This is a genomic window from Streptomyces sp. NPDC037401 (assembly GCF_055602345.1).
Genome location: NZ_JBVJWO010000024.1, coordinates 1 through 55,869, shown reverse-complemented (window position 1 = coordinate 55,869; position 55,869 = coordinate 1). Strand labels below are relative to the sequence as shown.

Below are 55,869 nucleotides of genomic sequence, written 5' to 3'. Positions count from 1 at the left end.
TGGCCTTCCAGCGGGCCGTGGCCTCCTCGGCGTCCGCGGGCTTGCCGAGCGCCTCGCCGTCCAGTTCCAGGACCGAGTCGCAGCCGATCACGAGCGCGCCCGCGGCCTCGTCCAGAGCGGCCACCACGGCCGCCTTGGCCTCGGCGAGCACGAGGGCCAGCTCGGCCGGCGAGTCCGCGCTGAGCGCGTCCTCGTCGACCCCGCTCACGATCACGTGCGGGGCGAGGCCGGCCTGCCGGAGCAGGTTGAGGCGGGCGGGGGAGGCGGAGGCGAGCACCAGGGAGCGCGGCGAAGGCTGGTCAGTCATGCGGCCCATCGTAGGGACCGGCGGAGCCGGCGTCAGATCCCGAGCACGTAGACGACCACCAGCATCGCGATCACCAGGACGACGGTCAGCCGGCGGATCATCGCCTGGGCTTCGCGCATGTCCTCGGGCGGCTCGTTCTTCGGGTCGGACCACAGCATGTACCGATCCTGGTCCCGGGACGCCGGTGGCGCCTGAGTACGGGTACTCAGGCGCCACCGTCCAACGGGATCATCTTCTGCTAGCCGGGCCAGTACGTGCGGCCCCACGCGCGCGGCCCCGGCTGCGGCAGCCGGTGGCGCGCCACCCGTGCCGGGTGGGACCACTCGTCCGGCACCGGTGCCGCCGCGCCCGACGGCGCCGAGGCGAGCGCCGCCGCGCGGGCTTGGACCACCGCCAGGGCGGCGGCGAGCTCCTCCGGGGTCGGGTTGCCCTTGACGACCTTGATCATGCGAACAGCCCTTCTGCTACAGCGGGATGTTGCCGTGCTTCTTCGGCGGCAGGGACTCGCGCTTGGTGCGGAGCTGGCGCAGCCCCTTCACGATGTGGGCACGGGTCTCGGACGGCAGGATCACCGCGTCGACGTACCCGCGCTCGGCCGCGATGTACGGGTTGAGCAGGGTGTCCTCGTAGTCGGCGATCAGTTCGGCACGGGTGGCCTCACGGGTCTCGTCGTCGGGGGCCGCGGCGATCGTGCGGCGGTGCAGGATGTTGACCGCGCCCTGCGCGCCCATGACGGCGATCTGCGCGGTCGGCCAGGCGAGGTTGAGGTCCGCGCCGAGGTGCTTGGAGCCCATGACGTCGTACGCGCCGCCGAAGGCCTTGCGGGTGATGACGGTGATCAGGGGGACGGTCGCCTCGGCGTACGCGTAGATCAGCTTGGCGCCGCGCCGGATGATTCCGTTGTACTCCTGGTCCGTGCCCGGGAGGAAGCCCGGGACGTCCACGAAGGTCAGCACCGGCACGTTGAAGGCGTCGCACGTGCGCACGAAGCGGGCGGCCTTCTCCGAGGCGTTGATGTCCAGGCAGCCGGCGAACTGCATCGGCTGGTTGGCGACCACGCCGACCGGGTGGCCCTCGACGCGGCCGAAGCCGGTGACGATGTTCGGCGCGAACATCGCCTGGGTCTCCAGGAACTCGCCGTCGTCGAGCACGTGCTCGATGGCCGTGTGCATGTCGTACGGCTGGTTGGCGCTGTCCGGGATGAGGGTGTCGAGGTCCAGGTCGGACTCCGAGACCTCCAGGTCGGCCTCCTCCGGGAACGCCGGCGGCTCCGACAGGTTGTTCGAAGGGAGGTACGAGAGCAGCGACTTGACGTACTCGATCGCGTCCTTCTCGTCGCCGGCCATGTGGTGCGCCACGCCCGAGACGGTGTTGTGCGTGCGGGCGCCGCCCAGCTCCTCGAAGCCCACGTCCTCGCCGGTGACGGTCTTGATGACGTCCGGGCCGGTGATGAACATGTGCGAGGTCTGGTCGACCATCACGGTGAAGTCGGTGATGGCGGGCGAGTAGACCGCGCCGCCGGCGCACGGGCCGACGATCAGCGAGATCTGCGGGACCACGCCGGACGCGTGGACGTTGCGCCGGAAGATCTCGGCGAAGAGGCCGAGGGCGACCACGCCCTCCTGGATGCGCGCGCCGCCGCCGTCACTGATGCCGATGACCGGGCAGCCGGTCTTCAGCGCGAAGTCCATGACCTTGACGATCTTCTCGCCGTACACCTCGCCGAGCGAGCCGCCGAAGATGGTGAAGTCCTGGGAGTACACGCACACGGGGCGGCCGTCGACGGTGCCGTAGCCGGTGACGACTCCGTCGCCGTACGGGCGGTTCTTCTCGATGCCGAAGTTCGTCGAACGGTGCCGTGCGAACTCGTCCAGCTCGACGAACGAGCCCTCGTCCAGCAGCAGGTCGACCCGCTCACGGGCCGTCAGCTTGCCCTTGGCGTGCTGCTTCTCCACGGCCCGCTCGGAACCCGCATGCGTCGCCTCTTCGGTACGGCGCTTGAGGTCCGCGATCTTCCCCGCGGTGGTGTGGATGTCGATCTGCGTCGGCACTGACGACTCTGAGGGTTGTGACATCGGGGTCGCGGCTCCCTGCCTGGTCAACCTAATGACTACTGATGGCTACTGGCACGTAGCGTATCGGCGCGCATGGCGCTCGGCAGTGCGGCGTTCCCCACACCTAATGTGGCTTGCATGACGCCATCGGATGCCTCATCTCCCGCTTCGTCCGGCCGCTGGACCAGCCTGGACCGGCCGCCGCTCGTGCTCTCGTCGCTGCAGCGGTCGCTGGTCACCCCGGACGGCCTGTGGACCTCCGTGGAACTGGTCGCGAGCACCGGCTCCACCAACACCGACCTCGCCGCCCGGGCGGCGGAACTGCACGAAGGGGCCGTGCTCGTCGCCGAGGAGCAGACCCAGGGCCGCGGCCGGCTCGACCGGACCTGGACGGCGCCCGCCCGGTCCGGGCTGTTCTTCTCCGTCCTGCTCAAGCCGGACCCGGCGCGGGTGCCCGAGGAGCGGTGGGGGTGGCTCACCCTGCTGGCCGGGGTGGCCGCCGCGACCGCGCTGTCGCGGTCGGCGGGCGTGGACACGGCACTCAAGTGGCCCAACGACCTGCTGGTGACCATCGACGGCCACGAGCGCAAGACCGGCGGGATCCTCGCCGAGCGCGCGGCCGGGCCGGACGGGGGGATCGTGATCGGCATCGGGCTGAACGTCACCCTGACCGAGGAGGAGCTGCCGGTGCCTGGCGCGGGCTCGCTGGCGCTGGCCAAGGCCGCCGTCACGGACCGCGACTCGCTCCTGAAGGCCGTGCTGCGCTCGCTGGAGGACTGGTACGGGCGCTGGACCGAGGCCGGCGGGGACCCCTCGGAGAGCGGGCTCCAGGAGACGTACGCGGCCGGCTGTGCGACGCTCGGGCGGCACGTGCGGGCGGAGCTGCCGGGCGGCCGGGAGCTGACCGGCACGGCCGAGGCGGTGGACGCCGACGGGCGGCTGGTGGTCCGTACGGCGGACGGGGAACGCGAGCGGGTGAGCGCGGGCGACGTGGTTCATCTGCGCGCCGGTCAGTAGGTGCGGCCGGTGGGGAGTGAGCTACGGCACACCTGCCGTATGGTTTAGGCGATCGCCGGTCCCATCGGTGATCACCTGGATCGGCAGGGCAGTGCGCGCGGAATGGACAGGAGGCGGCCCTTGACCGTCGACGACACTGGTTCCAGCGCGCCCGGACCCAACGGACCCACCGGCTCGTCCGGCCCGTCCGGATCCGCGGGAGCAGCAGGAACCGGCCCCGCCACGCCGATCGGGCGGGACCAGCACACACCGCTGCACGAGGTCGACCACACGGCCGAACCGACCGCGGATCCGCTCGCCATCCGGCTGGAGCAGCTGATCCTCGGCGCCGAGCGCCGGTACACCCCCTTCCAGGCCGCCCGCAGCGCCGGTGTCTCCATGGAGCTCGCGTCCCGCTTCTGGCGGGCGATGGGCTTCGCGGACATCGGCCAGGCCAAGGCGCTGACGGAGGCGGACGTACTGGCGCTGCGGCGGCTGGCCGGCCTGGTGGAGGCGGGGCTGCTGAGCGAGCCGATGGCCGTGCAGGTGGCGCGGTCCACCGGTCAGACCACGGCACGTCTGGCGGAATGGCAGATCGACTCCTTCCTGGAGGGGCTCACCGAGCCCCCCGAGCCCGGCATGACCCGCACGGAGGTCACGTACCCGCTGGTCGAGCTGCTGCTGCCGGAGCTGGAGGAGTTCCTCGTCTACGTGTGGCGGCGGCAGCTGGCCGCGGCCACCGGCCGGGTGGTGCAGGCCGCGGACGACGAGGAGATGGTGGACCGGCGGCTCGCGGTGGGCTTCGCGGACCTCGTCGGCTTCACCCGGCTGACCCGGCGGCTGGAGGAGGAGGAACTCGGCGAGCTGGTCGAGACCTTCGAGACCACGGCAGCGGACCTGGTGGCCGCGCACGGCGGCCGGCTCATCAAGACCCTCGGCGACGAGGTCCTCTACGCCGCGGACGACGCGGGGACGGCGGCCGAGATCGCCCTGCGGCTCATCGAGACCATGGAGAGCGACGAGTCGATGCCCGAGCTGCGCGTCGGCATCGCCTTCGGCACGGTCACCACGCGGATGGGCGACGTCTTCGGCACCACGGTGAACCTCGCCAGCAGGCTGACGTCGATAGCGCCCAAGAACGCCGTGCTGGTGGACGGCGCGCTGGCGGAGGAGCTGGGCCGCACGGGCGACGCCCCGGTCTCGGAGAAGTCGGCCGAGCTGGAGGGCGCCGAGCCGGCCCGGCCGTATCGCTTCGCGCTCCAGCCGATGTGGCAGCGGCCGGTCCGCGGGCTCGGTGTGGTGGAACCCTGGCTGCTCACGCGGAGAGCCCCTAAGCTCCCCGGGTAACGCTCGTTAACCGGGAGGGTCTGTCATGACGTCCGAGCAGGGTCGGCGCTTCGGCGAGTTCGTGGAGGTACGCCGTCACGGGGACGGCGGTCATGTCGCCGAGCTCGTGCTCGACCGGCCGAAGGCCATGAACGCCGTCTCGTCGGAGATGGCGCGCTCGATCGCGGCGGCCTGCGACGCCCTGTCCGCGGACGCGTCCGCGCGCGTGGTGGTCCTGACCTCCACGCACGAGCGGGCGTTCTGCGTGGGCGCGGACCTCAAGGAGCGCAACGCGATGACGGACGCGGAGCTGGTCCGCCAGCGCCCGACCGCGCGCGCCGCGTACACGGGCGTCCTGGAGCTCCCCGTGCCGTCGATCGCGGCGGTCGGGGGCTTCGCGCTGGGCGGCGGCTTCGAGCTCGCCCTGTCCTGCGACCTGATCGTGGCGGACGGGACGGCCCTCGTGGGCCTGCCCGAGGTGTCCGTGGGCGTCATCCCCGGCGGCGGCGGTACGCAGCTGCTGCCGCGCCGGGTGGGGGCGGCGCGGGCCGCCGAGCTGATCTTCACGGCCCGCCGGGTGGAGGCCGCCGAGGCGCTGGCACTGGGCCTGGTGGACTCGCTGGTGGCACCGGGCGAGGCGCGCGCGGCGGCGCTGGAACTGGCGGGCACGATCGCGGGCAACTCCCCGGTGGGCCTGCGGGCGGCGAAGCGGGCCCTGCGGCTGGGGCACGGGCTCGACCTGCGGGCGGGCCTGGAGGTCGAGGACGCGGCCTGGCGGTCGGTGGCCTTCTCGGGCGACCGCGCGGAGGGTGTGGCCGCCTTCAACGAGAAGCGCCGGCCCAACTGGCCGGGCGAGTAGCCCCTCGCGCCCGCGCGGGCCCGTGCGCTGGTGCGCGGGCCCGCGCCCGCGTACCCCAAATGCAGCTGCGCTGTCACGAAACGTGACGGCTCTGCGACTGAATGTCGCAGGAAGTATCACCAAATCGGACAAAAATGCGTAACCTTGGGTGATGGGAGTTGACGGGCGGCTGCGAGCCGTGGTGGGCCTCGCGCAGGCCATGGCTGCGGCGCACACGCCGCGGGAGAGCGTGCGGGCGGCCGCGAGCGGCGCGCGCGTGGCGATGGGCGGCTCCTTCGCCGCCATCTCCGCCTGGGAGCGCGAGCGCGGCCGGCTCAGGGTGCTGGTGAACGAGGGCGAGCGGCGGGCCGACGAGGAGGAGTTCCCCGTCGACGAGTCGTACCCCGTGCACGACTTCCCCGAGATCGCGGAGTTCCTGCACGAGCGCTGGGCGGGCGGCGGCGGGCCGCACGCCTGGGTGGAGGCCGCGGCCGGTGACGGGCACCGGGCGGCCTCGCTCCGGCGCCGCGGCCGCGGCAGCTGCGTGGTCGCCCCGATCGTGCTGCACGGCCGGGCCTGGGGCGAGCTGTACGTGGCGCGCGAGGCGGGTGCGGCGGGCTTCGACGCGGACGACGCGGAGTTCGCCACCGTGCTCGCCGCCGTGATCGCCGCCGGGCTCGCCCAGAACGAACGCCTGGAAGAAGCCCGCAGGCTCGCCTTCACCGACCCCCTGACCGGCCTGGCCAACCGCCGCGCCGTCGACGTCAGCCTCGACGAGGCCCTGGAGCGGCACCGCACCGAAGGCGCCGTCGTCAGCCTCGTCGTCTGCGACCTCAACGGGCTCAAACGGGTCAACGACACCCTCGGGCACGCGACCGGCGACCGGCTGCTGGAACGGTTCGGCTCGGTGCTCAGCCTCTGCGGGGCCAAGCTGCCCGGGGCCCTCGCCGCCCGGCTCGGCGGCGACGAGTTCTGCCTCGTGTCGGTCGGGCCCTCCGCGGACGCCGTGGTCGCCGTCGCGGGAGAGCTGTGCGCGCGCGCCGCCGGCCTCGAACTGGGCGAGGGCGTGGCCTGCGGCATCGCCTCCACCGGCGACCCGATCGGGCAGGTGCGGTCCTCCCGGCGGCTGTTCCGCCTCGCGGACGCGGCCCAGTACAAGGCCAAGGCCGCCCGCTCGGCCGAGCCGGTCGTCGCCGGGCGCGACCACGCCGTGGTGCAGCTCGCCGACAGCCCGCAGCCCGGCACCGGCGAGCGCCGCCGCTTCCGAGGTCGGGAGTGAGCCGCTGCCGGCGGGGCCGGTGGCGGGGGCCGCCGACCGGGTAAGGGCCGCCCTCGGAAGTTGCTAGTGACATGAAGGGATTCAGTCCGTAGGGTGCTGAATATGGATATGCACACTGTCGTGGTGGGGACGTCCGGCACCACCGCCGAGGACGTGATCGCCGTGGCCCGCGGCAACGCTCGGATCGAGCTGTCCGCCGAGGCCCTGGACGCGCTCGCCCGCGCCCGCGAGATCGTGGACGCCCTGGCCGCCAAGCCCGAACCCGTCTACGGGGTGTCGACCGGATTCGGCGCCCTCGCCACCCGCCACATCAGCCAGGAGCTCCGCGCGCAGCTCCAGCGCAACATCGTCCGCAGCCACGCCGCCGGCATGGGCCCGCGCGTCGAGCGCGAGGTCGTACGCGCCCTGATGTTCCTGCGGCTCAAGACGGTCGCCTCCGGCCACACCGGCGTACGGCCCCAGGTCGCCCAGACCATGGCCGACGTGCTCAACGCCGGGATCACCCCCGTCGTGCACGAGTACGGCTCCCTCGGCTGCTCCGGCGACCTCGCACCGCTCTCGCACTGCGCCCTCACCCTCATGGGCGAAGGCGACGCCGAGGGCCCGGACGGGACCGTGCGCCCCGCCGGCGAACTGCTCGCCGAGGCCGGCATCGCCCCCGTGGAGCTCCGCGAGAAGGAGGGCCTGGCCCTCCTCAACGGCACCGACGGCATGCTCGGCATGCTCGTCATGGCCATCGCCGACCTGCACAAGCTCTACACCAGCGCCGACATCACCGCCGCGCTCTCGCTGGAGGCCCTCCTCGGCACCGAGAAGGTCCTCGCGCCCGAGCTGCACGCCATCCGCCCGCACCCCGGCCAAGGAGCGTCCGCCGCCAACATGGCCGCCGTGCTCAAGGGCTCCGGGCTCACCGGGCACTTCCAGGAGGAAGCGGCCCCGCGCGTCCAGGACGCCTACTCGGTGCGCTGCGCCCCGCAGGTCGCGGGCGCCGGCCGGGACACCCTGGCGCACGCGGCCCTCGTGGCCTCGCGCGAACTGGCCTCCGCCGTCGACAACCCGGTCGTCCTCCCCGACGGCCGCGTCGAGTCCAACGGCAACTTCCACGGCGCCCCGGTCGCGTACGTCCTGGACTTCCTCGCCATCGCCGCCGCCGACCTGGGCTCCATCACGGAGCGCCGCACCGACCGGCTGCTGGACAAGAACCGCTCGCACGGCCTGCCGCCCTTCCTCGCCGACGACGCCGGCGTCGACTCGGGCCTGATGATCGCCCAGTACACGCAGGCCGCGCTGGTCAGCGAGATGAAGCGGCTCGCCGTACCGGCCTCCGCCGACTCCATCCCGTCCTCCGCGATGCAGGAGGACCACGTCTCGATGGGCTGGTCGGCGGCGCGCAAGCTGCGCACCGCGATCGACAACCTGTCCCGGATCGTCGCCGTGGAGCTGTACGCCGCCACGCGCGCGATCGAGCTGCGCCGCGGGCTGACCCCCGCCCCCGCCAGCCAGGCGGCCATCGCGGCCGTCCGCGCCGCGGGCGTCGAGGGTCCCGGCCCGGACCGCTTCCTCGCTCCGGACCTGGCCGCCGCCGATGCGTTCGTCCGCTCGGGTGGCCTGGTCGCGGCCGTCGAGCCGGTCACCGGCCCGCTGGCCTAACCGGAACACGAGCGGAACGCCGCCGGACCACGCGGAAACAGCAGGGGCCGCCACCGGAACACCGGTGGCGGCCCCTGCCGTCGTGGTCTACCAGGCCCGCGAGCGGCGGACCGAGAAGGCCACGCACCCGGCGCCGATGCCCAGGCACAGGGTGCCCCCGAGCAGGTACGGCGTGGTGTCCGTACTGCCGGTGGCGGCCAGCGTGAGCTGCGCGGACGGCTCGTCCGCGACGCCTGCGGACCGAGCGGGCGCCCCGGAGGACGCCGGGGCGGCCATGGCGGTGTGTTCGGTGGTGGCGTTCGCCGAGGGGACGAACCACAGAGCGGTGAGGAGAGTTCCCGCTCCGATGGCGGTGAGCAGCGGGCGACGTGCGGACACGGAGCGATCCCCCTTGTGGCAGCAGCGAATTGGCCGTGTGCGCCGATGCTAATGAAAGGGGCGGGTCGTGGGAAAGTCGGGGGGCCTCCAGGATTACGCTCCGTCGCATGAGCACTTCTGAGTCATCACGGTACGTACGGCTTCGGGTGGATTTGGTGCTGGAGGTGGCCGAGCCCGAGGCCCTCACCGGGGCCGCGCTGGAGCACATCGCGGCCGACGAGTTCATGCCCGACGAGGAGCGCGGGCACGCGGAATCGGCCGTACAGGAAGACGAAGCGGAAGCCCTGGCCTACCTGGTCGACCCCTTCGACCTGGTCTCCGGGGTCCCGGGAGTGGAGCTGGCGCAGGCCTCCTGGAGCACGGAGCCGGTCGAATACGACCCCGAGTCCGTGGAGTGGGACCTCGACGGGGAAGATGGTCGCTTCGAAGGCAACGCAGACGACGCAGACGAAGACGACGTAGACGTAGACGTAGACGAAGACGACGTAGACGAAGCAGACGACGGTCCGGAAAGGGTGCGGTAGTCGCAGGGCGGCCGTGGGCTGGCCCACAATCGCACCGGACGTGGAACCGTTCTCGCCTCTGCACGCGTTGTCACAACGAGGCAGGGAGGTCTTTCGACCCCCCTGCCCGGGGATCCCGGGGTTTCGGCAACGATGGAGAAGCGTGTGAGGACGGACAGCAAGCGGCGGCGCAGGGTCCTGGCGGCAGCGTCCGCTCTGCTCGGCGGCGCACTGGTGCTGACGGCGTGCAGCGACGGCGACGCCAAGGGCAGCGGCGAGCCGACGAACAAGGCCCAGGCCGATGCCGACGCGGCGGCGGCCAAGGACGCCTCGGCGGCCCGAATAGAAGTCACGCCCGTGGACGGCAAGACGAACGTCGGGATCAACAACTCCACCAAGGTCACGGTCAGCGAGGGCACCCTGACCCAGGTGGAGATGAAGTCCGCCGACGGCACGGCCGTCGAGGGCAAGATCTCCTCGGACGGCAAGAGCTGGAAGCCGGACGCCAAGCTCAAGCGCGCCACCAAGTACACGCTGTCGGCCACCGCGAAGGACGCCGAGGGCCGCGAGGCCCACGAAAACGCCTCCTTCACCACCGTCTCGCCGGACAACAGCTTCATCGGCACCTTCACGCCGGAGGACGGTTCGAAGGTCGGCGTCGGCATGCCGGTCTCGATCACCTTCGACAAGCCGATCAAGGACCGCAAGGCCGTCCAGTCCGCGATCTCCGTGAACTCCACCGGCGGCCAGGAGGTCGTGGGGCACTGGTTCAACTCCCAGCGCCTCGACTTCCGCCCCGAGGAGTACTGGAAGGCCAACTCCACGGTCACGCTGAAGATGTCCCTGGACGGCGTCGAGGGCGCCCCCGGCATCTACGGCGTGCAGGAGCGCACCGCGACCTTCAGCATCGGCCGCAACCAGGTCTCCATCGTCGACGCCAAGACCAAGCAGATGACGGTCAAGCGGGACGGCGCGGTCGTCAAGACCATCCCGATCTCCGCCGGCGCGCCCGCGAACCCGACGTACAACGGCCAGATGGTGATCTCCGAGAAGTTCAAGGAGACCCGGATGAACGGCGCCACCGTCGGCTTCAAGGACAAGGAAGGCAAGGGCGAGTACGACATCAAGGACGTCCCCCACGCCATGCGGCTGTCGACCTCCGGCACGTTCATCCACGGCAACTACTGGGGCTCCGACTCGATCTTCGGCTCGGTCAACACCAGCCACGGCTGCGTCGGCCTGAACGACACCCAGGGCGCCAACGACCCCAACACCGAAGCCGCCTGGTTCTACAACAACTCCCTCATCGGCGACGTCGTGACGGTCCAGAACTCCCCGGACAAGCAGATCAAGCCGGACAACGGCCTCAACGGCTGGAACATGGACTGGTCCGAGTGGAAGGCCGGCTCGGCGGTCTGATCCGCCGTACGCCCTGCTCCTGAGCTCCGCACCGCACGCCGACGGCGGGGTCCCACCCGGGACCCCGCCGTCGGCGCGTTTGGGCCCGGGGAAAAGCGGGAGGCGCCGGGGCGGGCGGCGTGCGTAGGGTCGCCCGTATGACTCACCCGCAGATCAGCGCGCTCGCCGCCCCGCCCTCCGATGCCGACGTGGACGCGTGGCTGGGCGTCCTCACCGCGGCCCACGCCCACGACCTGCCCGGAGTGCCCGGACCCACCCGCACCGAGACGGGCGGCCGGCTCCAGACGCCCCCGGCGCGCGGACGGGCCGTCTGTCTCGCGGCGCAGGCACCGGGCAGCGGCACGGACGGCGCAGGCCCGGCGTACGACGCGGTGGCGGCCCTGCTGCTCTTCTCCGACCCCGGGAACCTCCACACCGCCTTCCTCGACCTGCTGGCCGTCCGGCCGCAGGCCCGGCGGCAGGGCATGGGAACCGCCCTGTGGGAGCGGGTGCGCGAGGAGCTGACGGCCGACAAGCGGACCTCCGTCGCCACCGTCGTCGACCTCGGCGGCCCCGGCGAGGCCTTTGCCCGCTCCCTCGGCTTCGAGAACGTCCTGCCGATGGCCTGGTACGTCCAGCGAGTCGACGAGGCGGCGGCAGCCGGGGCCGACGGGGAGCCCGGACTCGCCCCCGGCTACCGCTTCGTCAGCTGGCCCGGCATCGTCCCCGACGAGCACGCCACGGCGGCCGCGGTCGCCCACGGAGCCATGGAAGACGCCCCCAGCGGCGAGCTGGACGAGTCGACCGTGCAGTGGGACGCCGAAAAACTGCGCGCCGCCGAACGCCTCGTCCTCGACCGCGGAGGCCGCATCCACACCGTGGCCGCGCTCGACGCGGCGGGCGACGTCGCCGCGTACACCGAGGTCGTCCTGCCCGATCCCGCCACCGAGCGGGCCGTCCAGTACGACACCGTGGTCGTCCCCGCCCACCGCGGCCGCGGCCTCGGCCGCGCGGTGAAGCTGCGCATGCTCGCCGAGCTGCGCGAACTCCACCCGGGCGTACGGCAGATCGCCACGACCGTCGCCGACGAGAACGGCCCCATGCGCACCGTGAACGAGCAGCTCGGCTACCGGCACGAGCGGGCCTGCGGCTACTTCCAGCTCACGCTCTGACGACCCGCCGGACGTCGGCTACGGCTACGGCTTCCAGACGTAGCGGACGTCCGGCTCCCGCTCCTCGTTCGTGGCGCCGTCCGTCCGCTCCGCCTCGAGGAAGCCGTGCCGCTCGTAGAACCGGTGCGCGGGCTCGTTGACCTGGAAGGTCCACAGCTCCAGCCCGTCCGGCGACTCCGCCTTCGCCAGTGCCACGAACTGATCGCCCAGCCCCTGCCCGCGCCGCTCCGGCGCCAGGTACAGCTGCTCGATCACCCCGTCCTCCAGCACCATCATCCCCGCCGCGGCCCCCTGGGCGTCGCGGGCGATCCAGGCGCGGCCCGAGGGCACGATGACGTACCGGAACCAGCCGCGCACCTCGTCGTCGGTGTGCGCCCGCCGCACGGTCGCAAGCGCCGCGTCGTACGACCGCAGCCAGACGTCGGCCAGTTCGGCGGCGTCCTGCTCGCGGGCGGTGCTGAGGGTGAAGCTCATAGGCTGGCGGCCTCCGTGTCGACGCCCCACGAGGCCAGCAGGCGCAGCGCGTCCGCCGAGGGCGAGCCCGGTTCGGCGTGGAAGGCGACCAGCGACTGCTCGGCATTGTCGGGCAGTTTCAGTGTTTCGAAGGACAAGGAGATCTCACCGACCAGGGGGTGACGCAACCGTTTAACGCCATGTGCCTTGTCCGCCACCGTGTGTGCCGCCCACAGTGTCCTGAACTCCTCGTTCTTCACGGACAGTTCGCCCACCAGTGCGGACAGCTGCGGATCGTCCGGGTGGCAGCCCGCGTAGAGCCGCAGATTGCTCACGACCTCGCACGCCCGGCACTCCCAGTCCGCGTACAGGTCGATCGTGCCCGGATCGAGGAACACCAGCCGGGCGAGGTTGCGCTGTTCGGCGGGCATCGCCGCGAAGTCCCCGAACACGGCCCGCGCCATCCGGTTCCAGCCGATCACGTCCAGGCGACGCCCCACGACGTACGCCGGTACGCCGTCCATGGCGTGCAGCAGTGCCAGCAGTCCGGGCCGCACCTGCTCGGGCCGGCTGCTGGTCCGCTTGCGGCGGGCCTTCGGCTTGGCGAGGTGGGTCAGATGGGCTCGCTCCGTGCCGTCCAGGCGCAGCGCCCGCGCGATGGAGTCCAGCACCTCCGTCGACACGTTCTGGCCGTTGCCCTGCTCGAGGCGGGTGTAGTACGCGACGGACACCCCGGCGAGCTGGGCCAGTTCCTCGCGGCGCAGACCCGGTACCCGGCGGTGCCGTCCGTAGTCCGGCAGGCCCACGTCGGCCGGCCGGAGCCGGGCGCGGCGGGAGCGGAGGAACTCACCCAGTTCGGCTCGCTGATCCATACCCCAAGTATCACCGGGGGTGCGAACGGCTCCGGGGGTGAGCCTGACCCTGCCAGGGGTAGGACCGCCGGTCGTAGGCAGAGCAGGGCCCTGGGTGCGCGCGCACGGCTGCGGCATCGTTTCTGCCGTCACTGCCCGACGGATCCCGCCGCAGCGGCCGGATCCGTCATCACCGCCGCGTACGACCCGAACACCCCACGAGGAGCACCCCGGCATGTCCGTCACCTCCGTTGCCGCCTACGCCGCCCCCGCCCCGAAGGCCCCGCTGGAGCGCACCACCGTGCCGCGCCGACCGCTCGGAGCCCACGACGTCCTCATCGAGGTCAAGTACGCGGGCATCTGCCACTCCGACATCCACCAGGTCCGCGACGGCTGGGGCGAGGGCATCTACCCGATGGTCCCGGGCCACGAGATCGCGGGCGTGGTCACCGAGACCGGGCCGGCCGTCACCCGCCACGCCGCAGGCGACCGGGTCGGCGTCGGCGTGTTCGTCGACTCCTGCCGCGAGTGCGCTTACTGCCTGGCGGGGCAGGAGCAGTACTGCGCCCAGGGCATCACCGGCACGTACAACGCCCTCGGCAAGGACGGAGAGCCGACCTACGGCGGCTACTCCTCGCACATCGTCGTGGACGAGAACTACGCCGTCCGCATCCCCGACGCGCTCGCCCTCGACGCCGCCGCGCCGCTGCTGTGCGCCGGCATCACCCTCTACTCCCCGCTCAGGCACTGGCAGGCGGGCCCCGGCAAGAAGGTCGCCATCGTCGGCCTCGGCGGCCTCGGCCACATGGGAGTGAAGATCGCGGCGGCGCTCGGCGCCGAGGTCACGGTGCTCTCGCAGTCCCTGCGCAAGAAGGACGACGGCCTGCGGCTGGGGGCCACGCACTACTACGCCACGAGCGACGAGACGACGTTCGAGGAGCTCGCGGGCACCTTCGACCTGATCGTCTCCACGGTCTCCGCGCCGCTGGGCCTCGACCGGTACCTCGGCCTGCTGAAGGTGGACGGCGCCCTGGTCAACGTGGGCGTTCCGGAGGAGCCGGTCGCCCTGAACCTCTTCTCCGTCGTCAACGGCCGCAAGACGCTGGCCGGCTCGATGATCGGGGGCATCGCCGAGACGCAGGAGATGCTGGACTTCTGCGCCGGGCACGGCCTGGGCGCGGAGATCGAGGTGATCCGCGCCGACGAGGTCAACGAGGCGTACGAGCGGGTGCTCGCCAGCGACGTGCGCTACCGCTTCGTGATCGACGCGTCGACCATCTGAGCGCCGGGCGGCGGTGCGGTCAGGCGCCGGGGGCCTGGGCGATGCCGACCGGGCAGCTGACGCCCGTGCCGCCGATGCCGCAGTAGCCCGCGGGGTTCTTGTCGAGGTACTGCTGGTGGTACGGCTCCGCGGGCCAGAAGGGGCGGGTGGCCGACGGGAGGACCGCGGTGGTGATGGGGGAGCGGTGGCCGGCCGAGGCGAGGGCCTGCTCGTAGGCGGCGCGGGAGGCCTCGGCGGTCTGCTGCTGGGCGTCCGAGTGGGTGTAGACGGCCGAGCGGTACTGGGTGCCGACGTCGTTGCCCTGGCGGAAGCCCTGGGTCGGGTCGTGGGCCTCCCAGAAGACCTTCAGGAGGGTGGCGTACGAGACCTGCGCCGGGTCGAAGACCACGCGGACGACCTCGGTGTGCCCGGTGAGGCCGGAGCACACTTCTTCGTACGTCGGGTTCTCCGTGTAGCCGCCCTGGTAGCCGGCCAGGGTGGTCCACACGCCCGGGGTCTGCCAGAACTTGCGCTCCGCGCCCCAGAAGCAGCCCAGGCCGAAGTCCGCGACCTCCAGGTGCGCCGGGTACGGGCCGTCGAGCGGGTTGCCCAGGACCGTGTGGGCGGACGGGAGGGAGAACTCGGCGTGCGGGCGGCCCTTGAGGGCCTGCTCGGGGGTGACCAGCTCGGGGGTGCGGCGGCCGTACAGCATGCGGGACTCCTCGGGGCGTCGGGCGGCAGCTCGTACAACGTACGGCGCCGCCGCCCGATTCCCCGGCGGGGCGACACGGCCCAAGGGCTGTCCCGCAACCCCCCCGGCGGGCGCAGGACGCCCGCTACGGCACCTCGCTGCGTCGTCGGAACATCCCGAATGCGCCCGGTGTGCGGATGCTCCTCCGTCTTGCGATGCACCGCATCCGACGCCGTGCGCTGATCCACCAGGGGTTACGGAACAGCCTTTAGCCGAGCTGCTTCGCGCTGAAATCGCGGACCTTCGTGTACCGGTCCACCGGGTCGCCCGAGTACGTCCACGGGGCCTGCCCGATCCAGCCGTCGACGTGGCGGAACTGAGCCACCGCCTCGTCGTAGCGGTCCTGCCAGTACAGGAACCAGGCCAGCATGTGCCGCACCCGCACCACCCGCACGTCGTCCGGTGCGCACGCCGCGACGTCCGCCAGCGCCCAGTCGACCGCCGCGACGATCTCCGGCTTCTTGTAGAAGCGGTCGGGGTCGAGCCCGGAGTCGTACTGCTCCTGCTCGAAGTACGCGTACAGCGGCACGAAGGACAGCAGCTCGCCCGCGGCGCCCTGGCCGGCGGCCTCCTTCGCGAAGGACAGCGACAGCTCGTGGGAGCCCTGCCACTTGTGGCACCAGTACTGGAGGGCGTTCGTGTACGCGCTCAGCACCCGGTCGTCCCGCTTGACGATCTCCGCCCACAGGGTGCGGTACTGCTCGTGCCCGTATCCCAGGCCCAGGGCGACCGCCTGTTCCGCCAGGTACGGTACGGGGTCCGCGTCGGGGGCCATGCGCTGGGCCTCGTGGCAGGCCTCCTGCGCCTCGGCCAGCAGCCGGTGGAAGATCCGGAACTGCTCGGAGGTGGTGGCACTGGCCCGCTTGGAGCCGCGTACGTCCCACGCGACCATCACGCACGCGTCGGCGTGGACCACAGCCGCGCCGGGGTCGCCCGGTACGGCCTCCCGCCACGCCAGCAGCCAGGCGTCTTCCTTGGCGGCCTCCTCGGACAGCAGCCGGACCCGGCCCCAGCGCTCCTCCCAGTCCTCGCCGGCGGCGGCCAGCCAGGTCGCGGCGGCCCGCCAGTCGCCCGCACGGACGGCCTGCCGTACGGCTTCCTCCCCGGGCGCGGGCCGGCGGCCGTGGTCCCGGTCGAGCCGCTCGGCCGGTACGAATCCCAGCCGGGCGGCGGCCTCGGCCTGCGCGGCCCGCGCGGCGGAGGGCGAGGCGGCGGAGGCCGACTGCCGCCGGGCGCGTACCCCGCGCAGGTAGCGGATCAGGGTGTAGACGGCCGCAGCCACCAGCAGTCCAGTGATCATGGGGTTTTCCGGAGCTCCTCGGTCGGGGCGGTCGTGGCGGTCGTGGAAGGGGCGGTCGGGGCGGCGGCGAGCAGCGCGCGCAGGGGCGCGGTGTCGGGCCGGTCGGCCACGGCCGCGTCGAGGGCCGGGCCGAGGCGGTCCTCGTACCCTTCCGGCAGCCGCAGCCGGGCCTTGTCGGACCAGGACAGCTCCCAGCGCGCGGCGCCGCGGGCGGTCAGCTCCAGCACGGTCAGCCGGCGGAGCCCGCCGTGCAGGGCCGGGCGGACGAATTCGCGGGCGGCGCGGCCCGTGGCAGCCTGCGCTTCCGGCGACTTGGGCAGCCGGTCGGCGATCCGCCACAGCGCGCCCGCGTCGATGGCGTCGAGCAGGTCGGCGGCCGTGCCCGTGCCGCCGCGCTCGGCGGCGACGGCGGTGCGCAGGTCCTCGCTCTCGCGCTCCGCGTAGGTGCTCATGCTCTCGTGGACGAGGTCCGGCCAGTCCACCCGGCGCAGCCCGTGGGCCTGCGGGGTCAGGACGAACTTCTCGATCTCGGCGAGGCGGTCCTCGGGGGAGGCGAGCAGGGTGAGGGCGGGCGCTGCGGGTGCGCCGCCGGGCCCGCCGTGGTCGCCGCGGCCGTCGTCCGGCAGGGCCTCGATCCGGGTGACGCGCTCGGCGATCGGCGGGTGGGTGTCGTACGGGCCGGTGGCCTCGTCGGGCAACCGGCCGCGCATCCCGTCGAGTTCGTCCTGCCGGGCCTCGATCATGCGGCGCAGGCCGCCGAACACCTCGCCGGGGCGCGGCAGCAGGCCGGCGTCCACGCCGAGGGTGGCGTACGCGTCCATGTAGAAGTCGTGTGCGGCGTCGAGGGCCGGGGTCGCGCGCAGGGCGGAGGCGGTGGCGTCGCGGCCCGCGATCCGGGCGGCGGCGAGGTCGGCCGCGAACTCCTGGCGGCGGGCGTCGGAGCGGATGACGCGGACGTACAGCCGGGCGTAGCCGGTGTAGATCTTCGCCATGGTCCGGTAGGTGACGCCGGAGCCGGTGGTGTCGATCTTCCCGCCGTTCTTGGCCTTCTTGCCCCGGGCGGTCCGCTTGGCTGCGCGCTTCTCCTGCCGGGCCCGCTCCTTCGCGACGGTGTTGTCGGCCTTCTCCTCGAAGTGCGCGACGGTCCGCAGGACTTGGGCCTGCCCGCGGGTGACGAGCGCGCCGAGCCGGGTGTCGGAGTGGACGTAGTGGCCCAGTTCGTGGGCGATGACCGAGCGGAGCTGGTTCTCGTCGAGGCCGGCCATCAGGGAGAGGCCGAGGTACATGCGGCGCGGGCCGGGCAGCAGTCCGCCGAGCCGGGTGTCCTCGGTGACGGCGGCGTTGACGCCGGCGACGAGCACGATCTCGTCGGGGGCGCGGGTGCCGACCTGCGCGGCGAGGTCGCGGACGGTCTGCCACAGGCGGGGCTCGTCGGCCTCGCTCACGCTCGGGCCGGGCCTGTCGTCGGTGTCCTTGGGGGTGCGGAGCATGAACATGCCGCGCACGATCGGGACGGCGAGCAGGAGGGAGACGACGACGACCTTGCCGTAGACGACGGCGCTGGTCCACGTCACGGCGGCCCAGTCGACGGCGGCGAGGGCGCCGAGCATGAGGAGGCCGAGGAGGTGGAAGCCGGCGAGGAGGGCGAGGGCGCGCAGTGCGCGCAGGGTGGGGGCCATCAGAGGGCTCCGGACGCGCCGGTGCCGGGCTTCTCGGGCACGGCGGCCGCGCCCTGCTGCTTCCGCGCGGTCTTGGCGGCCTTCGCGCCGGGGCCCTTGGTGACCATCCAGGCGGCGTACCCCCGGGCCTTGTGGAACTCCTTGGCCGGGTCGTTCTTCTTGTGCCGCCACGGGTACGCCCCGCACCACGGCCCGATCAGCCGGAACTGGTGCAGCGCGGCCTCGTACAGCCCGGCCTTGGCGAGGTAGTGCGCGAGGAGGTGGCGCAGCCGGGGCAGGTCCTCGTGGTCGGCGGGTACGTCGTCCAGGGCGCGGGCGATCTGCTCCAGCAGGGCCTTGGCCCCGTCCTTGCGGACGACGGACAGGACGTTGCCGGAGCGGTTCTCCAGCTCGTGGAGGGCGTGCAGGTAGACACCGGGGAGCAGGCTGCCGGGCGGGGCCTGGCGGGCGGCGGTGGCGGCGAACTCGAGCATGGTCTCGTCGGAGCCGAACCACTTGGCGCACCAGTACTGCATGGCCTGCCAGTGGGCGTCCACGTGGTGCGGGGCGCGGGCGGTCAGCTCCTGCCAGATCTGCTGGAACTGCGCGGGGGAGTACTGGATTCCGCGGGCGGCGGTGGCCATGACGATCCACGGGCCGGGGTGCTCGGGGTCGAGGTCGGCGGCCGCCTGGGCGGCCTTCATCGCCTCGGGGAGCGCGGCCCGGAACCGGGCCATGTCCTCGTCGGGGACCTTGTTCGCGTACGCGCTGCCACGGATCGCCCAGGCCTGGTGGACCATGAGGTCCGCGCGCAGGGTGGCGGCGTCGCCGCTGCCGGGCTGCTCGGCGCGCCACGCGGCCAGCCACGCGTCGTCGGCGTCGTCGGCGATGCTCTGGAGGAAGGAGAGCCGGTCCCAGCGCTCGTCCCAGTCGGTTCCGGCGGCCGCGACCCAGCTGGCGGCCGGCTGCCACTCCCCGTCCCAGACCGCTTCGGCGACGGCGCGCCGCTCCTTGGCGCGGTACGCGGGCGGGGGCGGTCCCGGCCGGGACGGATCGAGGGCGGACTCCGGTACGAGTCCGTGCTCGGCGGGCACGAAGTCGTTGTCGATCCAGGTGAAGCGGCGGCCGTGGCGCACGCCTTGCGCCAGTACGTAGAGCACCAGGGCGGCGGGGATGAGGAGCAGGTACATGAGCACGGCCGGATCTTCCCCGGGTGTGATCACTCTGCGCAACATCTTTAGCTAACGATCTGGGTCCTCCGTGCGCAGACGGCCGCCGGGCCGCCGGGCCGCCGGTTCAGCGGGGCAGCGTGGCCGGGGAGCCGCCGTTCGCCTCGTACCCCGCCACCGCCAGCGCCCGGTACACGGCGTACTCCGCCGCCGGGTCCGCGCTGTGCGACCAGGGCAGCGCACCCACGAACCCGTCCACGTGCCGCAGTTGCTCCATCGCCTCGGCCCAGCGCTCCGCGCGGACCAGGAAGAACAGCAGCAGGTGCCGGGCGTGCGCGAGCACCGGGTCGTTCGGACGCGCCGAGTTCACCGCGTACAGGGCGCCCTCCATGGCACGCGAGACCACGGCGCTCTGGTAGAAGCCCTGCGACAGGGTGATCTCGGGCAGGTGCTCGAAGACCGCGAAGAGCGGGAGCGCGGCCAGCAGCGAGCCCTGCGGGGCCCGGGCCGCCGCCGCGTGCGCGAACGCGTCGGCCTTCTCCCGCGAGCCGTGCCACTTCTCGCACCAGTAGTGCAGCGCCGCCAGGTGCGCCCCCATGTGTTCGGGCGCGCGGTCCAGGATCTTGGCCCAGAGCTCGTTGAACTCCGGTTCCGCGTACGACAGTCCGCGGGCGATCGCCAGCTCGGTGATGTACGGGACCGGGTCCCCCGGGGAGAGGAGCGCGGCCGCACCGCACGCCGTCCGGGCCTCCTCCAGGATGATCCGGTGGTCGTCGGAGCCCACCCCGCCCGAGGCCCGCCAGGCCTGCTGCACCAGGAACTCCGCGTGCACCTGCGCACCGCCCGCGTCCTTGGGGGACTCCAGGCGCCACGCGCGCAGCCAGGCCGCGCCCGTGCCGGGCTGCTGCGCCAGCTCCAGCGCCGCCGCGCCCGCGAAGGCCTGCACGCGCTGCCAGCGGACCTCCCCGTCCTTGGGGGTGCCGGCCAGCAGCTGCGAGGCCGCCCGCCAGTCCTGGCTGCGCTGCACCAGGCCGAGCACGTCCATCAGGTCCTGGTCCGGGCCGGGGATGCGGATGTCGAGCAGCTCCTGCCGTACGAAGCCGTAGTCCGCCGGGTCGGCGGCGTCGGGCGTGCCGGGCGCGACCAGCCGCACCCCGCCGCGGCCGCGCCGCACCAAGGGGACGACGACGGCCGTGAGCATGGCCATCGCGAGCAGGAACCACAGAATCTCCATGCCTCAAGCGTTCCACATCGGCGCGGGTACCCCGGGCGCAGCCCTGCCGGTGGCCGGCCGGGGCGCCCAGGCAGGACTTAACGGGGGAATTCCCGCGCACGGCGCTGCGCAGCAACGTTTCCTCATTTTTATGTCCCCCTAACGTCATGCGCGCCGTCATCCACCCCTGAACAGGGAGCTATGCCATGCGTATGCGGAATGCTGTGACCGTGACCTTCGGAGCCTTGGTGATCGCCGCCGCACTGCCCGGTGCGGCGTCCGCCGACAACGGGTCGTTCACCTACAGCTACCCGGGCAAGACGAAGGACGTGGCCACTCAGATCGCGAAGCCGCTCGAGGACTCCTGCCACGACTTCCGCGCACTGCCCAAGGGCCAGTTCGCCGGCGAACTCGTGAACCGCACCGGCATGGTCGCGGTCGTCTTCCCGAAGGAGAAGTGCGCCGGGGACGCGGTCCTGGAGATCGGCCCGGCGGACGGCGTGGACCTCGACCTGTCCACCGACGTCAAGTCCGTCCGGTTCGTCCGGGCCGACCAGGGTCCGGCCGCCCCGGGCCTGGAGCCGGGCGCTCCGGAGGCCGGGGCCGCCGGCGAGGGCCTCGGCACGGGCCCGCACGCAGAGGGCGGCGACTCCGGCGACCACGCGAGCCTCATCGACGAGTTCCTCCACGCCTGGGGGTAGCCCCGACCCTGCCGTCGGCCGGCCGGCGGGGCCGGCCGACGGCACCCCGTGAGCGGTACGCGTGCCCCGTCCGTGTGCGGTACGCGTGCCCCGTCCGGTGGCGGCGGCCGGGGTCGGCCCGGGTTGGCCCGGGTTGGCCGCGCTCCGCCGCCCGCGGCGTCATAGGCTCTGTTCCATGAGCCACGAGCAGCAGAGTTTCGAGACCCGCGCCATTCACGCGGGCAACACGGCGGACCCGCTCACCGGCGCGGTAGTGCCCCCGATCTACCAGGTCTCCACGTACAAGCAGGACGGTGTCGGCGGGCTCCGCGGCGGATACGAGTACAGCCGCAGCGCCAACCCGACCCGCACCGCGCTGGAGGAGAACCTGGCGGCCCTGGAAGGCGGCCGGCGCGGTCTCGCCTTCGCCTCGGGCCTGGCGGCCGAGGACTGCCTCCTGCGCACGATCCTTTCGCCCGGTGACCACGTGGTCATCCCGAACGACGCCTACGGCGGCACGTTCCGCCTGTTCGCGAAGGTCGTCTCCCGCTGGGGCGTGGAGTGGTCGGTCGCCGACACCTCGGACCCGGCGTCGGTGCGGGCCGCGATGAACGACCGTACGAAGGCCATCTGGGTGGAGACCCCCTCCAACCCGCTCCTCGGCATCACCGACATCGCGGTGATCGCCGACATCGCGCGCACGGCGGGCGTGAAGCTGGTCGTCGACAACACCTTCGCCTCCCCTTACCTGCAGCAGCCGCTCGCGCTCGGCGCGGACGTGGTCGTGCACTCGCTGACGAAGTACATGGGCGGCCACTCGGACGTGGTCGGTGGCGCGCTGGTCACCGCGGACGCGGCGCTGGGCGAGGAACTGGCCTACCACCAGAACGCGATGGGCGCGGTGGCCGGGCCGTTCGACTCGTGGATCGTGCTGCGCGGCATCAAGACGCTCGCGGTGCGCATGGACCGCCACAGCGAGAACGCGACCCGCGTGGCCGACATGCTGACCCGGCACCCGAAGGTGACGCGGGTGCTGTACCCGGGGCTGCCGGACCACCCGGGGCACGAGGTCGCCGCCAAGCAGATGCGGTCGTTCGGCGGCATGATCTCCTTCCAGGTCGCGGGCGGCGAGGAGGCGGCGGTCGAGGTGTGCAACCGCGCGCAGCTCTTCACGCTCGGTGAGTCGCTGGGCGGCGTGGAGTCGCTGATCGAGCACCCGGGCCGGATGACGCACGCGTCGGTGGTCGGGTCGGCGCTGGAGGTGCCGTCGGATCTGGTGCGGCTGTCCGTGGGTATCGAGAACGCCGATGATCTGCTGGCGGACCTGACGCAGGCGCTGGGCTGACCCGTCGCCTCCGGCGGGGCCGTTCTGCCGGTCCCGCCGCCGCTGGCCCCGTCGGGGTCCCGGCCCCTGTGGGCTGCGGGCCCGGCGGGGCTTTCCTTTGCCTCCGGCGGCGCCTCAATCGCCGGCGGGGCTGAATTTGGCGGGTGCCGGTCGGAGCGCCGGGCCTTGGACCTGGCTTCCGCTGCCTCCGGCGGCGCTGGGGTTATGGGGACTCGAAGGGTGGGGTGGTGGTGGAGGGCGGGGGGAGCCAGGGGTAGGTGAGGGCGGCCCAGACGACGAAGGCGACCGTCGCCACCGTCAGGAGGAACCAGCCCGCCCGGTGCAGTGCCCGGCGGCGGCGCAGCAGGCGTACGCCGCGCTCCGCCGCCCGGCGCGCCAGGTCCGCCGGGACCGGCGGACGCGGGCCCTCCAGCAGCTCGCGGACCTCGGCCTCCCGGCGCTCCGGAAGCGGCGCCCCGCTCATCGCGGCACCCGCGACCGCAGCACCGTCATCGCCCGCGCGTACAGCACCCGGACCCGCTCCGGCGGCAGCCCCAGCTGCGCCGCGGCCTGCTCCTCGGCGACCCCTTCGTACAGGCGCAGCACGAGGACGAGCCGCTGCCGCGGCGACAGCCGCGACAGCACGCCGCCCTGGCCGCGCCGGTAGCGCCAGGCCGACCGTGCGAAGGCGGCGCACAGTTCCTGGCGGGCGTGGTCGTACGGATCGTCGCCGCGCAGCCGTGCCCAGTCGGCGTACGTACGCGCCAGTGCGCCCGCGAGGAGCTCGCGCGCGCCGGGGTTCGCGTCGTCCGGTTCCGTGGTCAGCAGGGTCGCGGCGTGCAGCATCCGCCCGGCGGCTCCGGCGACGAAGGCCTCGAACTCCCGGTCCCAGCGCGCGTGGTGCTCACCCGAGCGTGCCGTCACCCTCCCCATATGGGGGCAGCGGCGACGGCCCGGTCAAGAGGTCGGCCGGGACGTGTGGCCGTCAGGACGCGTGGCCCGGCTCCGCCGGCTCGGGCGCCGCAGCCATCCGCTCCGACAGCGAGAGGTTGAAGCGGGTCAGCAGTGTCGTGAACGACTCGCGCTCCGCCTCCGACCACCCCTCCGTCACCTGTGCCATCAGCGCGCGCCGCGAGGACCGTACGTCCTCCAGCCGGGCCAGGCCGCGCGGGGACAGGGCGAGGACGACCGCCCGCCCGTCCTCCGGGTGCGAGGTCCGCTTCACCAGACCGGTGTCGACCAGCGGCGCGACCTGCCGCGTCACCGTGGACGAGTCGATGCCCATGCCCGCCGCGAGTGCCTTCACGCCCATCGGACCTTCCAGGTCCAGCCGGTTGAGCAGCAGGTACGCGGCGCGGTCCATCGAGTTGCGGGCCTGGCCGACGCCGCCCAGCCGGGTCTGCTCGGCGCGGCGGGCGAAGACCGCCACCTGGTGTTGCAGGGCGTCGAGAAGGCCGGCTTCGGTGTCGGCCGGCACGTCAGGATGGGCCGGGGTGGAGGGCATGGCCAGGGGCTCTCTTCATGCAAGGGGCGACAAGGATGGGGGACAGAGTACGCGGCCCGGGTGCGGCCCGTACCGCGCCTGCACAATCCCGCGCAATCTCCCGGGAGGCCGCCCCGCAGCGGCCCCGCAGCCGCTCCCGCCGTCCGTCTCGCGCCGCGCCCGCGCCCGGCTGGGAGACTGGCGGCATGAGCTACGGACTGCCCACCCCGATCCCCTCCGTCATCATCGACGACGTCCGGGGCGCCGCGAAGATGTTGTCCGGCGTCGCCCGGGTCACGCCGATGGAGGGCAGCCGTCACCTCTCCTCCCTCGTGGGGGCTCCGGTCCACCTGAAGTGCGAGAACCTCCAGCGGACCGGATCGTTCAAGCTCCGCGGGGCGTACGTGCGCATCGCCGGGCTCTCGCCCGTGCAGCGGGCCGCCGGAGTCGTCGCCGCGAGCGCCGGCAACCACGCCCAGGGCGTCGCCCTCGCGTCCTCCCTGCTGGGCGTGCACTCCACCGTCTTCATGCCGGTCGGCGCCCCGCTGCCGAAGGTCGCCGCGACCCGCGACTACGGAGCCGAGGTCCGGCTGCACGGGCAGGTCGTCGACGAGACCCTGGCCGCCGCGCAGGACTACGCGGACCGCACGGGCGCGGTGTTCATCCACCCGTTCGACCACCACGACATCATCGCGGGCCAGGGCACGGTCGGGCTGGAGATCCTGGAGCAGTGCCCGGAGGTGCGCACGATCGTCGTCGGGATCGGCGGCGGCGGGCTCGCCGCCGGGATCGCGGTCGCGGTGAAGGCGCTCCGCCCGGACGTGCGGATCGTGGGCGTCCAGGCGGCGGGCGCGGCCGCGTACCCGCCCTCGCTGGCCGCCGGGCACCCGGTGTCCATCGACGAGCCGGTCACCATGGCGGACGGCATCAAGGTCGGCCGCCCCGGCGACGTCCCCTTCAGGATCATCGGCGAGCTGCTGGACGACGTGCGCACGGTCGGCGAGGACGCGCTGTCCACGGCGCTGCTGCTGTGCCTGGAGCGGGCCAAGCTGCTCGTCGAGCCGGCCGGGTGCAGTCCGGTCGCCGCCGTGCTCAGCGAGCCCGAGCGGTACGGCGCGGGACCCGTCGTCGCCGTGCTCTCCGGCGGGAACGTCGACCCGCTGCTGCTCCAGCGCATCCTGCGGCACGGCATGGCCTCCGCGGGCCGCTACCTCTCGCTGCGCCTGCGGGTCTCCGACCGGCCGGGCGCCCTGGCGGGGCTGCTCGGGGTGCTGTCGGTCGTCGACGCCAACGTCCTGGACGTGAGCCACGTACGCACCGATCCGCGGCTCGGGCTGACCGAGGTGGAGGTGGAGCTGCACCTGGAGACCAAGGGCCCGGAGCACTGCGCCGAGGTCGCCCGGTCCCTGCACGCGGCCGGATACAAGGTCATGAGCTGAGTGCGGATTTCGCAGTAGCCGGGGCGGAGTACGGCGTACGCCCATACGATTTGCATAGGAAACACCCGATTGAACTGGGAGAATCCCTATGCCAGGCGCCATCTACGCCGAAGGTCTGGTCAAGACCTTCGGCGATGTACGGGCACTGGACGGCGTGGACCTCGATGTACCCGAGGGCACCGTTCTGGGCCTGCTCGGTCCGAACGGGGCGGGCAAGACCACGACCGTACGCGTCCTGACCACACTCCTCCAGCCCGACAGCGGCCGCGCGGTCGTCGCCGGGATCGACGTGCTCAAGCACCCCAACGAAGTCCGCCGCTCGATCGGCCTGTCCGGGCAGTTCGCCGCCGTGGACGAGTACCTGACCGGCCGCGAGAACCTCCAGATGGTCGGCCAGCTCTACCAGATGAGCGCCAAGGCCGCGAAGGCCCGCGCGGTCGAGCTGCTGGAGCGGTTCAACCTCGCCGACGCCGCCGACCGCACGGCCAAGACCTACTCGGGCGGCATGCGCCGCCGCCTCGACCTCGCCGCCGCCCTCGTCGTCAGCCCGCCCGTCATGTTCATGGACGAGCCGACCACCGGCCTCGACCCCCGCAACCGGCAGGCCCTGTGGGACGTCATCGAGGAGCTGGTGGCCGGCGGCACCACCCTCCTGCTCACCACTCAGTACCTGGAAGAGGCCGACCGCCTGGCCCACGACATCTGCGTGGTCGACCACGGCCGCGTCATCGCCCGCGGCACGTCCGACCAGCTCAAGGCCCAGACGGGCGGCGAACGCGTCGAGGTCGTCGTCCACGAGCGCGCCCACATCCCGACCGCCCGCGAGGTGCTGCACACCTTCGGCAAGGGCGAGACCACCGTCGAGGAGCACACCCGCAAGCTCATCGTCCCCGTCACCGGCGGCGCCAAGCTGCTCGCCGAGGTGATCCGCGACCTGGACGCCCGGGGCATCGAGATCGACGACATCGGGCTGCGCCGCCCCACCCTCGACGACGTGTTCATCTCGCTCACCGGCCACGCGGCCGCGCTGGCCGAGGAGGAGAACGGCGCCGCGGGAGTCCAGGAGAAGGAAGACAGAGGGCGCAAGGCGCGGAAGGAGACCACCACGTGACCGCCACCGGGCTCGCCGCCCCGCGTCCGCGCGGAGGCATCGTCCAGTCGGTCAACGACTCACTGGTGATCGCCAAGCGCAACCTGATCCGGATGTCCCGCATCCCCGAGATGATCATCTTCGGCGTCATCCAGCCGGTGATGTTCGTCGTCCTCTTCAGTTACGTCTTCGGCGGCTCGATCAGCGTCGACGGCAACACCTCGCCGGAGGCCTACCGCGAGTTCCTCATGGCCGGCATCTTCGCCCAGACGGTCACCTTCGCCACCGCGGGCGCCGGCGCGGGCATCGCCGACGACATGCACAAGGGCCTCATCGACCGCTTCCGCTCGCTGCCGATGGCGCGGGGCGCGGTGCTGACGGGCCGCACCCTCGCCGACCTCGTCCAGACCACCCTGACGCTGGTCGTCCTCGCGATCGTCGCGCTGATCGTCGGCTGGCGCACCCACACGAGCATCGGCGAGGTCCTGGCGGGCTTCGCCCTGCTGCTGCTCCTCGGCTACGCCTTCTCCTGGATCGGCGCGCTGATCGGACTGTCCGTACGCACCCCCGAGGCGGCCACCTCGGGCGGTCTGATCTGGCTGTTCCCGCTGACGTTCATCTCGAACGCCTTCGTGCCCTCGGAGAACATGCCGACCTTCCTGAGGCACATCGCCGAATGGAACCCGTTCAGCGCCACCGTGCAGGCGGCCCGCGAGCTGTTCGGCAACCTGCCGCCCGGCTACGAGGCACCCCAGGCCTGGCCCATGCAGCACCCGGTGATCGCCTCGATCCTCTGGTCCGTGCTGATCATCGTGGTCTTCCGGACCCTGTCCGTCCGCAAGTACCGGTCCGCGACCGTCTGAGCCCGGGCACTCGCGTATGCACGCGCGCCGGCACGCCGCACCCGTGCCGCGCACACGGAGGAGCCCCCGGCCGACCGGCCGGGGGCTCCTCCGTGCATGCTGCGGGTGATCAGCCCGTGTACGGCTTGACGTCGAGGATCCGGACCGAGGCCTTCTTGCCGTTCGGCAGCTCGTACTCGGCGTCCTCGCCGGTCTTCTTCCCGGCCACGCCGCGGCCCAGCGGGGACTGCGGGGAGTACGTGTCGATCTCCGTGGAGGCGTACTCGCGCGAGGCCAGCAGGAAGGTCATCGTGTCGTCCGGGTCGCCGTCGAAGGCGATCGTGACGACGGTGCCGGGCGCCACGGTGCCGTCGGACTCCGGGGCCTCGCCGACCTTGGCGCTCTCCAGGAGCTGCGTCAGCTGGCGGACCCGGAGCTCCTGCTTGCCCTGCTCCTCCTTGGCCGCGTGGTAACCGCCGTTCTCCCGCAGGTCACCCTCCTCACGGGCCGCAGCGATCTTGGCCGCGATCTCCGTGCGTGCGGGACCAGACAGGTACTCCAGCTCGGCCTTGAGCTGGTCGTAGGCGTCCTGGGTCAGCCAGGTGACGCTCTCGCTCGTCTGGGTCACAGGTGCTCCTCGTCGGTACATGGAATACATAGCCACCAGGGGTGGGCGAAACCACGAGCCTAACAATTCAGGCGGAAAAGGGGGAGGACGCCAAGCGCATGAAGTGCGCCGCGCGCCCCCGCTCACCCCTCCGTGGGAGGACCCGGAGCTCCCGGTCAGCGGGCCTGGCAGCCGACCAGTTCGACCGTCGTGGCGCGGGCCGTCGTCTTCAGCGTCACCGTCTCGTCGATGCGCTTGCTCTTCTGGTCGAAGGAGAAGTCCGCGCGGCCCACGTCGCCGTGGTCCACGTCCTGCGCATTGAGGGTGCACACACCCTTCGTCGCCGCCTCGTCCTTGCGCACGTGGAGCTGGACCTTGATCTCGGAGTCCGAGACCACCTCGAACGTGATCAGCTCGCCGCTCACGGTCTGACCTGCGACGTAGTCGTAGCCGATCCAGCCGACGAGGCCCAGCAGCCCGACGCCGAGGACCGAGCCGATGATCTTGAGCTTGCGGTCCGCCCGCTCGTCCGCCGAACGGCCGTAGCGGCCCTCGGGCGCGCTCTCCCGCACCGCACTCATCGACCGATCCTTTCCCGCAGGCTCTTCCGGATTGCGGACCTGGGCCCACAGGAATTTTCCGCCCCCCGATTCGGTCACTATAGAAGCCGTCCACCCCGCACCATCACCGAGGGATCGAGTCTTGACTGAGCAGCTTCGACTGATGGCCGTCCACGCCCACCCCGACGACGAGTCGAGCAAGGGCGCGGCCACCATGGCCAAGTACGTGTCCGAGGGGGTGGACGTGCTCGTCGTGACCTGCACGGGCGGGGAACGCGGCTCCATCCTCAATCCCAAGCTCCAGGGCGACAAGTACATCGAGGAGAACATCCACGAGGTCCGCCGCAAGGAGATGGACGAGGCGCGCGACATCCTCGGCGTCAAGCAGGAGTGGCTCGGCTACGTCGACTCCGGCCTGCCCGAGGGCGACCCGCTGCCCCCGCTGCCGGAGGGCTGCTTCGCACTGGAGGACGTCGACGAGGCCGCAGGCCGCCTCGTGCGCTCCATCCGCACCTTCCGTCCGCACGTCATCACGACGTACGACGAGAACGGCGGCTACCCGCACCCCGACCACATCATGACCCACAAGATCACGATGGTGGCCTTCGAAGGTGCCTCGGACGCCGCGAAGTACCCCGAGGACGAGTTCGGCGCGGTCTACCAGCCGATGAAGGTCTACTACAACCAGGGCTTCAACAAGCCGCGCACCCTCGCCCTGCACCACGGGCTGCTGGAGCGGGGCATGGACTCGCCGTACGGCGAGTGGCTCGACCGCTGGAAGGAGTTCGAGCGCAACGAGCGCACGCTGACCACGTACGTCCCCTGCGGCGAGTTCTTCGAGATCCGCGACAAGGCCCTGATCGCGCACGCCACGCAGATCGACCCGGACGGCGGCTGGTTCCGCGTACCGCTGGAGATCCAGAAGGAGATCTGGCCCACCGAGGAGTACGAGCTCGCGCAGTCCCTCGTCCCGACATCCCTCCCCGAGGACGACCTCTTCGCGGGCATCCGGGAGAATGCGTAGCTATGAGCGCTACGCAGGCACTGATCCAGCTCGTCCCGCTGGCCGGGGACTCCTTCGACAAGAACAAGGTGACCCCCGGCATCCTGGGCTTCCTCGTCTTCGCGGCGCTGGCCGTGGGCGTGTGGGCCCTGATGAAGTCGATGAACCGGCACATGGGCCGCGTCGACTTCGAGGAGGCCCCCGCCGCGGACGCGCCGGCGTCCGCGGCGTCCGCGGACCCCTCCCGGGCCTGACGCCCGCCGGCCGGCGCCCGCGGCCCTTCCCGGGCCGCCGCCGGCGCCCGCGGCCGTCCTCCCCTCCGGGCCTGACGGCCCTGCCGCCACCCGGCAGGGCCGCCCCTCCCGGCTGCCCGCGTGCACGCCCTGCGGCTACGGCGCGCCCGGGACGCCCATCACCTCACGGGCATGTCGGTTCGGGGTGAGGCCCAGGCGCCACGCCTGCCAGCCCTGGCCCGGGTCCACGCCGCGCTCCAGGGCCACCGCGTACGCGTCGAGCGCGTCCGACAGCTTTCCGTCACGCGCCGCGTGACCGGCCGCCGCCACCGCGGACAGCTCCGCCCGCGCCGTCGCCGCGCCCTCCTCCACCGCGTACGGCAGCAGCGTGCAGCGCAGGAAGCGCGCCCAGTCCCCGCCGCGCGCGTCCGCGTACGACGCGAACAGCGCCGCGGCTTCGTCGCACAGCGACAGCGCCTGCGCCACCCGCGCGTTCCCCGCGTCCACGACCGCCAGCTCCAGGCACGTCCACGCCTCGCCGTGCGCCAGGCCGATCCGCCGGAAGTCCGCCCGCGCATCCACCAGCAGCTGCCGGGCGAAACCGGAATTGCGCAGGTTGCCCGTCTGCGCGGCCCGCAGGTCCCGCGTCACGCGGCCCGAGTGGTGGCGCGCACACGCCAGCCCGTACACGTCCCGCATCCGCGAGAACATGGTGCGCGCCCGCTCCAGCTCCCGGACCGCCTGGTCCCGGTCGCCCCGCTCCTCCAGCGCCTGGCCCAGGTAGTACAGCGTCCACGCCTCGCCCCGCGCGTCCTCCGACTCCCGGTGCCGTGACAGGGCCTGCCGCAGCCCGTCCACCGCCGGACCCGCGTCCCCGGCCACCAGCCGGGCCCGCGCCAGCTCCGTCAGCGCCCACGCCGCCGCCCGGCCGTCCCGCGTCTGCCCCGCCAGGTCCAGCGCCCGCCGCAGCGCCGCCTCCGCACCGGGGACGTCCCCCATCCGTACGAACACCTGGCCCAGCTGGAAGTGCGCCCAGCCCTGACCGTGCAGCGACTCGCTCTCCCGGTGCAGCTCCAGCGACTCGACCAGCAGCGACCTCGCCTCCGCGAGCATCGCCCGGTCCCGCTCGACCGCCGCCAGCGCGTGCAGCGTCCACGCCCGGTCCGCCGCCAGCTCCTCGCCCGCCTGCAGCGCCAGCGCCTCCCGCAGCTTCGCCGCCGCCTCCGTCAGCTGCCCCTGGTGGTGCAGCGTGATCCCCAGCGAGCACAGCGCCCGCGCCGCCCCCGCCTCGTGGTGCGCCTCGAAGTACAGGTCCACCACCGACGTCAGCGTCGACCGCGCCGTGTCCAGCTCGCCCAGCTGCCGCGCCGCGATGCCCGTACGCCACTTCACCGACCGGGCCAGCAGCCCCTGGTCCACCGCCTGCGTCAGCTCGTTGATCTCACCCAGCCGGTACAGGTCGCCCCGCAGCAGGCAGTAGTCGCACAGCGCGCCCAGCAGGTCCAGCACCGCCCGCTGGTCCACGCCCTCCGTGTGCCGCAGCGCCGCGGTGATGAAGCTCGACTCGTCGTCCAGCCAGCGCAGCGCCGCGTCCAGCGACACGAAGCCGTGCCCCCCGAACCGATCCGCCCGCGTCGACGTCTTCCCGTCGACCATCCGGATCACCGCGTCGGCCAGCTGCGCGTAGTTGCGGATCAGCCGCTCCTGGGCCGCGGCGATGTCCTCCCGGTCCTCCTCCGCCAGCAGCTTCACCGCCGCGTACGAGCGCACCGAATCGTGCAGCCGGTACCGGTCCCCCCGCACGTGGTCGATCACCCCCGCGCGCGCCAGCCCCGCCAGCAGCCGCAGTGCCTCCGGCTCCGAGGTCTCCGCCAGCGCCGCCGCGGCCGCCGCACCCAGCGACACCCGCCCCGCCAGCGACAGCCGGCGCAGCATCCGGCGCGCCGGCTCCTGGAGATGCGCGTACGACAGGTCCAGCGCCCGCTCGGTCACGTCGAGCGAACCCAGCCGCTCCGCCAGGTGCACCTCGAACCGCCGAGACGTGTGCGTCCCCAGCAGCGGGCCCGTCAGCCGCAGCGCCAGCGGCAGCCCTCCCGTGAACCGGAAGATCGACACGAGCGCCTGCTCGTCGTACACACTGCTCTGCGTCTCCTCGACGGCGCCCCGCAGCACGGCCTCGGCATCGGCCTCCTCCAGCGGGGCCACCTCCAGGTGGTGCACCCACGCCGCCACCTCCTCCGGCAGCTCCAGCCGCTCCCGCGCCGTCACCAGCACCAGGCTGTCCGAGCGCTCCGGCACCAGCAGCCGCACCTGCTCCGCATCCACCGCGTCGTCGAGCACCACCGTCACCGGCAGCCCCCGCAGGTGCTGGTGGTACAGCTCCGCCAGCCGCCGCACCTGCTGCTCCGCCGAGGACCGCTCCCGGAACAGCAGCTGCTCACGCGGCGCGCCCAGCCGGTTGAGCAGGTGCAGCAGTGCCTCCCGCGTCGGCAGCGGGGTCTCGCCGCTCAGCGACCCGCCCCGCAGGTCCACCACGCACGCCCCGCGGAACTGGTCCCGCAGGTGGTGCGCCGCCCGTACGGCGAGCGAGGTGCGGCCCGCGCCCGGATCCCCGTGCAGCACCACCACCACGGGCCGGGTCTCCGTACTCGCCCGCGCCGCCTGCACCCACTGCGCGATCCGCGCGATCTCGGCCCGCCGGCCCAGGAACGGCCCCGCGGCCTCCGGCAGCTGGCCGAACGACTGCTCCAGCACGCTCCGGCGCCGGGCATCCGCACTCCGGTCCGCCCGCCGCAGGACCGGAGTCCCGCCGGCCGTGCCCGTCGTGCCGTTCGCCCCTGCCGCGCCCGACGAGGAGACGCGCTTCACCGGCGGCCGGGCCGTCGTCACCGCCCGCTGCCGGTCCAGGAACGGCCGGATGCCCCGCACCTCCAGCGCCGACAGCCACTGGAGCCGCAGCTGCTCGGTGCCGCCCGGCTGGCTCAGCGCGCCCGCCCGGCGGTGCGCGGCCGGCCAGTGCGTCGCCGTCACCTTCGCGACCGTGGCGGCCGCCCCGGCCACCGCGACCACCGCTCCGGCTCCCAGCGCGGGCCCGGCCGCCATGCCCAGCGCCAGGTCCGCGCCGAAGGCCGCCGCGGCCGCAACCGCAGTGGCCAGAGCGGCCGTCGAGGTGTTCCCGCGGCGGAAAGCCTCGCCGAGCGACTGCTCCCCGGCCGCGTCCTCGTCCAGCGCCCGGGTCCAGGCCTCGTACTCGGGCGCGGCGGTGGCGGCCATGGAGTCGAGCGCCTCACGCGCCCGCACCAGCAGCGCCGTCTGCTCCACCCGTCCCCCGGACCGCCGCACCTCCTCCTCCACGGCCCGCACCACCACCCGCTCGGCCTCCCCGCGATGCACGTCACGCATTCGCATCCCCTCCGCCGTCAGCCCGTCAGGAGGAACCAGTTTCCTGCCGGATCCCCTTTTGCGCGAGGGAATCCTGTGCAGAACAAGGGGAGTTGAGGAAGCTCAGAGCTTTCCCCGTCGATTCCGTCGGGCGCCGCCGTAACCCGATGGACTGCTAATGCGTTAGATCGATCATCGGAAATGCTCACGGACGGCTCGACACCACGGCCCGCCGAGGACGTCCCGATCCCGGTGGCGTCTTACGCCCGTACGTCCGATCATCACCGCTCCGAGGGTCTGCGGATTCCGGTCGGGGAAAGGCGAGTTGCTCGTTTACCCGGACACCGGTGCACCGGTGCACCGGTCGTGGGCGTGGGCGTGGGCGTGTGGCAGGCGATCGTCAGCCCTGGCGAGTGGCGTGCGGTCTGCGCGACCTCCTCGGCTGGAAGCCTCTACAAGCAGTTGCTGTTCCCCGCCGATGGCTTCGGCAGGGTGCGCCTGCCCGAGCCGATCCGGCTGCGGTGGCAGTCGGGGGAGGTGGCGCTCGACGAGAAGAGGAAGGTGATCGCCTCGGTGTCCACCCGTCTGAAGGTCAAGCCGGGCGAGAAGGGATGCCGGATCCGGGACCACTCCCGTGTGGTCCCGGTGTGGAAGTGGGCTGATCGCATCAAGGCCGCCGATCCGGCGGCATGATGGCCCGGTCGCGGGGCCTGTCTCATCGGGTGCGGCAGGATGGGCGCCATGCCGAATCGCCTTGCGCACGAGACGTCTCCTTACCTGCTCCAGCACGCCGACAACCCGGTCGACTGGTGGCCCTGGTCGCCGGCAGCCTTCGCGGAGGCCCGGGAGCGCGGGGTGCCGGTTTTGCTGAGCGTCGGGTATTCGAGTTGCCATTGGTGTCATGTACTCGCCACCGAAAGTTTCGAAGATGAGCTGACCGCCGCGTACATGAACGAACACTTCGTCAACATCAAGGTCGACCGCGAAGAGCGCCCCGATGTCGACGCCGTGTACATGGAGGCCGTGCAGGCCGCCACCGGGCAGGGCGGGTGGCCGATGACCGTGTTCATGACGGCGGACGCGGAGCCGTTCTACTTCGGGACCTACTACCCGCCCGAGCCGCGGCACGGAATGCCGTCCTTCATGCAGGTGCTCGAAGGCGTGCGGACCGCGTGGGTCGGGCGGCCGGCGGAGGTGGCCGAGGTGGCGCAGAAGATCGTGCGCGACCTCGCCGGGCGGCAGCTCGACTACGGGAAGGCCGGGGTGCCGGGGCCGGAGGAGCTGGCGCAGGCGCTGCTCGCACTGACGCGGGAGTACGACGCCGCCCGCGGCGGCTTCGGCGGGGCGCCCAAGTTCCCGCCGTCCATGGTCGTCGAGTTCCTGCTGCGCCACTACGCCCGTACCGGCGCCGAGGGCGCTCTGCAGATGGCCGCCGACACGTGCGAGGCGATGGCCCGGGGCGGGATCTACGACCAGCTCGGGGGCGGGTTCGCGCGGTACTCGGTGGACCGGGAGTGGGTGGTCCCGCACTTCGAGAAGATGCTCTACGACAACGCGCTGCTGTGCCGGGTGTACGCGCACCTGTGGCGGAGCACGGGGTCCGCGCTCGCCCGGCGGGTGGCGCTCGAGACCGCCGACTTCATGGTGCGGGAGCTGCGGACCCGCGAGGGCGGGTTCGCGTCCGCGCTCGACGCGGACAGCGAGGACCCGGCGAGCGGGGCGCACGTCGAGGGCGCGTACTACGCCTGGACGCCGGCGCAGCTGCGGGAGGTGCTCGGGGAGGCCGACGGGGAGCTGGCCGCGGCCGTCTTCGGTGTCACGGAGGAGGGGACGTTCGAGCACGGGAAGTCCGTGCTCCAGCTGCCGCGGCGGGAAGACGAGCCGACGGCCGACGGGCCGGGGGCCGACGGCGAGCGGATGGCGGGCATCCGGGCCCGGCTCCTGGAGGCGCGGGCCGCGCGGCCCGCGCCCGGCCGGGACGACAAGATCGTGGCGGCCTGGAACGGGCTCGCGATCGCCGCGCTCGCCGAGTGCGGGGCCTACTTCGACCGCCCCGACCTGGTCGAGCGGGCCACCGAGGCCGCGGACCTGCTGGTGCGGGTGCACTTCGACGTGGCGGCGGGCCGGGCGCGGCTGGCGCGGACCAGCAAGGACGGGCAGGTCGGGGCGAACGCCGGAGTGCTGGAGGACTACGCCGACGTGGCCGAGGGCTTCCTCGCGCTGGCGTCGGTGACCGGCGAGGGCGTGTGGCTGGAGTTCTCCGGCTTCCTCCTCGACCTGGTCCTGGACGGGTTCGTCGCCGAGGACGGCACGCTCTACGACACCGCGCACGACGCCGAGCGGCTGATCCGCCGGCCGCAGGACCCGACCGACAGCGCCGCGCCGTCGGGCTGGACGGCTGCCGCCGGTGCGCTCCTTTCGTACGCGGCGCACACCGGCTCGGAAGCGCATCGCGCGGCGGCGGAGAAGGCACTCGCGGTGGTGCACACGCTGGGGCCGCGCGCCCCGCGCTTCATCGGCTGGGGCCTCGCGGTGGCGGAGGCGCTGCTCGACGGGCCGCGCGAGATCGCGGTCGTGGGGCATCCGGAGGATCCGGCGACGGCCGCGCTGCACCGGACGGCGTTGCTGGGGTCTGCTCCCGGGGCTGTGGTGGCGGTCGGGCTGCCGGACCCCTCGGGGTCCGGGGAGGCGGAGTTCCCCCTTCTGGCCGAGCGCACACTCGTACACGACCGTCCTGCGGCCTACGTCTGCCGGCATTTCGTCTGCACGCGGCCTACGACCGATCCGGCCGAACTGGCGGGCCAGTTGGGTCCGGTTCGCCCCTGAAGGCCCCGGAACATCACAACTCACCGCGATCGCACGCATGTTCAGAAACGCAGTTTTTATCTGAGGACTTCTGACTTTCACTTTCTCTGTCTAGTCTCGGGTCCTCGGAACGACAGGGGGTCGTGTCCGAGGGTGCGCACTGGGGGGTGCGCCGAGGGGGGAATACGGGGGCGGCGGGCCGGGGGGCCCGCCCTTCGCCCCCGGGGGGCGTGCGGCGCGGTCGGGCATCGGAGCCCGGTCCGCGGCGTACTCAGTTGATGCCACGGCCGGGGGCCGGGGCATGTCTCATGGGGGAATTTTGTTCACCTCTGTGCTCATATCTGCTGTTTCCTTTGCGCTCTTCTGGATGGCGGCCTTCACGCTCTGGTGGCAGATGCACGCGTGGCGAACGCCGGAGACGCTGGCCGCCACGCGCTTCGACCGCCCCGACGGAGGCGGCCGTCTCTCGTTCTCGCTGCTCCTGCCGGCCCGCCACGAGCAGGCCGTCCTGGAGCACACGATCGAGCGGCTCCTCGAGTCCACCCACACCGACTACGAGATCATCGTGATCGTCGGGCACGACGACCCGGAGACGACGGCGGTCGCCGAGCGCGCAGCCGCAGGGGACCCGGCGCGCGTCCGCGTGATCGTCGACACCCACGAGGCGAAGAACAAGCCCAAGGCGCTCAACACCGCGCTCCCGCACTGCCGGGGCGACATCGTCGGCGTCTTCGACGCCGAGGACCAGGTCCACCCCGAGCTCCTCTCCCACGTCGACCACGCCTTCCGCTCCACCGGCGCCGACGTGGTCCAGGGCGGGGTCCAGCTGATCAACTTCCACTCCAGCTGGTACAGCCTGCGCAACTGCCTGGAGTACTTCTTCTGGTTCCGCTCGCGGCTGCACCTGCACGCGCAGAAAGGGTTCATCCCCCTCGGCGGCAACACCGTCTTCGTCCGCACCGGGGTGCTGCGCGAGGCCGGCGGCTGGGACCAGAACTGCCTCGCGGAGGACTGTGACCTGGGGGTGCGGCTCTCCTCCGCGGGCAAGAAGGTCGTGGTCGCGTACGACTCCGACATGGTCACCCGCGAGGAGACCCCGGGCTCCCTCGTCAGCCTGCTCAAGCAGCGCACCCGCTGGAACCAGGGCTTCCTCCAGGTCTACCGGAAGAAGGACTGGCGGCAGCTGCCCGGCCTCGGCCAGCGCTGGCTGGCCCGCTACACCCTGATGACACCGTTCATGCAGGCCGCCTCCGGCGTGATCATCCCCATCAACTGCGCCGTCGCCGTCTTCCTCGACGTGCCCGTCGGCATCGCGATCATCACGTTCCTGCCGATGGTCACCGCGATGGTCACGTTCGTCTTCGAAGTAGTCGGACTCCACGACTTCGGCCGCCAGTACGGCCTGCGGGTCCGCTTCGTGCACTACCTCAAGCTCATCGCCGGCGGCCCGTTCTACCAGGTCCTGCTGGCCGGGGCCGCGATCCGCGCGGTCTGGCGCGAGCAGCGCGGCCGCAACGAGTGGGAGCTCACCAGCCACACCGGCGCGCACCTCGCCGGCACTCACGAGATCCGAGAGGACATCCACCAGTGACCGCAACACTGCACACGGCCACTGATCCCCGGTCCCCGGCCGATCCGGCCGACACCACCACGCCCCCCGGCACCACCGCCACCGCCACCGAAACGCACCCGGAGGCACCCGCCCCGGACCGCACCCCCGGCGCACCGCCCGCGCCGCTGCGGACCCGGCTGCGCCCCGCCCGCGCCGACCTGCTGCTCTGCGGGGCCCTGCTGCTCGCCATCCTCCTCGTGCAGGGCTGGAACATCACCCGCTTCCCCGCCCTCAGCGACGACGAGGGCACCTACCTCGCCCAGGCCTGGGCCGTCCAGCAGGGCGAAGGCCTCGCGCACTACACCTACTGGTACGACCACCCGCCGCTCGGCTGGATCCAGCTCGCCGGACTGACCTGGCTGCCCTCGCTGTTCGTACCCGAGTCGATGACCGTCGCCTCGATGCGGGGCGCGATGCTCGCCGTGTCCGCGGCCAGTTCCGTCCTGCTGTACGTGCTGGGGCGCAGGCTCGGGCTGCCGCGGTGGGCCGCGGGCCTGGCCATGGCCCTGTTCGGCCTCTCACCGCTGTCGGTGGTCCTCCAGCGCGAGATCTTCCTCGACAACCTCGCCGTCATGTGGATGCTGCTGGCCTTCTGCCTGGCCGCGTCGCCGCGCCGTCACCTGTGGCACCACTTCGCCTCGGGACTCGCCGCCGCCACCGCCGTCCTCACCAAGGAGACGATGCTGGTGGTGCTCCCGGCGCTGCTCGTGACCATGTGGCGCCACAGCCACCGGGACACCCGCAAGTTCGCCGTCACCGGAGCCGTCACCGCCTGCACGCTCATCGGCCTGTCGTACCCGCTCTTCGCGCTCCTCAACGGCGAGCTGTTCCCCGGCCCCGGCCACGTCTCCCTCATCGAGGGCATCACCTACCAGATGGGCCGCGAGGGCTCCGGCTTCATCCTCGACCCCGGCTCCGGCTCCCACGGCGTCCTGCGCTCCTGGCTGTACTACGACACCGTGCTGCCGCTCGGCGGCCTCGCCGGGGCCGTCCTGCTGGCCCTCACCCACCGCTGGTCGGTCACCGCCCGCGCCCTCGCCGGCCCGGCGCTCGCCGTGGTGATCCTGGCCGTCGTGGCCATGCGCCCCTCCGGCTACCTGCCCGCGATGTACGTCATCCAGGCCCTGCCCTTCCTCGCCCTCGTCCTCGCCGGCGGGGCGGCGAGCACCGCCCACGCCGTGCTGCGCCGCCGCCGCGCGCCTGCCGGGTCCCGGGCCGCGGCCCACGGGCGCCGCGCCCTGCTCGTCGTACTCGCCGCGGCCGCCGCCGTGTACGTCCTGCCGCGCTGGTACGACGGGAACCGCACCGCGCTCACCGCCGACGCCAACCGCCCCTACCACCAGGCCGCCTCCTGGCTCGGCAGCGAGGTCCCCGACCCCGCGCGCACCCGCGTCCTCGTCGACGACGCGCTCTGGCTGGACCTCGTCCACCACGGGTACGAACCCGGACTCGGCGCGATCTGGTTCTACAAGGCCGACCTGGACCCGGCCGTCAGGACGACCCTGCCGCGCGGCTGGCAGGACATCGACTACGTGGTGTCCTCGCCCACGGTCCGCCGCGACGCCGCCGACCTGCCCAACGTCAGGGCCGCACTGGAGCATTCGACGCCGGTCGCGGTCTTCGGCACCGGGGACGACCGCATCGAGATCCGCAGGACGAACCGCCCGACCGGGGGAGCCGAGACACGATGACCGTCCATCCCGCGCCCGGACCCCTTCCCGAGCAGCTGGCCGGGGCCTGTGAGACGCCCGCCCCGGGCAGCGTCACCCTGATCATCCCCACCTTCAACGAGTCGGGGAACGTACGCGAGTTGCTGCGGCAGCTCGCCGGAGCGCTGCCCGCCCGGCTGCCCTGCGAGGTCCTGTTCGTCGACGACTCCACGGACGACACCCCGGAGGTGATCGGGAAGGCGGCGCAGGATTGCCCCTTTCCGGTGTCCGTGCTCCACCGCGAGGACGCCGAGGGCGGCCTCGGCGGCGCCGTCGTCGAGGGCGTCAAACGCGCCGCGACCGACTGGATCCTCGTCATGGACGCGGACCTCCAGCACCCGCCGCAGCTGATCCCCGAGCTCCTCGGCGAAGGCGAGCGCACCGGCGCCGAGCTCGTCGTCGCTTCCCGCTACACCAGCGGCGGCAGCCGCGCCGGGCTCGCCGGGAACTACCGGATCGCCGTCTCCCGCGCCGCCACCTGGCTGACCAAGGGCCTCTTCCCGCGCGCGCTGCGCGGCGTCAGCGACCCCATGAGCGGCTTCTTCGCGATGCGCCGATCCGTCGTCACCGCCGACGTGCTCAAGCCCCTCGGCTACAAGATCCTGCTGGAGCTGGCGGTGCGCTGCCGCCCCGCGCGGACCGCCGAGGTGCCGTTCGTCTTCCAGGAGCGCTTCGCCGGCGAGTCCAAGTCGACCGCCCGGGAGGGGATGCGCTTCCTGGCGCACCTGGCGGCGCTGCGCACCGCAGGCCGGCCCGCCCGGATGATCGGCTTCGGGCTGATCGGGCTCAGCGGTTTCGTCCCGAACCTGGCCGCGCTGTGGCTGCTCACCCGGGCCGGAATGCACTACCTGCCGGCCGAGATCGCCGCCAACCAGCTCGGAGTGGCGTGGAACTTCCTCCTCATCGAGGTACTCCTGTTCCGGGACCGGCGGCGCCACCGCCACTGGGCCGACCGGATCGGCCGGTTCGCCCTGCTCGCCAACGCCGATCTGCTGCTGCGCATCCCGCTGATCGCCCTGCTCGTGGGCAGGTTCGGGCTGTCCGTACTGCCCGCGACCGCGATCGCGCTGGTCACGACGTTCGTGCTGCGGTTCGCGGCCACCGAGGCGCTGGTGTACCTGCCGCGCCGCAGGCGCTGAAAGGAGGACCGGGACCGGACGACCAAGCACGGCGAACGAACGACACCGCAAGGCCGGAAGGGGACGACCATGCCCAAAAGGAGGACGGCGGCCCTGCTCGCCGTCGCAGCGATGGCGGCGGGCCTGCTGCTCACCGCCCCGCAGCAGGCGACCGCGGGGCCGCCCAACCTGCTCAGCAATCCCGGATTCGAGACCGCCGGCGCGGCCGGTTCCGACATGCCGTCCTGCTGGTCGAAGTCCGGCTGGGGCGACAACGACTTCGGCTTCGCGACGGTCGCGGACGCCCGTACGGGGACCAAGGCCATGCGGGTCTCGCTGACCCGGCGGGTCTCCGGCGACCGCAAGGCCCTGGTGACCGAGAACGCCGCCTGCGCGCCCGCGGTCACGCCGGGCCGGCAGTACGACCTGTCCGCCTGGTACAAGTCCACCACCCCGGACGTGTCGGTGACGGTGTTCCGGCGCGACACCACGGGCGGCTGGCAGTACTGGACGGACCTGACGAGTCCGCCGGTCAGCGCGGCCTGGGCGCGTACGGAGGTCCGCACGCCCGCGGTGCCGCCGGGCACCGACCGGATCGCCTGGGGCCTCTCGGTGTACGGAGTCGGCACGCTCACCACGGACGACTACGCGATGGAGGAGGTCGGCGCGCCGCCGCCGGAGCCGGTGTGCACCGGCACGCCGCAGGAGTGCGCCAAGGGCCGGTGGGACGTCATTCCCGCGAAGAACCCGACCCGCTCGATGCACGCCGTCGTCCTCAGGAACGGCAAGGTGCTGCTGATCGCGGGCTCGGGAAACGACATCGCGCAGTTCAACGCGGGCACCTTCACCTCGGCGGTGTACGACCCCGCCAACGGCACGTTCAAGACGATCCCGACGCCCGTGGACATGTTCTGCTCGGGCCACGTGCAGCTGTCCGACGGCCGGGTGCTGGTGATGAGCGGCAACAAGGGCTATCCGTCGGCGGACGGGACGATCGGCTACCAGGGCCTGAAGGACTCGTACGTCTTCGACCCGGCCACCGAGGCGTACACCAGGACCAACGACATGAACGGCGGCCACTGGTACCCGTCGGCGACCGTCCTCGGCAACGGTGACGTGATCTCCTTCGGCGGTCTGAAGGAGGACTCGACGGGCAACGTCACGGCGGAGAAGTTCTCGGCCGCGCAGGGCCGCTGGCTCCCGATGAACGAGGTCAACCAGACCTGGTCGTACTGGGGCCTGTACCCGTCGATGATCCTCATGCAGGACGGCCGCCTCTTCTACTCGGGCAGCCACACCTTCGGCAACGGCACCCCGGGCTCGGGCGCGTCGGTCTACGACTACGCGGCCAACACCATCACCGACGTGCCGGGCCTGAGGAAGAAGGACGAGCGCGACGAGTCGGCGAGCGTGCTGCTGCCCCCGGCGCAGGACCAGCGGGTGCTGACCGTCGGCGGCGGCAACAACGAGACCAATCCGGCGGCGAACCGGCTGACGGACATCATCGACCTGAAGCGGCCGAGCCCCGCCTACACGGCCGGCCCGGACCTCCCGCTCGGCCTGGTCGACCAGGGTGCGGGCAAGCGGCCGCAGACCGGCGCCGAAGGCAAGATGTACGTGTCGGCGGTACTGCTGCCCGACGGGAAGGTGCTGGAGACGGGCGGCGGGCTCCACGACCGGGCCGACCCGGTGTTCGAGGCGTCGTTCTTCGACCCGGCGACCGACACCTACCAGGCCGGGCTGCCGGCCGACCCGATCCCGCGGACGTACCACTCGGCGGCCTTCCTGATGCCCGACGGCCGGGTGATGACGGTCGGCGACAACCCCGGTAACGGCACCTACAACCACAACGTGTCCCTGTACAGCCCGCCGTACCTCTTCAAGGGCCCCCGCCCGAAGATCACCTCGCTGATCGACACCCAGTGGACGTACGGCGACACCCAGCGGATCACCGTCGACCGGCCGATCGCGAAGGCGGAGCTGATCCGGCCGGCGGCGGTCACGCACTCTTCCGACCCCAACCAGCGGTTCGTGGACCTGCCGCTGACCGTCGACGGCAACAACGTCGACCTCAACGTCACCAGCAACCCGAACCTGGCCCCGCCCGGCTGGTACATGCTCTTCGCGGTCGACGCCAACGGCGTCCCCTCGATCGCCAGCTGGGTGCGCCTCGGCGGGCCCGCCGCCCTGTCGGCGGCCGCGGACCGCGCCCCCGCCCCGCACGTGCACACGTTCGCGGACGAGCTCGGCGCCCCGAAGAAGAACCCGGCCAAGCGCGCCTCGGTCCCCGTGGACCCGCGGATAGCGGGCTGCGACCGGCACTACGGCACGGTCAACCACTGCGTCCCGACGGCGTTCCCCAAGGAGGTCCGCGCGACGACCAGGGCCCGCTGCGACTGGCTGGCCGCCCACCGCTACCCGAAGCGGATGAAGGTCCACGGCAGCGATCCGCTGCGCCTCGACCCGGACCGCGACGGCTACGCCTGCCGGTAGCCGCTCCTTCCTCCGGGGGAGAGAACCCGTTTGACGGCCCGTCGTCCCGCAGGGGAGGGCGGGCCGTCCTCCACGCTGGGCGCATGCCCCAGACCGCCTCGCCTTCCCCGATCCCGACTCCGTCCGTGTCCACGGCCTCGTCCCCGAACCCGGCCCCGGCCCGCGCGCCGCGCCACCGCCGGCCGCCGCGCGGCCGCCGCCTGGCCGTGCTGCTGGCCTGCGGTCTCCTCGGCCTTCCCGCCCTCACCGGCCACGCCCAGGCCGCCGTCGGGGACATCCGGGAGTTCCCCCTCCTCTCGGACCTGAGCCCGGTCGGCATCACCGCGGGCCCCGACGGCGCCATGTGGTTCACCGAGCAGTCGCCGGTGGGCGTCGACGACAACAAGATCGGGAGGATCGCACCCGACGGGACCATCACCCGGTACGCACTGCCCGCACCGGAGCGGTTCCCCGACGACATCGCCGCCGGATCCGACGGCAACCTGTGGTTCACGCAGTCCGGCGCGGACCGGATCGCGCGCATGGACCCGGACGACGGCTCCGTCACCGATTTCGCGCTGCCCCAGGCCGGCAGCTATCCGATGGGCATCACCGGCGGGCCGGACGGCAACGTGTGGTTCGTCGAGAACGGCGCCAACAAGATCGGGCGGATCGACCCGGACGACGGGGCCCTCACCGAGTTCCTGCTGCCCGAGCCGAACACCTTCCCGTACCGGATCGCGAACGGCCCGGACGGGAACCTGTGGTTCACCGAGCAGGGCTACAACAAGATCGGACGGATCACCCCGTACGGCAAGGTCACGCAGTTCCCGCTGGACGACCTCGAGAGCGCCCCCGTCAACATCACCGCCGGCCCGGACGGCAAGGTCTGGTTCACCGACCCCGGCCTCAACGCGATCGGCCGGCTCGACCCCCATGACGGCACGGTCGAGGAGTTCCCGCTGTCCACGCCCGGCAGCGGCCCCGTGGGCATCGCGGCGGGACCGGACGGCAACCTCTGGTTCGCGGAGTCGAACATCAACAAGATCGGACGGATCACCCCGTCCGGCTCCCTCGCGCAGTTCTCCATCCCCACGCCGAACGTGAACAACAGCCCGTTCCACATCGCCCCGGGGCCGGACGGCAACATGTGGTTCACGGAGCTCATCGGCAACAGGATCGGGCGCGTCGAGGTCGGCAAGCCCGCCGCGGACGTGGGCGTCACGCTCAGCGCACCCGAAACCGCCCGCACCAAGGGGACGTACACCTACACGGTGACGGTCACCAACCACGGCCTGTCCCCGGCGAACGGCGTGACCGTGAAGCTGCGCAGGCCCCCGTTCGTGCGGGTCGTCTCCACCCGGCCGCGCGTCGAGCGCTCCACTCCGACCGGGCTGACCTGGAAGGCGGGCAAGCTGGCCGCCGGGGAGCAGCGCAGTTTCCGCGTCACCGTACGGGCCGCCCGCCCGGCCGAGGTCAGGGCGACGGCCAGGGTCTCCGCGGCCACCTTCGACCCGAACACGGGGAACAATGCGGTCGCCGGGGAGACCCGGGTCTCCCGGGGCTGACGACTCCTACGCGTGCCGGTAGGCGGCCAGCGAGATCCCCACGTAGTGGGCCACGAACGCCGCCAGCGTCAGCGAGTGGAACACCTCGTGGAAACCGAAGAAGCGCGGGGAGGGGTCGGGACGCTTCATCCCGTAGATGACCCCTCCCACGCTGTACAGCAGCCCTCCGACGATCACGAGGACGAGCACCGCGATGCCGCCCGTGCGCAGGAAGTCGGGGAGGAAGAAGACCGCCGCCCAGCCCATGGCGATGTAGCAGGGCGTATAGAGCCAGCGCGGGGCGCCGACCCAGAACACGCGGAAGGCGATCCCCGCCGCGGCCGCGATCCAGACCGCCCACAGGAGCGTCCGTCCGGTGGAGGGCGGGAGGAGCAGGACGGTCAGCGGGGTGTACGTCCCGGCGATGATCAGGAAGATGTTGGCGTGGTCGAGCCGCCGCAGCACCGCCTCGCCGCGCGGCCCCCAGGTGCCCCGGTGGTAGACCGCGCTCACCCCGAAGAGCAGGCAGGCCGTGAGGACGTACACCCCGCAGGCGACCCGGGCCCGCGTCGAATCGGTGAACGCCATCAGGGCCAGGCCCGCGACCACGACCGCGGGAAACATCCCGGCATGCAGCCAGCCGCGCATCAGCGGCTTGACGGGCACCGCGGCCGTCGGCGCGGCGGAGGCATCAGAAGTCATGCCGCACATGCTACCTACGGGTCCGTAGGTTTTCGGCTGCGCGCCGATCGTCCTCTTTACGGAAGATTGACGCGAGTGGCGATGCTCACGTGAGAGGCCCCCTGGACATATGCGCACACGCACCGGATGATCAGATGAGTGCGGTCGACACCGGATGAGCGGAGCGCGAAGCATCCGGGTCGCAGCCCCCAAGGGGCATACATCAAAAAACCCCTCTTCAAGGAGCAATCGTGGCGCGCGACAACGCGGCTCCCACCACCGTCCCGACGAACCACAAGGAGCTCGTCTCCTGGGTGAACGAGATCGCAGCGATCACCCAGCCCGACCGCATCGTCTGGTGCGACGGATCCGAGGCCGAGTACGAGCGCCTGTGCGAAGAGCTCGTCGAGAAGGGCACCTTCAAGAAGCTCGACCCGGCCAAGCGCCCGAACTCCTACTACGCCGCCTCCGACCCGACCGACGTCGCGCGCGTCGAGGACCGGACCTTCATCTGCTCCGAGAAGGAGGAGGACGCGGGCCCGACCAACCACTGGAAGGCCCCTTCCGAGATGAAGGAGCTCTTCATCGGCGAGGCGGGCGAGACGGCGGGCACCTCCCAGGCCGAAGGCTCTGGGGGAATCTTCCGCGGCTCCATGAAGGGCCGGACGATGTACGTCGTCCCGTTCTGCATGGGCCCCCTCGGCTCCGAGCTCTCCGCGATCGGCGTCGAGATCACCGACTCCGCCTACGTCGCCGTCGCGATGCGCACCATGACCCGCATGGGACAGCCGGTCCTGGACGAGCTCGGCACCGACGGCTTCTTCGTCAAGGCGGTCCACACCCTTGGCGCTCCGCTCGCCGAGGGCGAGGCCGACGTGCCGTGGCCCTGCAACACCACCAAGTACATCTCGCACTTCCCGGAGACCCGCGAGATCTGGTCCTTCGGCTCCGGCTACGGCGGCAACGCCCTGCTCGGCAAGAAGTGCTACGCCCTGCGCATCGCCTCCGTCATGGCCCGCGACGAGGGCTGGCTCGCCGAGCACATGCTGATCCTCAAGCTCACCCCGCCGCAGGGTGAGGCCAAGTACGTTGCCGCCGCCTTCCCGTCCGCCTGTGGCAAGACCAACCTCGCCATGCTGGAGCCCACGATCTCCGGCTGGACGGTCGAGACCATCGGCGACGACATCGCCTGGATGCGCTTCGGCGAGGACGGCCGCCTCTACGCGATCAACCCCGAGGCCGGCTTCTTCGGCGTCGCCCCCGGCACCGGCGAGCACACCAACGCCAACGCCATGAAGACGATGTACGCGAACACCGTCTTCACCAACGTCGCGCTCACCCCCGACGGCAGTGACGTCTGGTGGGAGGGCATGACCGAAGAGGCCCCCGCCCACCTCATCGACTGGAAGGGCAACGCCTGGACCCCGGAGTCCGAGACCCCGGCGGCCCACCCCAACGCCCGCTTCGCCGTCCCGGCGTCGCAGTGCCCGACGATCGCCCCCGAGTGGGAGGACCCCAAGGGCGTCCCGGTCTCCGCGATCCTCTTCGGCGGCCGCCGCGCCTCCGCCGTCCCCCTGGTCACCGAGTCCTTCGACTGGAACCACGGCGTCTTCATCGGCTCGAACATCGCCTCCGAGAAGACCGCCGCCGCCGAGGGCAAGGTCGGCGAGCTGCGCCGCGACCCCTTCGCCATGCTGCCGTTCTGCGGCTACAACATGGGCGACTACATGGGCCACTGGGTCGACGTCGCCAAGGGCAAGGACCAGTCCAAGCTCCCGAAGATCTACTACGTGAACTGGTTCCGCAAGAACGACGCGGGCAAGTTCGTGTGGCCCGGCTTCGGCGAGAACAGCCGCGTCCTGAAGTGGATCGTCGAGCGCCTCGACGGCAAGGCCGAGGGCGTCGAGACCCCCATCGGCATCCTGCCGACCGCCGCGTCCCTGGACACCGACGGCCTGGACCTCCCGGCCGAGGACCTGGACTTCCTCCTGACCGTCGACAAGGAGGTCTGGCGCGAGGAGGCCTCCCTGGTCCCCGAGCACCTGAACACCTACGGCGACCACACTCCGAAGGAGCTGTGGGACCAGTACCACGCCCTGGTCGAGCGCCTCGGCTGAGCCAGACCGCGCCCTGAACCAGGGCCAATGAACGTGGGAGCCCCCGACCAAGCGGCCCCCACCGCTGTGGGAGCCCCCGACCAAGCGGTTCCCACCGCAGCACCGGCTCGTCTGGTCTGTCAGGAGCGTCCGCGCTCTTCCAGATAGGTCGTGTGCGTCTGCTGACGGCGGGCCTCTGCTTCGCGGAGGTCCGCCGTCAGGCGTTCCGCCTCGTCGAACAGCACGCTCAGCTGCCGTTCGAGATGCCGCTCCGGAGACTCCGTGCCCGGCTGGAGCCGGTTCCACCAGCGGGTCCGGTTGTACGTGTCCACGCACTCCGGGACGTCCTGCCGGACCGCCCGCGACAGCGCGTGCACCGACTCCGGGTCGGTCGCGAGCACGTCCGCGACCCACCCCGGATCGAGCAGCGCCCCGTACAGGCCCAGCAGTTCGGTCAGCTTGCCGCCGGCGGCCGGTGGCAGCTCCACCTCGCCGAGGTACTCCTGCAGCCGTGCGAAGTCCTCCCGCAGCGCGCCGAGCTGCTCGCGCGGGTCGAAGTCCGGCGGGGGGACCCGCTCCGGCGGCGCGATCAGCGCGCCCGCGCCGTACAGCCCGGCCACCACCACCGGCCAGTACGGTCCGGCCACGCCCGCGAGGGTCAGCCCGACACCCACCACCCCGCAGGCACTGCCGGTGAGGTTCTTCTTCGACTCCAGGTATCTGAGCGCTCTACTGGTAGCCACGGATCTCCTCGAAGGCTCCGTCCAGGGAGCTGTCGCCCCCGGTCGCGTCGAACAGCCGGCCGCCGGTCAGTTCGGCGATGTGCGCGAGCTCCTTGCGGTCCGAGTCGCCGAACACCACCGCGAAGACGGGCGTGGCCCGCTGCGCGGCCGGCAGCCCGGCGAAGAAGGAGTCGAAGTGCCCGGCGTCGACACCCTCGGTGTTCTCGCCGTCGGTCATCAGCACGATCGAGGTGAAGGCGTCGCCCCCGCCCCCGCCCTTGCCGAGGTGTCCGTACGCCGCTTCCAGACTGCTGTAGACGGCCGTGCCGCCCTCCGGAGTCAGCGATTTCACGTCCTTGCGGATGTCGTCCAGCGCCTCGTCGACCTGCCCCGGCCGCACCTGGTGCGTGCGTACCCGCTTCACCTCCGACCCGAAGGACAGCAGGGTCACCTCCTCGCGGTCCCGGAAGCGGTGGCCGGGCGCGGAGTCCCCGGTGCCGGTCAGCTCCGACAGGGCGTCCCGCAGCCGGCCGATCCGGTTCTCCTCCTCCATGGACCCGGAGGTGTCGAGGACGTACACCGTGCGCGAGGGGCGGCGCAGTTCGTTCTCGTACGACGCCAGCAGCCCGTCGGCGACCGTACGGGTGCCGGGGAAGGGCAGCTCCCGCCGCTTGTCGGCGGCCAGGCCCGCGGCCGGGGTCACGCCGGGCGTCACCGGCCGCCGGAAGGTCCGGTCGGAGATCGTCTTCTGGACCTCGGCGCTGCGCAGGTACGCGGTCAGCGCCCGGCCCGACTCGCGCGCCCCGGCGGGGGAGGAGGCCAGCATGGTCAGCGGGTAGTCGGCGGTGACCACGCCGTCGCGCGGCCGGATCACCGTCAGGGCGTCCTTGCCGGCCCCGGACGTCTCGCGGTTCATGGAGAGCAGGACGGACTCGTAGTTGACCAGCGCGTCGACGTCCCCGCGGCGGGCGTACGCGGACGCCAGCCAGCCGGAGGACCCGGAGGTCAGCTTCTGGCCGGTGAAGAACTCCTTGAGCTGCGGGGAGGCCTTGCGCACGTCCGCGTCGGTGAGCGCGGCCTGCGCACCGGAGAGCCCGGAGGCCACCGAGACCAGGGCGGAGAAGCCGGAGTTGGAGCGGACGGGATCGGTCATGCCGTACGTCAGCTTCCCGCCGGTGACGGCCCGGTGGACCGCCGACCAGGTGACCTCCCCGGGCTTCCAGCCGAGCCGGGCGACGGCCGCGGGCTTGATGCCGAGGGCGACCGGCGAGGACATCACCGGGGTTTCGGAGGCGAGCTTCCCGGCGGCCTCGGGGCGCAGCCGGAGGTAGTCGTTCGAGGAGAGCCAGACGGCGTCGTAGCGGCCGCCGGCCTTGCCGGAGGCCACCTGCTCGACGGCGTCGAGGGTGCCGGACCAGGTCAGCCGGACGTTGACGCCGGTGGCCTCGCGGGCCTGCTCCAGGACCGGTTCCATGTCGGCCAGTTCGCTGGAGGCCAGGACCCGCAGGGTGCCCGGCTTGTACGCCGTCTCCTTGGGGTCGTCGGGGGCGTCCTCCGCGGTGCAGGCCGCGGCGGCCATGAAGAGCCCGGAGGCCAGGACGAGGGCGAGCAGCTGGTGGCTGCCGTAGCGCTCGCGCCGCAGCCCGAAGCGCCGGGAAGCCGTACGGTGCGTCATCCGTTGCCCCCTTCGAGGACGCCGGCGCTGCGGGTGCGGGCGAGGTACGCGGAGGCTGCCTGGAGTTCGCCGGTCAGCGACTCGACGGTGGCGGCCATGGACTCGGTGGCCTGGACCTTGAAGGTGTCGATGGCGTCGAGGGTCTGGTAGATCTGGGCGAACGCCGTGCGCAGGGTCTCCGCGCCGACGGCCGGGTCGGCGGCGATGCGCTGGATCTCGCCGCTCTGGGTGGCGAGCATCTCGGCGTTCCCGCGGATCAGGTCCTCGGTGGTGTTGCGGAGCGTGTTGACCTGCTCGACCACCTTGCGCTGGTTGTCGAGGGCGGACGCCAGCATCACGGCGATGCGCAGGGCCGAGACGGTGGTGGTCGCGGCGCGCTCGACGCCCTTGATCAGCTCGTCGTTGTTGCGGCGTACGACGTCCATGGCCAGATAGCCCTGGGCGCACACGGCGAGCTGCGTCAGCAGGTCCTGGTGCTTCTGCCGGACGGGGAAGAGCACGTCGGCGCGCAGGGCGTCGGCCTGGGCGGGGTCGAGGAGCTCGGTCTCGCCGATGCGCTGCTCGACGGCCGTGTCGAGGGCCTCGGTGAGGACCGCGTACTCCTGGAGCTTGCCCATGGTCTCCCAGAGGCGGGCCCGTTCGGTGTGCAGGGCGGCGTTGTCGCGGCGCAGTTCGTCCTGGCCGCCGCGCAGGGAGCCCACGATCTTGTTGAGGGTGGCCTGCGACGAGGCGTACTTGGCGACGTGGTCGCGGAATTTGTTGCCGCCGGGGAGCTTGGCCAGGAGGCGGCGGGCGCCCTTGCCGGGGGTGTCGCGCGGGTCGAGGTCCTCGACCGTGCGGCGCAGTTCGACGAGGGAGTTCGCGACGCGGCCCTGGGCGTCGCCGCCGTCGGTGCCGAGGGAGCGCACGGCCCGGTCCAGCATGCGGTTGGACTGCTGGGCGGCGGTGCGGATGTCGCCGGAGCCGAGTCCGGTGATCTCGCCGATGCGGGTCGCGAACTCCGGGGAGCGGGCGTCGAGTCCGGCGAGGGCCCCGACGTACTCCCCGGCGCGCCGGGCCATTTCCTCGTGGACGCCGTCGCCGAGCGGGACGAGTCCGGCGGCCTGCTCCCTGCGGACGGCGGGCACGGGCTCGGGGGCGGTGAGGACGAGGGGCTGGGACTGGTCGTCTGCTGTGGTCATGGTGTGTCCTCAGCTCTTTCCCTTGGCCCGCTGGGCGAGCGCTTGCAGGACCGGGAGGGTCGGTGCGGACACCTGACGGATTCCGGCCAGCTTCTGGTTGAGGTGGGCGGTGTGCGGGGCGGTGGCGGTGACGAACTCGGACAGGGCGCCCTGGGGGCGGAACCCGTGCCGTACGGCCAGCTCGCGCAGCTTCTTGTCGGTGCTGAGCAGCTCTCCGAGGCCCTTGGCCCCGTCGCTCAGCGGGACCAGGGTGTGGTCGCTGTTGACGGTGGTGTCGGGGTAGAGGACGACGAGGTCGCCGGGGTCCTGCTGCTGGAGCAGGAGGGCGGCGACCTGGGACTCGTAGACGAGGATCAGGGGGTCGCCGGCGCCGCTGATGAAGTCGCGGAAGGGCTCGTCGGTGCTGGGCGCGAGGGCTCCCTGCACGGAGAAGAGCTTGTGGAGCAGCGGGGCGGTGGCACCGATGCCCCGGTCGTCGGAGACGACCTTGCTGCCGTTGGCGACGTTGGAGGTGGCGGCGAGCCACAGGGCGCCGGAGTTCGAGCTCGTGGGATCGGTCGTCTTGACGAAGACCGTCCCGGTGAGCTCGGCGTGCGCGGCGGATCCCCTGAGCTGCTGCCAGGTGCGGTCCTGGCCGGCGGCCTTGAGGTACTCGCCCATGCGCAGGGTGCCGGTGTTCTTGCCGGTCAGCCGCACGAGTCCGTTGTCGGCGAGGACCTTGGCGGCGTTGCCGCGGGTCACGACGACGAGGGGCGAGTAGAAGGGCCGGGCGGCCTGAGCCCCCTTGAGCCCCGCCTTGGCGAGGATCCCCTTGGCGGGCTCGCTGCTGCTGGGGAAGGCGAAGTCGTACTCTCCGAGCGGGAGCTGGTCCATCGCCCACGAGCCGGACGTCTCCGTCTTGACGGTGTAGCCCCCGGCAGCGAGGGCCTTCACCACGTCGGGGTCGTTGAAGAACTCGCTCTTCTCCGACCCGATCACTCCGCGGACGGTCTTCGTTGCCGTTCCGCCCAGGCCCTGACCTCCGCGACCTGCGATGACGGCAACTGCCACGCCGCCGATCAGCAGGATCGCCAGGGCGATACCCACGATGCGTTTCACGTGGGCAGCGTGCTCGCGGAAACCCACATTCCAGGCGGAGTTGAATGAACGTCAGGTGACGAAGCGGTCCCTATTCCGAAGCGTGCCGGTGACGCTGTGGGCGTCGGTGCCGGGAGGCGAGCGGTGGGGGTCGGGTGTCGGGTGGCGGTGGCTGGGAATGATCGGTTCATGTCGTACGACAGACCCGGTGCTCGGCCGGGCGAATGGCGGGGGTGGCAGGTCGCCCTCGTGCTGGTGGCGGCCCTGCTGGTGTTCGCCCCGTTCATGCTCTATTCGTGGGCGGCCATCGGGCCGCCCGAACCGGCGCCCGCCCCGCCGCCGCCGGTGGCGGGGGACGTCACGCTCACCGGATGCCGGGTGGAGGCGGCGACGCGGCGGGTGGTCGCGGACATACGGATCACGAGCCGGCGGGAGGGGCCGGTGAACTACGTGGTCACGGTGGAGTTCCGGCGCGCGGAAGGACTGCCGGGCGACCGCTTCCAGGGCGCGGCGGTGGCGCTGTCCCCGGGTGCGACGGCCTCGGCGGAGGTGGAGGGTCCGGTGTGGCCGGCGGCCGTCGTGCCGTGGTGCGGAATCCGTACGGTCGACGTGGCCTGAGGGGCGTGGCCTCGGGGCGTGGCCTGTGGGAACGGTCTGCGGGGACGACCTGTGGGAACGGTCTGCGGGGACGGCCTGAGGGGACGGCCTGTGGGAACGGGAAGCAGCATGGCTCCCGGTCCGAGGCCTCCGCGGCCCCGGACCGGGGCCGTCTAGGAGGCCGCGGCGAGACTCAGTGCGGCGGCGTGGGCGTCCATGCGCTCGGCGGTGAGGATCGCCACCGCGGTATCGGCGCGCGAGGCGGCGACGAGCAGGGCGCGGGCGGCGAGGTCGTGGGCGCGGCGGTGCAGGGTTCCGGCGTCGTCGTGGCTGCGCGCGGCGTGCCGCGCGGGCGGGGCGCCGCGCAGCCGGGCGACCTGCCGGGCGATGGCCTCGGCGGCGTCGTCGAGGCCGAGCTCGTCGGTGACGGCGAGCAGGGCGGCCAGGTGGCCGGCGAGCTGGATGTCCAGCTCCTCGCCCCGGCTGCGGTGCGGGAAGTCGGCGGAGTGGTCGGTGCGGCCGGCCATGCGGTGGACCGACTTGGTGCGGCTCGGCTCGTACATGGGGATGGCCTCCTGCGTGGTCAGGAGACCATCCTACCTTGGATTGGTTCTAAAGTAGAGCTGGGTCCAAAATGTGGCGCGTCCCTGCTCGTCGGCCGGGGGCTGGGGCTTTGGCGACGCGACCTACGGCTGGCTGTAGCCGTCGAGGAAGTTGCCGATCCGGGTGACCGCGTCCGAGAGGTCCTTCGCGTTGGGCAGGGTCACGATCCGGAAGTGGTCGGGCTCGGTCCAGTTGAAGCCCGTGCCGTGCACCACCATGATCTTCTCGGCGCGCAGCAGGTCGAGCACCATCTGCCGGTCGTCCTTGATCTTGTAGACGGCCGGGTCGAGCTTCGGGAAGAGGTAGAGCGCGCCCTTGGGCTTCACGCAGCTGACGCCGGGGATCTGCGTGAGCAGGTCGTACGCCGTGTCGCGCTGCTCCAGCAGCCTGCCGCCGGGCAGTAGCAGGTCCTCGATGGACTGGCGGCCGCCCAGTGCGGTGGCGACGGCGTGCTGCGAGGGCATGTTGGCGCACAGCCGCATGTTGGCGAGGATCGTCAGGCCCTCGATGTACGAGGCGGCGTGCTTCTTGGGGCCGCAGACCGCCATCCAGCCGGAGCGGTAGCCGGCGACGCGGTAGTTCTTGGACAGCCCGTTGAAGGTCAGCGTCAGGAGGTCCGGCGCGATGACGGCGGTGTTCGTGTGCGTGGTGCCGTCGTAGAGGATCCGGTCGTAGATCTCGTCGGAGCAGACGACGAGGTTGTGGCGGCGGGCGATGTCCGTCAGCCCGCGCAGCATCTCGTCGTCGTACACCGCACCCGTGGGGTTGTTCGGGTTGATGATCACGATGGCGCGGGTGCGGTCGGTGACCTTGCGCTCGATGTCGGCGAGGTCGGGCATCCAGTCGGACTGCTCGTCGCACCGGTAGTGCACGGCGGTGCCGCCGGCGAGGCTCACGGAGGCCGTCCACAGCGGGTAGTCCGGCGCGGGGACGAGGACCTCGTCGCCGTCGTCCAGCAGCGCCTGCATGGACATCTGGATCAGCTCGGAGACGCCGTTGCCGAGGTAGATGTCCTCGACGTCCAGGTCGATGCCCTTGGTCTGGTAGTGCTGCATGACCGCGCGCCGCGCGGAGAGCAGCCCCTTCGCGTCCCCGTAGCCGTGGGCGCTGCCCAGGTTGCGGAGCATGTCCTCGAGGATCTCGGGCGGGCAGTCGAAACCGAACGCTGCCGGGTTGCCCGTGTTCAGCTTGAGGATGCGATGACCTGCTGCTTCGAGCCGCATGGCCTCTTCGAGCACGGGGCCGCGGATCTCGTAGCAGACATTGGCGAGCTTCGTTGACTGGATCACCTGCATGACGGGAGCTTACGGGTCCGCGCCTGTGCGCGGCTCGTCTTTTGCCGGAGCCCCTGCCGGTCGAAATGCCCCGTTTCGCGCGATCCCAGGCCCTGCCTGCCCGCGCCCCTTGGAAACCCCTGCCCGCCTCGCCCCGCCACCTGCGGAATCCGTAGCGGGGTGGGGTGGTGCGTCGCCGGGTGTTGCGCTCGTCACTCGGGTGGGTGGGTGGGTGGGTGGGGATGGGGGATGGGGGGTGGAGGGTGGAGGAGGTGGCTGTCGAGGTCTCGCAGGCTGGCGAACTCGGACGTGTCCGGGACGCCCCCTGTCGGACGCCGAGGTGGTGATCGCCTCCCGCTGTGACCGGGCGGGCCGCTGGGGTGGACCGGTGATCACGCGGTCTTCGGCCCGCACAGGCATAGCGCTGGGGCGGTGGTCTGGACCAAGCTCTGAGTATGGACTTGGAGTTGAGGCACCTCAAGACGATCCGGGCCATCGCCGACGCCGGCTCCCTGACCAGGGCGGCCACCGCGCTCGGCCTGGCCCAGCCGGCGCTGAGCGCGCAGCTGAAGCGGATCGAGCGCGCCCTGGGCGGCACGCTGTTCGAGCGCGGCCGGGACGGGGTACGGGCGACCGCCCTCGGCGAACTGGTCCTGGACCGGGCGCGGGTGGTGCTGCCCGCGGTGTGCGAGCTGCAGGAGGAAGCCGTACGGTTCGCGGCCGGCGGGGGCGGTGCCGCGGCGGCCGGGTACCGGCTGGGCGGCACCCACGGCCCGCTGCTCGGCGGCCTCGTCGACCGGCTCGCCGCCGCGGACCCGGGCGCACCGGTGACGACGTACACGTCGTGGTCGGAGCGCGAGATCGCGGGCGCGGTGGGGGAGGGGCGGCTCGACTTCGCGCTGGTGGGGGTGTGCGGGGAGAGCGCGCCGCCGGAGGCGGGCCGGCTGGCGTGGGTGGAGGTCGCGCGGGACCCGGTGTACGTGATGCTCGCCGCCGACCACCCGCTGGCGCCGCGGGCGGAGATCGAGCTGGCGGAACTGGCGGCGGAGGCGTGGACCGACGTACCGGGGGACGGGTGCTTCGGGGACTGCTTCGCGGCGGCGTGCGTACGGGCGGGCTTCACCCCGGCGTGCGTGTACGAGACGGACACGGCCTCGTGCGTGCACCTGGTGCAGGTGGGACGGGCGGTGGGCCTGTGCCGGGCGAGCTTCCCGGCGACCCCGGGCCTGGTGACCCGCCCGCTCAGCGGGGCACCCCTGGTCTGGCGCCACCTGGTCGGCTGGCACCCCTCGGCCGCGGCCGCCACCCGCGCCGGCCGCGTGGTGTCGTTCGCCCGCGAGGCCCACCGCGGCGCGGTCGCGCGGAGCGCGGCACGGGTGGATGCGTAGGGGGGTGGGTTGGGGGGAGGGTGATGGGGGCGGGTTTGCGGTGGGTCGGGGTGGCGGGGTTCTCCGTGGTCTGCCCGCATGTCTGAGTGTCCGTCCGTGCCGGGCCGTGCCCT

51 protein-coding genes (1 of these 51 only partly in view) are annotated in these 55,869 nt (G+C 72.3%); 26 read left to right on the top strand and 25 right to left on the bottom strand.

Annotation, left to right across the window (positions count from 1 at the left end):
* From ACZ7H1_RS24565 to ACZ7H1_RS24550, 4 genes are all read right to left on the bottom strand, one after another.
* Positions 1-316: the 5' portion of a Maf family protein gene (locus ACZ7H1_RS24565; protein WP_470789662.1), read on the bottom strand. The gene continues 305 nt to the left of window position 1, outside the view; the window shows 316 of its 621 coding nt (coding positions 1-316); its start codon is at positions 314-316; its stop codon lies off the left edge, out of view.
* A 23-nt stretch (positions 317-339) separates the two neighbouring features.
* The gene (mmpB, locus tag ACZ7H1_RS24560; RefSeq protein WP_470789660.1) at positions 340-465 is read right to left on the bottom strand and encodes a morphogenic membrane protein MmpB; all 126 of its coding nucleotides are present in this window, start codon (positions 463-465) and stop codon (positions 340-342) included.
* Between the two features lie 80 nt (positions 466-545).
* On the bottom strand, positions 546-755 hold the full coding sequence (locus tag ACZ7H1_RS24555; protein WP_470789658.1) for an acyl-CoA carboxylase epsilon subunit: 210 nt from the start codon (positions 753-755) through the stop codon (positions 546-548).
* A gap of 16 nt (positions 756-771) precedes the next feature.
* Complete coding sequence (locus tag ACZ7H1_RS24550; protein ID WP_470789656.1) at positions 772-2,382, bottom strand: acyl-CoA carboxylase subunit beta; 1,611 nt, start codon at positions 2,380-2,382, stop codon at positions 772-774.
* Positions 2,383-2,499: 117 nt separating this feature from the next.
* Here ACZ7H1_RS24550 and ACZ7H1_RS24545 point away from each other — a divergent pair, with 117 nt between their 5' ends.
* The 5 genes from ACZ7H1_RS24545 to hutH all read left to right on the top strand — a co-directional run bounded on the left by ACZ7H1_RS24545 (position 2,500) and on the right by hutH (position 8,450).
* The gene (locus ACZ7H1_RS24545) at positions 2,500-3,378 is read left to right on the top strand and encodes a biotin--[acetyl-CoA-carboxylase] ligase (RefSeq protein ID WP_470789654.1); all 879 of its coding nucleotides are present in this window, start codon (positions 2,500-2,502) and stop codon (positions 3,376-3,378) included.
* Between the two features lie 120 nt (positions 3,379-3,498).
* The gene (locus ACZ7H1_RS24540; RefSeq protein ID WP_470789652.1) at positions 3,499-4,704 is read left to right on the top strand and encodes an adenylate/guanylate cyclase domain-containing protein; all 1,206 of its coding nucleotides are present in this window, start codon (positions 3,499-3,501) and stop codon (positions 4,702-4,704) included.
* 25 nt (positions 4,705-4,729) lie between these two features.
* A complete protein-coding gene (locus ACZ7H1_RS24535; protein ID WP_470789650.1) occupies positions 4,730-5,542 on the top strand; it encodes an enoyl-CoA hydratase/isomerase family protein in 813 nt (270 codons plus the stop codon).
* Positions 5,543-5,693: 151 nt separating this feature from the next.
* Positions 5,694-6,800 carry a GGDEF domain-containing protein gene (locus tag ACZ7H1_RS24530; protein WP_470789648.1) on the top strand — a complete coding sequence of 369 codons (1,107 nt, stop codon included), beginning with the start codon at positions 5,694-5,696 and terminating at the stop codon, positions 6,798-6,800.
* Positions 6,801-6,908: 108 nt separating this feature from the next.
* Entirely contained in the window at positions 6,909-8,450 is a 1,542-nt protein-coding gene (gene hutH, locus ACZ7H1_RS24525; protein WP_470789764.1) for a histidine ammonia-lyase, read from the top strand.
* A gap of 87 nt (positions 8,451-8,537) precedes the next feature.
* Here hutH and ACZ7H1_RS24520 read toward each other — a convergent pair whose 3' ends face one another.
* Positions 8,538-8,828, bottom strand: a complete 291-nt coding sequence (locus ACZ7H1_RS24520; protein ID WP_470789646.1) for a hypothetical protein — start codon at positions 8,826-8,828, stop codon at positions 8,538-8,540.
* Positions 8,829-8,935: 107 nt separating this feature from the next.
* Here ACZ7H1_RS24520 and ACZ7H1_RS24515 point away from each other — a divergent pair, with 107 nt between their 5' ends.
* From ACZ7H1_RS24515 to ACZ7H1_RS24505, 3 genes are all read left to right on the top strand, one after another.
* Positions 8,936-9,352, top strand: a complete 417-nt coding sequence (locus tag ACZ7H1_RS24515) for a hypothetical protein (RefSeq protein ID WP_470789644.1) — start codon at positions 8,936-8,938, stop codon at positions 9,350-9,352.
* A 132-nt stretch (positions 9,353-9,484) separates the two neighbouring features.
* Positions 9,485-10,750, top strand: a complete 1,266-nt coding sequence (locus ACZ7H1_RS24510) for a L,D-transpeptidase (RefSeq protein WP_470789642.1) — start codon at positions 9,485-9,487, stop codon at positions 10,748-10,750.
* Between the two features lie 137 nt (positions 10,751-10,887).
* Complete coding sequence (locus tag ACZ7H1_RS24505) at positions 10,888-11,901, top strand: GNAT family N-acetyltransferase (RefSeq protein ID WP_470789640.1); 1,014 nt, start codon at positions 10,888-10,890, stop codon at positions 11,899-11,901.
* A 24-nt stretch (positions 11,902-11,925) separates the two neighbouring features.
* Here ACZ7H1_RS24505 and ACZ7H1_RS24500 read toward each other — a convergent pair whose 3' ends face one another.
* A complete protein-coding gene (locus ACZ7H1_RS24500; RefSeq protein WP_470789638.1) occupies positions 11,926-12,375 on the bottom strand; it encodes a GNAT family N-acetyltransferase in 450 nt (149 codons plus the stop codon).
* Positions 12,372-13,226 (bottom strand): helix-turn-helix transcriptional regulator, encoded by an 855-nt coding sequence (locus ACZ7H1_RS24495; RefSeq protein ID WP_470789636.1) that lies wholly within the window; start codon positions 13,224-13,226, stop codon positions 12,372-12,374. The genes ACZ7H1_RS24500 and ACZ7H1_RS24495 overlap by 4 nt, the downstream gene beginning before the upstream one ends.
* Positions 13,227-13,440: 214 nt before the next feature.
* Between ACZ7H1_RS24495 and ACZ7H1_RS24490 the strand changes: the two genes are divergently transcribed.
* The gene (locus tag ACZ7H1_RS24490) at positions 13,441-14,487 is read left to right on the top strand and encodes an NAD(P)-dependent alcohol dehydrogenase (RefSeq protein WP_470789634.1); all 1,047 of its coding nucleotides are present in this window, start codon (positions 13,441-13,443) and stop codon (positions 14,485-14,487) included.
* Between the two features lie 19 nt (positions 14,488-14,506).
* Here ACZ7H1_RS24490 and msrA read toward each other — a convergent pair whose 3' ends face one another.
* The 5 genes from msrA to ACZ7H1_RS24465 all read right to left on the bottom strand — a co-directional run bounded on the left by msrA (position 14,507) and on the right by ACZ7H1_RS24465 (position 20,578).
* Positions 14,507-15,178 carry a peptide-methionine (S)-S-oxide reductase MsrA gene (msrA, locus tag ACZ7H1_RS24485; RefSeq protein WP_470789632.1) on the bottom strand — a complete coding sequence of 224 codons (672 nt, stop codon included), beginning with the start codon at positions 15,176-15,178 and terminating at the stop codon, positions 14,507-14,509.
* Positions 15,179-15,425: 247 nt separating this feature from the next.
* Positions 15,426-16,517 carry a hypothetical protein gene (locus ACZ7H1_RS24480; RefSeq protein WP_470789630.1) on the bottom strand — a complete coding sequence of 364 codons (1,092 nt, stop codon included), beginning with the start codon at positions 16,515-16,517 and terminating at the stop codon, positions 15,426-15,428.
* On the bottom strand, positions 16,514-18,196 hold the full coding sequence (locus tag ACZ7H1_RS24475) for a M48 family metalloprotease (protein WP_470789629.1): 1,683 nt from the start codon (positions 18,194-18,196) through the stop codon (positions 16,514-16,516). The genes ACZ7H1_RS24480 and ACZ7H1_RS24475 overlap by 4 nt, the downstream gene beginning before the upstream one ends.
* Entirely contained in the window at positions 18,196-19,365 is a 1,170-nt protein-coding gene (locus ACZ7H1_RS24470) for a hypothetical protein (RefSeq protein WP_470789762.1), read from the bottom strand. Before ACZ7H1_RS24470 ends, ACZ7H1_RS24475 begins: the two co-directional genes overlap by 1 nt.
* Positions 19,366-19,471: 106 nt before the next feature.
* Positions 19,472-20,578: a hypothetical protein gene (locus ACZ7H1_RS24465; protein WP_470789627.1), complete on the bottom strand. Its 1,107-nt coding sequence runs from the start codon at positions 20,576-20,578 to the stop codon at positions 19,472-19,474.
* A gap of 185 nt (positions 20,579-20,763) precedes the next feature.
* On the opposite strand from ACZ7H1_RS24465, the gene ACZ7H1_RS24460 reads away from it, so the two are divergent.
* Positions 20,764-21,258, top strand: a complete 495-nt coding sequence (locus tag ACZ7H1_RS24460) for a hypothetical protein (RefSeq protein WP_470789625.1) — start codon at positions 20,764-20,766, stop codon at positions 21,256-21,258.
* A 175-nt stretch (positions 21,259-21,433) separates the two neighbouring features.
* Complete coding sequence (locus ACZ7H1_RS24455) at positions 21,434-22,582, top strand: cystathionine gamma-synthase (RefSeq protein ID WP_470789623.1); 1,149 nt, start codon at positions 21,434-21,436, stop codon at positions 22,580-22,582.
* Positions 22,583-22,784: 202 nt separating this feature from the next.
* Here ACZ7H1_RS24455 and ACZ7H1_RS24450 read toward each other — a convergent pair whose 3' ends face one another.
* The 3 genes from ACZ7H1_RS24450 to ACZ7H1_RS24440 are packed head-to-tail and all read right to left on the bottom strand — an operon-like array spanning position 22,785 to position 24,065.
* On the bottom strand, positions 22,785-23,045 hold the full coding sequence (locus ACZ7H1_RS24450) for a hypothetical protein (RefSeq protein WP_470789621.1): 261 nt from the start codon (positions 23,043-23,045) through the stop codon (positions 22,785-22,787).
* The gene (locus ACZ7H1_RS24445; RefSeq protein ID WP_470789619.1) at positions 23,042-23,494 is read right to left on the bottom strand and encodes a sigma factor-like helix-turn-helix DNA-binding protein; all 453 of its coding nucleotides are present in this window, start codon (positions 23,492-23,494) and stop codon (positions 23,042-23,044) included. The genes ACZ7H1_RS24450 and ACZ7H1_RS24445 overlap by 4 nt, the downstream gene beginning before the upstream one ends.
* A gap of 52 nt (positions 23,495-23,546) precedes the next feature.
* On the bottom strand, positions 23,547-24,065 hold the full coding sequence (locus ACZ7H1_RS24440) for a MarR family winged helix-turn-helix transcriptional regulator (RefSeq protein ID WP_470789617.1): 519 nt from the start codon (positions 24,063-24,065) through the stop codon (positions 23,547-23,549).
* Positions 24,066-24,250: 185 nt separating this feature from the next.
* Between ACZ7H1_RS24440 and ilvA the strand changes: the two genes are divergently transcribed.
* The 3 genes from ilvA to ACZ7H1_RS24425 all read left to right on the top strand — a co-directional run bounded on the left by ilvA (position 24,251) and on the right by ACZ7H1_RS24425 (position 27,436).
* Positions 24,251-25,483 (top strand): threonine ammonia-lyase, encoded by a 1,233-nt coding sequence (gene ilvA / locus ACZ7H1_RS24435; protein ID WP_470789615.1) that lies wholly within the window; start codon positions 24,251-24,253, stop codon positions 25,481-25,483.
* A gap of 88 nt (positions 25,484-25,571) precedes the next feature.
* Entirely contained in the window at positions 25,572-26,594 is a 1,023-nt protein-coding gene (locus ACZ7H1_RS24430; RefSeq protein WP_470789613.1) for an ATP-binding cassette domain-containing protein, read from the top strand.
* A complete protein-coding gene (locus ACZ7H1_RS24425) occupies positions 26,591-27,436 on the top strand; it encodes an ABC transporter permease (RefSeq protein WP_470789611.1) in 846 nt (281 codons plus the stop codon). Before ACZ7H1_RS24430 ends, ACZ7H1_RS24425 begins: the two co-directional genes overlap by 4 nt.
* A gap of 109 nt (positions 27,437-27,545) precedes the next feature.
* Here the strand turns inward: ACZ7H1_RS24425 and greA are convergent, their stop codons facing one another.
* Positions 27,546-28,043 (bottom strand): transcription elongation factor GreA, encoded by a 498-nt coding sequence (gene greA / locus ACZ7H1_RS24420; RefSeq protein WP_470789609.1) that lies wholly within the window; start codon positions 28,041-28,043, stop codon positions 27,546-27,548.
* 155 nt (positions 28,044-28,198) lie between these two features.
* Positions 28,199-28,603 (bottom strand): DUF4307 domain-containing protein, encoded by a 405-nt coding sequence (locus tag ACZ7H1_RS24415; protein ID WP_470789607.1) that lies wholly within the window; start codon positions 28,601-28,603, stop codon positions 28,199-28,201.
* A 121-nt stretch (positions 28,604-28,724) separates the two neighbouring features.
* Here ACZ7H1_RS24415 and mca point away from each other — a divergent pair, with 121 nt between their 5' ends.
* Positions 28,725-29,606, top strand: a complete 882-nt coding sequence (gene mca / locus ACZ7H1_RS24410) for a mycothiol conjugate amidase Mca (RefSeq protein ID WP_470789605.1) — start codon at positions 28,725-28,727, stop codon at positions 29,604-29,606.
* Positions 29,607-29,608: 2 nt separating this feature from the next.
* A complete protein-coding gene (locus ACZ7H1_RS24405) occupies positions 29,609-29,839 on the top strand; it encodes a hypothetical protein (protein WP_470789603.1) in 231 nt (76 codons plus the stop codon).
* Between the two features lie 135 nt (positions 29,840-29,974).
* Here the strand turns inward: ACZ7H1_RS24405 and ACZ7H1_RS24400 are convergent, their stop codons facing one another.
* A complete protein-coding gene (locus ACZ7H1_RS24400) occupies positions 29,975-33,220 on the bottom strand; it encodes an ATP-binding protein (protein ID WP_470789601.1) in 3,246 nt (1,081 codons plus the stop codon).
* Positions 33,221-33,565: 345 nt separating this feature from the next.
* On the opposite strand from ACZ7H1_RS24400, the gene ACZ7H1_RS24395 reads away from it, so the two are divergent.
* The 7 genes from ACZ7H1_RS24395 to ACZ7H1_RS24365 all read left to right on the top strand — a co-directional run bounded on the left by ACZ7H1_RS24395 (position 33,566) and on the right by ACZ7H1_RS24365 (position 44,483).
* The gene (locus tag ACZ7H1_RS24395; protein WP_470789599.1) at positions 33,566-33,892 is read left to right on the top strand and encodes a hypothetical protein; all 327 of its coding nucleotides are present in this window, start codon (positions 33,566-33,568) and stop codon (positions 33,890-33,892) included.
* 48 nt (positions 33,893-33,940) lie between these two features.
* On the top strand, positions 33,941-36,025 hold the full coding sequence (locus tag ACZ7H1_RS24390) for a thioredoxin domain-containing protein (protein WP_470789597.1): 2,085 nt from the start codon (positions 33,941-33,943) through the stop codon (positions 36,023-36,025).
* A 298-nt stretch (positions 36,026-36,323) separates the two neighbouring features.
* The gene (locus tag ACZ7H1_RS24385; RefSeq protein ID WP_470789595.1) at positions 36,324-37,595 is read left to right on the top strand and encodes a glycosyltransferase; all 1,272 of its coding nucleotides are present in this window, start codon (positions 36,324-36,326) and stop codon (positions 37,593-37,595) included.
* Positions 37,592-39,307, top strand: a complete 1,716-nt coding sequence (locus ACZ7H1_RS24380) for an ArnT family glycosyltransferase (RefSeq protein WP_470789594.1) — start codon at positions 37,592-37,594, stop codon at positions 39,305-39,307. Before ACZ7H1_RS24385 ends, ACZ7H1_RS24380 begins: the two co-directional genes overlap by 4 nt.
* Positions 39,304-40,464 (top strand): glycosyltransferase, encoded by a 1,161-nt coding sequence (locus tag ACZ7H1_RS24375; protein ID WP_470789592.1) that lies wholly within the window; start codon positions 39,304-39,306, stop codon positions 40,462-40,464. The genes ACZ7H1_RS24380 and ACZ7H1_RS24375 overlap by 4 nt, the downstream gene beginning before the upstream one ends.
* 69 nt (positions 40,465-40,533) lie before the next feature.
* On the top strand, positions 40,534-42,936 hold the full coding sequence (locus tag ACZ7H1_RS24370; RefSeq protein WP_470789590.1) for a galactose oxidase-like domain-containing protein: 2,403 nt from the start codon (positions 40,534-40,536) through the stop codon (positions 42,934-42,936).
* An 83-nt stretch (positions 42,937-43,019) separates the two neighbouring features.
* Entirely contained in the window at positions 43,020-44,483 is a 1,464-nt protein-coding gene (locus ACZ7H1_RS24365) for a virginiamycin B lyase family protein (protein WP_470789588.1), read from the top strand.
* A 6-nt stretch (positions 44,484-44,489) separates the two neighbouring features.
* Here the strand turns inward: ACZ7H1_RS24365 and trhA are convergent, their stop codons facing one another.
* Positions 44,490-45,164, bottom strand: a complete 675-nt coding sequence (trhA, locus tag ACZ7H1_RS24360) for a PAQR family membrane homeostasis protein TrhA (RefSeq protein WP_470789586.1) — start codon at positions 45,162-45,164, stop codon at positions 44,490-44,492.
* A gap of 230 nt (positions 45,165-45,394) precedes the next feature.
* Between trhA and ACZ7H1_RS24355 the strand changes: the two genes are divergently transcribed.
* The gene (locus ACZ7H1_RS24355) at positions 45,395-47,260 is read left to right on the top strand and encodes a phosphoenolpyruvate carboxykinase (GTP) (RefSeq protein ID WP_470789584.1); all 1,866 of its coding nucleotides are present in this window, start codon (positions 45,395-45,397) and stop codon (positions 47,258-47,260) included.
* Between the two features lie 119 nt (positions 47,261-47,379).
* On the opposite strand, the gene ACZ7H1_RS24350 is transcribed toward ACZ7H1_RS24355, so the two are convergent.
* From ACZ7H1_RS24350 to ACZ7H1_RS24335, 4 genes are read right to left on the bottom strand one after another with little or no spacing between them, the layout of a single operon-like run.
* Positions 47,380-47,982: a hypothetical protein gene (locus tag ACZ7H1_RS24350; RefSeq protein WP_470789582.1), complete on the bottom strand. Its 603-nt coding sequence runs from the start codon at positions 47,980-47,982 to the stop codon at positions 47,380-47,382.
* A complete protein-coding gene (locus ACZ7H1_RS24345) occupies positions 47,969-49,636 on the bottom strand; it encodes a substrate-binding and vWA domain-containing protein (protein ID WP_470789580.1) in 1,668 nt (555 codons plus the stop codon). Before ACZ7H1_RS24345 ends, ACZ7H1_RS24350 begins: the two co-directional genes overlap by 14 nt.
* Entirely contained in the window at positions 49,633-50,817 is a 1,185-nt protein-coding gene (locus ACZ7H1_RS24340; RefSeq protein ID WP_470789578.1) for a toxic anion resistance protein, read from the bottom strand. Before ACZ7H1_RS24340 ends, ACZ7H1_RS24345 begins: the two co-directional genes overlap by 4 nt.
* A gap of 9 nt (positions 50,818-50,826) precedes the next feature.
* Complete coding sequence (locus tag ACZ7H1_RS24335) at positions 50,827-51,915, bottom strand: hypothetical protein (protein WP_470789576.1); 1,089 nt, start codon at positions 51,913-51,915, stop codon at positions 50,827-50,829.
* 168 nt (positions 51,916-52,083) lie between these two features.
* Here ACZ7H1_RS24335 and ACZ7H1_RS24330 point away from each other — a divergent pair, with 168 nt between their 5' ends.
* The gene (locus ACZ7H1_RS24330; protein WP_470789574.1) at positions 52,084-52,512 is read left to right on the top strand and encodes a hypothetical protein; all 429 of its coding nucleotides are present in this window, start codon (positions 52,084-52,086) and stop codon (positions 52,510-52,512) included.
* 152 nt (positions 52,513-52,664) lie between these two features.
* Here ACZ7H1_RS24330 and ACZ7H1_RS24325 read toward each other — a convergent pair whose 3' ends face one another.
* Together ACZ7H1_RS24325 and ACZ7H1_RS24320 are read right to left on the bottom strand one after the other, a co-directional pair.
* On the bottom strand, positions 52,665-53,054 hold the full coding sequence (locus ACZ7H1_RS24325) for an SCO4983 family protein (protein ID WP_470789572.1): 390 nt from the start codon (positions 53,052-53,054) through the stop codon (positions 52,665-52,667).
* 123 nt (positions 53,055-53,177) lie between these two features.
* Entirely contained in the window at positions 53,178-54,389 is a 1,212-nt protein-coding gene (locus tag ACZ7H1_RS24320) for a pyridoxal phosphate-dependent aminotransferase (RefSeq protein WP_470789570.1), read from the bottom strand.
* Positions 54,390-54,823: 434 nt separating this feature from the next.
* Here ACZ7H1_RS24320 and ACZ7H1_RS24315 point away from each other — a divergent pair, with 434 nt between their 5' ends.
* Positions 54,824-55,756, top strand: coding sequence for a LysR family transcriptional regulator (locus ACZ7H1_RS24315; RefSeq protein ID WP_470789568.1), 933 nt, complete (start codon positions 54,824-54,826; stop codon positions 55,754-55,756).
* Positions 55,757-55,869: the final 113 nt, after the last annotated feature.

Coding starts and splice junctions, on each gene's coding strand:
- ACZ7H1_RS24345 (WP_470789580.1), bottom strand. CDS start 49,636: ATGACGCACCGTACGGCTTCCCGGCGCTTCGGGCTGCGGCGCGAGCGC.
- ACZ7H1_RS24375 (WP_470789592.1), top strand. CDS start 39,304: ATGACCGTCCATCCCGCGCCCGGACCCCTTCCCGAGCAGCTGGCCGGG.
- ACZ7H1_RS24550 (WP_470789656.1), bottom strand. CDS start 2,382: ATGTCACAACCCTCAGAGTCGTCAGTGCCGACGCAGATCGACATCCAC.
- msrA (WP_470789632.1), bottom strand. CDS start 15,178: ATGCTGTACGGCCGCCGCACCCCCGAGCTGGTCACCCCCGAGCAGGCC.
- ACZ7H1_RS24415 (WP_470789607.1), bottom strand. CDS start 28,603: ATGAGTGCGGTGCGGGAGAGCGCGCCCGAGGGCCGCTACGGCCGTTCG.
- ACZ7H1_RS24535 (WP_470789650.1), top strand. CDS start 4,730: ATGACGTCCGAGCAGGGTCGGCGCTTCGGCGAGTTCGTGGAGGTACGC.
- ACZ7H1_RS24495 (WP_470789636.1), bottom strand. CDS start 13,226: ATGGATCAGCGAGCCGAACTGGGTGAGTTCCTCCGCTCCCGCCGCGCC.
- ACZ7H1_RS24545 (WP_470789654.1), top strand. CDS start 2,500: ATGACGCCATCGGATGCCTCATCTCCCGCTTCGTCCGGCCGCTGGACC.
- ACZ7H1_RS24440 (WP_470789617.1), bottom strand. CDS start 24,065: ATGCCCTCCACCCCGGCCCATCCTGACGTGCCGGCCGACACCGAAGCC.
- ACZ7H1_RS24480 (WP_470789630.1), bottom strand. CDS start 16,517: ATGATCACTGGACTGCTGGTGGCTGCGGCCGTCTACACCCTGATCCGC.
- ACZ7H1_RS24390 (WP_470789597.1), top strand. CDS start 33,941: ATGCCGAATCGCCTTGCGCACGAGACGTCTCCTTACCTGCTCCAGCAC.
- ACZ7H1_RS24340 (WP_470789578.1), bottom strand. CDS start 50,817: ATGACCACAGCAGACGACCAGTCCCAGCCCCTCGTCCTCACCGCCCCC.
- ACZ7H1_RS24475 (WP_470789629.1), bottom strand. CDS start 18,196: ATGGCCCCCACCCTGCGCGCACTGCGCGCCCTCGCCCTCCTCGCCGGC.
- ilvA (WP_470789615.1), top strand. CDS start 24,251: ATGAGCTACGGACTGCCCACCCCGATCCCCTCCGTCATCATCGACGAC.
- ACZ7H1_RS24365 (WP_470789588.1), top strand. CDS start 43,020: ATGCCCCAGACCGCCTCGCCTTCCCCGATCCCGACTCCGTCCGTGTCC.
- ACZ7H1_RS24490 (WP_470789634.1), top strand. CDS start 13,441: ATGTCCGTCACCTCCGTTGCCGCCTACGCCGCCCCCGCCCCGAAGGCC.
- ACZ7H1_RS24505 (WP_470789640.1), top strand. CDS start 10,888: ATGACTCACCCGCAGATCAGCGCGCTCGCCGCCCCGCCCTCCGATGCC.
- ACZ7H1_RS24320 (WP_470789570.1), bottom strand. CDS start 54,389: ATGCAGGTGATCCAGTCAACGAAGCTCGCCAATGTCTGCTACGAGATC.
- ACZ7H1_RS24400 (WP_470789601.1), bottom strand. CDS start 33,220: ATGCGTGACGTGCATCGCGGGGAGGCCGAGCGGGTGGTGGTGCGGGCC.
- trhA (WP_470789586.1), bottom strand. CDS start 45,164: ATGACTTCTGATGCCTCCGCCGCGCCGACGGCCGCGGTGCCCGTCAAG.
- ACZ7H1_RS24405 (WP_470789603.1), top strand. CDS start 29,609: ATGAGCGCTACGCAGGCACTGATCCAGCTCGTCCCGCTGGCCGGGGAC.
- ACZ7H1_RS24330 (WP_470789574.1), top strand. CDS start 52,084: ATGTCGTACGACAGACCCGGTGCTCGGCCGGGCGAATGGCGGGGGTGG.
- ACZ7H1_RS24450 (WP_470789621.1), bottom strand. CDS start 23,045: ATGAGCGGGGCGCCGCTTCCGGAGCGCCGGGAGGCCGAGGTCCGCGAG.
- ACZ7H1_RS24325 (WP_470789572.1), bottom strand. CDS start 53,054: ATGTACGAGCCGAGCCGCACCAAGTCGGTCCACCGCATGGCCGGCCGC.
- ACZ7H1_RS24460 (WP_470789625.1), top strand. CDS start 20,764: ATGCGTATGCGGAATGCTGTGACCGTGACCTTCGGAGCCTTGGTGATC.
- ACZ7H1_RS24315 (WP_470789568.1), top strand. CDS start 54,824: ATGGACTTGGAGTTGAGGCACCTCAAGACGATCCGGGCCATCGCCGAC.
- ACZ7H1_RS24370 (WP_470789590.1), top strand. CDS start 40,534: ATGCCCAAAAGGAGGACGGCGGCCCTGCTCGCCGTCGCAGCGATGGCG.
- ACZ7H1_RS24430 (WP_470789613.1), top strand. CDS start 25,572: ATGCCAGGCGCCATCTACGCCGAAGGTCTGGTCAAGACCTTCGGCGAT.
- ACZ7H1_RS24465 (WP_470789627.1), bottom strand. CDS start 20,578: ATGGAGATTCTGTGGTTCCTGCTCGCGATGGCCATGCTCACGGCCGTC.
- hutH (WP_470789764.1), top strand. CDS start 6,909: ATGCACACTGTCGTGGTGGGGACGTCCGGCACCACCGCCGAGGACGTG.
- ACZ7H1_RS24530 (WP_470789648.1), top strand. CDS start 5,694: ATGGGAGTTGACGGGCGGCTGCGAGCCGTGGTGGGCCTCGCGCAGGCC.
- ACZ7H1_RS24500 (WP_470789638.1), bottom strand. CDS start 12,375: ATGAGCTTCACCCTCAGCACCGCCCGCGAGCAGGACGCCGCCGAACTG.
- ACZ7H1_RS24555 (WP_470789658.1), bottom strand. CDS start 755: ATGATCAAGGTCGTCAAGGGCAACCCGACCCCGGAGGAGCTCGCCGCC.
- ACZ7H1_RS24470 (WP_470789762.1), bottom strand. CDS start 19,365: ATGTACCTGCTCCTCATCCCCGCCGCCCTGGTGCTCTACGTACTGGCG.
- ACZ7H1_RS24510 (WP_470789642.1), top strand. CDS start 9,485: ATGGAGAAGCGTGTGAGGACGGACAGCAAGCGGCGGCGCAGGGTCCTG.
- mmpB (WP_470789660.1), bottom strand. CDS start 465: ATGCTGTGGTCCGACCCGAAGAACGAGCCGCCCGAGGACATGCGCGAA.
- ACZ7H1_RS24455 (WP_470789623.1), top strand. CDS start 21,434: ATGAGCCACGAGCAGCAGAGTTTCGAGACCCGCGCCATTCACGCGGGC.
- ACZ7H1_RS24515 (WP_470789644.1), top strand. CDS start 8,936: ATGAGCACTTCTGAGTCATCACGGTACGTACGGCTTCGGGTGGATTTG.
- ACZ7H1_RS24445 (WP_470789619.1), bottom strand. CDS start 23,494: ATGGGGAGGGTGACGGCACGCTCGGGTGAGCACCACGCGCGCTGGGAC.